This window comes from Streptomyces sp. NPDC057445 (assembly GCF_042802855.1).
Classification (GTDB): Bacteria; Actinomycetota; Actinomycetes; order Streptomycetales; family Streptomycetaceae; genus Streptomyces.
In genome coordinates this window covers 172245-229641 of record NZ_JBHVDH010000001.1, presented here as the reverse complement: position 1 = coordinate 229641, position 57397 = coordinate 172245, and the positions used below count along the sequence as shown (strand labels likewise).

47 protein-coding genes and 2 pseudogenes (2 of these 49 only partly in view) are annotated in these 57397 nt (G+C 70.8%); 23 read left to right on the top strand and 26 right to left on the bottom strand.

The window, feature by feature from the left end:
• From efeB to ACFU5O_RS00980, 3 genes and pseudogenes are all read right to left on the bottom strand, one after another.
• On the bottom strand, window positions 1-662 hold the 5' portion of the coding sequence (efeB, locus tag ACFU5O_RS00990; RefSeq protein WP_384234774.1) for an iron uptake transporter deferrochelatase/peroxidase subunit. 607 nt of this gene lie to the left of the window's left edge; the window shows 662 of its 1269 coding nt (coding positions 1-662); the start codon lies at window positions 660-662; its stop codon lies beyond the left edge, outside the window.
• Between the two features lie 19 nt (window positions 663-681).
• A complete protein-coding gene (gene efeO, locus ACFU5O_RS00985) occupies window positions 682-1830 on the bottom strand; it encodes an iron uptake system protein EfeO (protein ID WP_384234772.1) in 1149 nt (382 codons plus the stop codon).
• 54 nt (window positions 1831-1884) lie between these two features.
• A pseudogene (locus tag ACFU5O_RS00980) lies at window positions 1885-2251 on the bottom strand (hypothetical protein); the annotation flags it as partial.
• A 59-nt stretch (window positions 2252-2310) separates the two neighbouring features.
• Between ACFU5O_RS00980 and ACFU5O_RS00975 the strand changes: the two are divergent.
• Window positions 2311-3051 carry a PhzF family phenazine biosynthesis protein gene (locus ACFU5O_RS00975; protein ID WP_384234770.1) on the top strand — a complete coding sequence of 247 codons (741 nt, stop codon included), beginning with the start codon at window positions 2311-2313 and terminating at the stop codon, window positions 3049-3051.
• 61 nt (window positions 3052-3112) lie between these two features.
• Here the strand turns inward: ACFU5O_RS00975 and ACFU5O_RS00970 are convergent, their stop codons facing one another.
• Window positions 3113-3763: a heme oxygenase (biliverdin-producing) gene (locus ACFU5O_RS00970; protein WP_384234768.1), complete on the bottom strand. Its 651-nt coding sequence runs from the start codon at window positions 3761-3763 to the stop codon at window positions 3113-3115.
• A gap of 114 nt (window positions 3764-3877) precedes the next feature.
• Entirely contained in the window at window positions 3878-4735 is an 858-nt protein-coding gene (gene map / locus ACFU5O_RS00965; protein WP_384234766.1) for a type I methionyl aminopeptidase, read from the bottom strand.
• 104 nt (window positions 4736-4839) lie between these two features.
• Between map and ACFU5O_RS00960 the strand changes: the two genes are divergently transcribed.
• Window positions 4840-5070, top strand: a complete 231-nt coding sequence (locus tag ACFU5O_RS00960; protein ID WP_384234764.1) for a hypothetical protein — start codon at window positions 4840-4842, stop codon at window positions 5068-5070.
• Window positions 5071-5107: 37 nt separating this feature from the next.
• On the opposite strand, the gene ACFU5O_RS00955 is transcribed toward ACFU5O_RS00960, so the two are convergent.
• Together ACFU5O_RS00955 and ACFU5O_RS00950 are read right to left on the bottom strand one after the other, a co-directional pair.
• The gene (locus ACFU5O_RS00955) at window positions 5108-6412 is read right to left on the bottom strand and encodes an MFS transporter (RefSeq protein WP_384234761.1); all 1305 of its coding nucleotides are present in this window, start codon (window positions 6410-6412) and stop codon (window positions 5108-5110) included.
• Window positions 6413-6454: 42 nt separating this feature from the next.
• Entirely contained in the window at window positions 6455-7060 is a 606-nt protein-coding gene (locus tag ACFU5O_RS00950) for a hypothetical protein (protein ID WP_384234760.1), read from the bottom strand.
• 106 nt (window positions 7061-7166) lie between these two features.
• On the opposite strand from ACFU5O_RS00950, the gene npdG reads away from it, so the two are divergent.
• Window positions 7167-7877, top strand: coding sequence for an NADPH-dependent F420 reductase (npdG, locus tag ACFU5O_RS00945; RefSeq protein ID WP_384234758.1), 711 nt, complete (start codon window positions 7167-7169; stop codon window positions 7875-7877).
• Window positions 7878-7949: 72 nt separating this feature from the next.
• On the top strand, window positions 7950-8123 hold the full coding sequence (locus ACFU5O_RS00940) for a hypothetical protein (protein ID WP_384234757.1): 174 nt from the start codon (window positions 7950-7952) through the stop codon (window positions 8121-8123).
• Between the two features lie 35 nt (window positions 8124-8158).
• Here the strand turns inward: ACFU5O_RS00940 and ACFU5O_RS00935 are convergent, their stop codons facing one another.
• Window positions 8159-8968 (bottom strand): site-2 protease family protein, encoded by an 810-nt coding sequence (locus tag ACFU5O_RS00935; protein WP_384234755.1) that lies wholly within the window; start codon window positions 8966-8968, stop codon window positions 8159-8161.
• A gap of 125 nt (window positions 8969-9093) precedes the next feature.
• Here ACFU5O_RS00935 and ACFU5O_RS00930 point away from each other — a divergent pair, with 125 nt between their 5' ends.
• Window positions 9094-13023 (top strand): BTAD domain-containing putative transcriptional regulator, encoded by a 3930-nt coding sequence (locus ACFU5O_RS00930; RefSeq protein WP_384234754.1) that lies wholly within the window; start codon window positions 9094-9096, stop codon window positions 13021-13023.
• Here the strand turns inward: ACFU5O_RS00930 and ACFU5O_RS00925 are convergent.
• From ACFU5O_RS00925 to panB, 3 genes are all read right to left on the bottom strand, one after another.
• A complete protein-coding gene (locus tag ACFU5O_RS00925; RefSeq protein WP_384234752.1) occupies window positions 12971-13792 on the bottom strand; it encodes an ABC transporter permease in 822 nt (273 codons plus the stop codon). The genes ACFU5O_RS00930 and ACFU5O_RS00925 overlap by 53 nt on opposite strands.
• The gene (locus ACFU5O_RS00920) at window positions 13789-14784 is read right to left on the bottom strand and encodes an ATP-binding cassette domain-containing protein (RefSeq protein WP_384234750.1); all 996 of its coding nucleotides are present in this window, start codon (window positions 14782-14784) and stop codon (window positions 13789-13791) included. The genes ACFU5O_RS00925 and ACFU5O_RS00920 overlap by 4 nt, the downstream gene beginning before the upstream one ends.
• A 193-nt stretch (window positions 14785-14977) precedes the next feature.
• Window positions 14978-15844 carry a 3-methyl-2-oxobutanoate hydroxymethyltransferase gene (gene panB / locus ACFU5O_RS00915; RefSeq protein ID WP_384234748.1) on the bottom strand — a complete coding sequence of 289 codons (867 nt, stop codon included), beginning with the start codon at window positions 15842-15844 and terminating at the stop codon, window positions 14978-14980.
• Between the two features lie 180 nt (window positions 15845-16024).
• On the opposite strand from panB, the gene ACFU5O_RS00910 reads away from it, so the two are divergent.
• The 4 genes from ACFU5O_RS00910 to ACFU5O_RS00895 all read left to right on the top strand — a co-directional run bounded on the left by ACFU5O_RS00910 (window position 16025) and on the right by ACFU5O_RS00895 (window position 21038).
• Window positions 16025-17653, top strand: coding sequence for a DHA2 family efflux MFS transporter permease subunit (locus ACFU5O_RS00910; RefSeq protein WP_384234747.1), 1629 nt, complete (start codon window positions 16025-16027; stop codon window positions 17651-17653).
• 107 nt (window positions 17654-17760) lie between these two features.
• On the top strand, window positions 17761-18438 hold the full coding sequence (locus tag ACFU5O_RS00905; protein ID WP_384234745.1) for a TetR/AcrR family transcriptional regulator C-terminal ligand-binding domain-containing protein: 678 nt from the start codon (window positions 17761-17763) through the stop codon (window positions 18436-18438).
• A gap of 188 nt (window positions 18439-18626) precedes the next feature.
• Window positions 18627-19658, top strand: coding sequence for an endonuclease/exonuclease/phosphatase family protein (locus ACFU5O_RS00900; RefSeq protein ID WP_384234743.1), 1032 nt, complete (start codon window positions 18627-18629; stop codon window positions 19656-19658).
• Window positions 19659-19793: 135 nt separating this feature from the next.
• Entirely contained in the window at window positions 19794-21038 is a 1245-nt protein-coding gene (locus tag ACFU5O_RS00895; RefSeq protein ID WP_384234741.1) for an MFS transporter, read from the top strand.
• Here ACFU5O_RS00895 and ACFU5O_RS00890 read toward each other — a convergent pair.
• The 3 genes from ACFU5O_RS00890 to ACFU5O_RS00880 all read right to left on the bottom strand — a co-directional run bounded on the left by ACFU5O_RS00890 (window position 21004) and on the right by ACFU5O_RS00880 (window position 25065).
• A complete protein-coding gene (locus tag ACFU5O_RS00890) occupies window positions 21004-22788 on the bottom strand; it encodes an NAD+ synthase (protein ID WP_384234739.1) in 1785 nt (594 codons plus the stop codon). The genes ACFU5O_RS00895 and ACFU5O_RS00890 overlap by 35 nt on opposite strands.
• Window positions 22789-22890: 102 nt before the next feature.
• A complete protein-coding gene (locus ACFU5O_RS00885; protein ID WP_384234738.1) occupies window positions 22891-24600 on the bottom strand; it encodes a multicopper oxidase family protein in 1710 nt (569 codons plus the stop codon).
• Window positions 24601-24696: 96 nt separating this feature from the next.
• On the bottom strand, window positions 24697-25065 hold the full coding sequence (locus tag ACFU5O_RS00880) for a hypothetical protein (RefSeq protein ID WP_384234736.1): 369 nt from the start codon (window positions 25063-25065) through the stop codon (window positions 24697-24699).
• A gap of 379 nt (window positions 25066-25444) precedes the next feature.
• Here ACFU5O_RS00880 and ACFU5O_RS00875 point away from each other — a divergent pair, with 379 nt between their 5' ends.
• Together ACFU5O_RS00875 and ACFU5O_RS00870 are read left to right on the top strand one after the other, a co-directional pair.
• Window positions 25445-26329 carry an alpha/beta fold hydrolase gene (locus tag ACFU5O_RS00875; RefSeq protein ID WP_384234734.1) on the top strand — a complete coding sequence of 295 codons (885 nt, stop codon included), beginning with the start codon at window positions 25445-25447 and terminating at the stop codon, window positions 26327-26329.
• A gap of 71 nt (window positions 26330-26400) precedes the next feature.
• Window positions 26401-26838 carry a DUF5990 family protein gene (locus tag ACFU5O_RS00870; protein WP_384234732.1) on the top strand — a complete coding sequence of 146 codons (438 nt, stop codon included), beginning with the start codon at window positions 26401-26403 and terminating at the stop codon, window positions 26836-26838.
• Window positions 26839-26989: 151 nt separating this feature from the next.
• Here the strand turns inward: ACFU5O_RS00870 and ACFU5O_RS00865 are convergent, their stop codons facing one another.
• From ACFU5O_RS00865 to ACFU5O_RS00855, 3 genes are all read right to left on the bottom strand, one after another.
• Window positions 26990-27667: a DUF305 domain-containing protein gene (locus tag ACFU5O_RS00865; protein WP_384234729.1), complete on the bottom strand. Its 678-nt coding sequence runs from the start codon at window positions 27665-27667 to the stop codon at window positions 26990-26992.
• Window positions 27664-28308, bottom strand: a complete 645-nt coding sequence (locus tag ACFU5O_RS00860; RefSeq protein WP_384234726.1) for a DUF3105 domain-containing protein — start codon at window positions 28306-28308, stop codon at window positions 27664-27666. Before ACFU5O_RS00860 ends, ACFU5O_RS00865 begins: the two co-directional genes overlap by 4 nt.
• 62 nt (window positions 28309-28370) lie before the next feature.
• Window positions 28371-28775, bottom strand: coding sequence for a hypothetical protein (locus ACFU5O_RS00855; RefSeq protein WP_384234724.1), 405 nt, complete (start codon window positions 28773-28775; stop codon window positions 28371-28373).
• 143 nt (window positions 28776-28918) lie between these two features.
• Between ACFU5O_RS00855 and glnA the strand changes: the two genes are divergently transcribed.
• Complete coding sequence (gene glnA, locus ACFU5O_RS00850) at window positions 28919-30280, top strand: type I glutamate--ammonia ligase (RefSeq protein WP_384234722.1); 1362 nt, start codon at window positions 28919-28921, stop codon at window positions 30278-30280.
• A gap of 324 nt (window positions 30281-30604) precedes the next feature.
• Here the strand turns inward: glnA and ACFU5O_RS00845 are convergent, their stop codons facing one another.
• Complete coding sequence (locus ACFU5O_RS00845) at window positions 30605-31708, bottom strand: hypothetical protein (protein ID WP_384234719.1); 1104 nt, start codon at window positions 31706-31708, stop codon at window positions 30605-30607.
• Window positions 31709-31915: 207 nt separating this feature from the next.
• On the opposite strand from ACFU5O_RS00845, the gene ACFU5O_RS00840 reads away from it, so the two are divergent.
• Together ACFU5O_RS00840 and ACFU5O_RS00835 are read left to right on the top strand one after the other, a co-directional pair.
• Window positions 31916-32959, top strand: coding sequence for a hypothetical protein (locus ACFU5O_RS00840; protein ID WP_384234717.1), 1044 nt, complete (start codon window positions 31916-31918; stop codon window positions 32957-32959).
• A 75-nt stretch (window positions 32960-33034) separates the two neighbouring features.
• The gene (locus ACFU5O_RS00835) at window positions 33035-33361 is read left to right on the top strand and encodes a hypothetical protein (protein ID WP_384234715.1); all 327 of its coding nucleotides are present in this window, start codon (window positions 33035-33037) and stop codon (window positions 33359-33361) included.
• A 160-nt stretch (window positions 33362-33521) separates the two neighbouring features.
• Here the strand turns inward: ACFU5O_RS00835 and ACFU5O_RS00830 are convergent, their stop codons facing one another.
• From ACFU5O_RS00830 to ACFU5O_RS00820, 3 genes are all read right to left on the bottom strand, one after another.
• On the bottom strand, window positions 33522-33968 hold the full coding sequence (locus tag ACFU5O_RS00830; RefSeq protein ID WP_384234712.1) for a VOC family protein: 447 nt from the start codon (window positions 33966-33968) through the stop codon (window positions 33522-33524).
• A gap of 40 nt (window positions 33969-34008) precedes the next feature.
• Window positions 34009-34470, bottom strand: coding sequence for a VOC family protein (locus ACFU5O_RS00825; protein WP_384234710.1), 462 nt, complete (start codon window positions 34468-34470; stop codon window positions 34009-34011).
• A gap of 184 nt (window positions 34471-34654) precedes the next feature.
• Entirely contained in the window at window positions 34655-35221 is a 567-nt protein-coding gene (locus ACFU5O_RS00820; protein ID WP_384234709.1) for a pyridoxamine 5'-phosphate oxidase family protein, read from the bottom strand.
• 159 nt (window positions 35222-35380) lie between these two features.
• Here ACFU5O_RS00820 and ACFU5O_RS00815 point away from each other — a divergent pair, with 159 nt between their 5' ends.
• A complete protein-coding gene (locus tag ACFU5O_RS00815; RefSeq protein WP_384234707.1) occupies window positions 35381-38395 on the top strand; it encodes a bifunctional [glutamine synthetase] adenylyltransferase/[glutamine synthetase]-adenylyl-L-tyrosine phosphorylase in 3015 nt (1004 codons plus the stop codon).
• A 132-nt stretch (window positions 38396-38527) separates the two neighbouring features.
• Here the strand turns inward: ACFU5O_RS00815 and ACFU5O_RS00810 are convergent, their stop codons facing one another.
• From ACFU5O_RS00810 to ACFU5O_RS00795, 4 genes are all read right to left on the bottom strand, one after another.
• On the bottom strand, window positions 38528-39517 hold the full coding sequence (locus ACFU5O_RS00810) for an alpha/beta fold hydrolase (RefSeq protein WP_384234705.1): 990 nt from the start codon (window positions 39515-39517) through the stop codon (window positions 38528-38530).
• A gap of 181 nt (window positions 39518-39698) precedes the next feature.
• Window positions 39699-40595, bottom strand: a complete 897-nt coding sequence (locus ACFU5O_RS00805) for a phosphatase PAP2 family protein (protein WP_384234704.1) — start codon at window positions 40593-40595, stop codon at window positions 39699-39701.
• A 75-nt stretch (window positions 40596-40670) separates the two neighbouring features.
• Window positions 40671-41705 (bottom strand): LacI family DNA-binding transcriptional regulator, encoded by a 1035-nt coding sequence (locus tag ACFU5O_RS00800; protein ID WP_384234701.1) that lies wholly within the window; start codon window positions 41703-41705, stop codon window positions 40671-40673.
• Window positions 41706-41730: 25 nt separating this feature from the next.
• The gene (locus ACFU5O_RS00795) at window positions 41731-43374 is read right to left on the bottom strand and encodes a glycoside hydrolase family 13 protein (RefSeq protein ID WP_384234700.1); all 1644 of its coding nucleotides are present in this window, start codon (window positions 43372-43374) and stop codon (window positions 41731-41733) included.
• 355 nt (window positions 43375-43729) lie between these two features.
• Here ACFU5O_RS00795 and ACFU5O_RS00790 point away from each other — a divergent pair, with 355 nt between their 5' ends.
• From ACFU5O_RS00790 to ACFU5O_RS00770, 5 genes are all read left to right on the top strand, one after another.
• Window positions 43730-45004, top strand: coding sequence for an extracellular solute-binding protein (locus ACFU5O_RS00790; RefSeq protein WP_384234698.1), 1275 nt, complete (start codon window positions 43730-43732; stop codon window positions 45002-45004).
• Window positions 45005-45020: 16 nt separating this feature from the next.
• Window positions 45021-46034 carry a carbohydrate ABC transporter permease gene (locus tag ACFU5O_RS00785; RefSeq protein WP_384234696.1) on the top strand — a complete coding sequence of 338 codons (1014 nt, stop codon included), beginning with the start codon at window positions 45021-45023 and terminating at the stop codon, window positions 46032-46034.
• On the top strand, window positions 46031-46891 hold the full coding sequence (locus ACFU5O_RS00780) for a sugar ABC transporter permease (RefSeq protein ID WP_384234694.1): 861 nt from the start codon (window positions 46031-46033) through the stop codon (window positions 46889-46891). The genes ACFU5O_RS00785 and ACFU5O_RS00780 overlap by 4 nt, the downstream gene beginning before the upstream one ends.
• Window positions 46892-46952: 61 nt before the next feature.
• Window positions 46953-48647, top strand: a complete 1695-nt coding sequence (locus ACFU5O_RS00775) for a glycoside hydrolase family 13 protein (RefSeq protein ID WP_384234692.1) — start codon at window positions 46953-46955, stop codon at window positions 48645-48647.
• Entirely contained in the window at window positions 48632-49672 is a 1041-nt protein-coding gene (locus ACFU5O_RS00770; protein WP_384234689.1) for a LacI family DNA-binding transcriptional regulator, read from the top strand. The genes ACFU5O_RS00775 and ACFU5O_RS00770 overlap by 16 nt, the downstream gene beginning before the upstream one ends.
• Before the next feature lie 183 nt (window positions 49673-49855).
• Here ACFU5O_RS00770 and ACFU5O_RS00765 read toward each other — a convergent pair whose 3' ends face one another.
• Entirely contained in the window at window positions 49856-50653 is a 798-nt protein-coding gene (locus ACFU5O_RS00765) for an SDR family NAD(P)-dependent oxidoreductase (protein ID WP_384234686.1), read from the bottom strand.
• A 116-nt stretch (window positions 50654-50769) separates the two neighbouring features.
• Between ACFU5O_RS00765 and ACFU5O_RS00760 the strand changes: the two genes are divergently transcribed.
• From ACFU5O_RS00760 to pulA, 3 genes and pseudogenes are all read left to right on the top strand, one after another.
• Window positions 50770-51372 (top strand): TetR/AcrR family transcriptional regulator, encoded by a 603-nt coding sequence (locus ACFU5O_RS00760; protein WP_384234683.1) that lies wholly within the window; start codon window positions 50770-50772, stop codon window positions 51370-51372.
• A gap of 486 nt (window positions 51373-51858) precedes the next feature.
• Window positions 51859-53241: pseudogene (locus tag ACFU5O_RS00755) on the top strand (alpha-amylase family protein); the annotation flags it as partial.
• Between the two features lie 178 nt (window positions 53242-53419).
• Window positions 53420-57397: the 5' portion of a pullulanase-type alpha-1,6-glucosidase gene (pulA, locus tag ACFU5O_RS00750; RefSeq protein WP_384234680.1), read on the top strand. It continues 1416 nt past the right edge of the window; only the first 3978 of its 5394 coding nucleotides appear in the window; the start codon lies at window positions 53420-53422; its stop codon lies off the right edge, out of view.

Genomic DNA, 57397 nt, shown 5'->3' with positions numbered 1-57397 from the left:
AGCTGCGACCAGCGCACCGCGACCTTGCCGAAGCCGATACGGGCGAGGTTGCGGATGGCGTGCACGGCGACCTGCGGATCGTCGGAGCACGCCTGCACGCACAGATCGCCCCCGCTGCGGGCCGGATCGAGGTTGTCGTGGGCGAACTTGGGCAGTTCGACCAGGGCCGCCGGCCTGCGCTCCTTCAGACCGAAGCGGTCGTCGAACAGCGAGGGGCCGAAGCCGATGGTGAGCGTCAGCCGGGACGGCTTCAGCCCGAGCGCCTCTCCCGTGTCGTCCGGCGGGGCCTCGGCGAGACCGCCGTACGCGCCCTCGCCGACCGCGAGCCCCGCGGTCATCCGCTCGGCAGCCCTGGTCCAGTCCTTCAGCATCTGGACCAGTTCCGCACGGTCCTTGGTCTTCACGTCGAACGACGCGAAGTGGAGCCGGTCCTGCACCGCGGTCGCGATGCCTGCCTGGTTATTGCCGTGGAACGGCACCGCGGCACCGCTCATGGCGGCGGGGACGGTCTCGTCCCCTGAGCGGGTCATGGCCGCGGCACCGCCGGCCGCGGCGGCGCCGAGCGCGAGCCCGGCACCTCCCCAGCCGAGCAGGGTGCGCCGCGAAGGAGCCGCCTGGTCCGTGGACTCTTCCGAAGTCTCTTCCGAAGTCTCTTCCGACATGGCCGATCCCCCCTGCCTGCTACTTCACGACCGCGGCGGCCAGCTTGGACAGCGGCTCCGCGAGGGCGTTGACACCGTCCGACAGCTCCTTGCGCTGCGGCGCGGTGACCTTGTCGTACGAGGTGAAGACGTAGGTGTTCTTGTCCGCGCGGTACTTGTCGAGCAGCGTGTTCATCGCCGCGAACTGCTTGTCCAGCTCGGCGACCAGCTTCGGGTCGTTCTTGGCGGCGACCGTCTTCAGCAGCTCGAACGACTTCTGCGCACCCTCGACGTTCGCCTTGAAGTCGACCAGGTCGGTGTGGGAGTAACGCTCCTCCTCACCCGTGACCTTGCCGGTGGCGACCTCGTCGAGGAGCTCCTTGGCACCGTTGGCCATCGAGGTCGGCGAGATCTCGGCGGTGCCGACGCGCTTCGCCCAGTCCGCCAGGTCCTTGTCGAGGGTGTCGGCGAACGCCTTCTCCTCGGCACCGAGCTTCTTGTCCTGCCACAGCGCCTTCTCCAGGCGGTGCCAGCCGGTCCACTGCTCGCCCTTCGCGAGGTCGGCCACGCCGTCCTCGCGGAGGTCGACCTTCGGGTCGATGTCACCGAAGGACTCGGCGACCGGCTCGGTGCGCTCCCAGCCGATACGGGAGTCGGCGTAGGCCTTCTTGGCGGCCTCGATGTCGCCGGCGCGCACGGCGTCGGTGAACACCTTCACCTTGGGCAGCGTTTCGTCGGCCTGCTGCTGGACGTACGTGCGGAACTCGGCGACCGCCTTGTCCATCTCGGGGGACCGCTTGGCGATCTTGCCGCCGGTCACCTTCACCGGCCGTCGGATGCCGTCGCCCTTCATACCGGGCTTGCAGACGATCTCGTAGTCGCCGGCCTTCACCTCGGCGGTGAGCTTCGCCTTGGTGCCGGGGCCGATGTTCTCACGCTCGGCGACGATCCGGTCGTCCGGGAAGAGGATGTAGACCTCGGTGACCTTGTTGCCCTTGTTGTCGATGTCCAACTGGACGTGCCCGGCCGGGAACTCCTTCTTGGACACCTCGCAGGAGTCGTCCTTCGCGGTGACGGCGAGGGCGCCGTCGCCACCCTTGGCGTCGCTTTTCTCGGCGCAGCCCGTGACGGCGGTGAGAGCGGTCACGGCAGCCACGGCGGTGACGACGGAGAGACGGACGGGTCGCATACAGGCTCCACGAGTGGGCGGGACGAGGTGGGACGGGGGTGAGGCGGACCTAACTTAACGGAGGCTTACCTGACCGGAACACCCGCGTCCAGTGATTCGCCTCTCACGATCGGGGAGCGGAAACAGCCCGGTCACGGGAAGACCATGGCCGCCCCTCGAGACGGTCAAGTACAGGTCAAATCGATCGTTCCGAGTCGCGTCCGGGCACGACGGCGGTGCCCCCGTCCGCGGATGCGGCAGCGCCTCGACCGGCTGCCGGTACACCTCGCTGAGCACCCGGTCCGTGTACGCCGCGGCGAGACCGAGGTCATGCAGCACGACCAGCAACGACCACCACGGCGTCGCCCGCCGACGCACGTCGTCGGCAGACCCGCAGCACCAGCTCCTGGTGGCGCAGGTCCAGCGCGGCGGTCGGCTCGTCACGGACGCCGGGTGCGGGCCCTGCCGTTTCGCTGCGACCGGAGATGCTTGAATGCCCACGTGACCGTAGAACGACCCCGTGGCCTCGACGTCCTGCGCGTTTTCTGCGACGCCGACGGCGGCAACGGCACCCCGCTCGGGGTGGTGCGCGACGGACGCAGGTACCCGGATCAGGGGTCGCGGCAGGTGCTCGCCCGTGAACTCGGTTTCGGCGAGACCGTGTTCGTTGACGATCCCGAGCGTGGCGTGGTGGACATCCACACTGCGGGGCTGCGGCTGCCCTTCTCCGGCCACTCCCTGGTCGGGATCGCGTGGCTGCTCGACCTGGAGGTCGTGAACCCGCCGGCGGGTGAGGTGTGGGTGCGCCACGACGGCGAGTTCACCTGGATCGAGGCTCGTGCCGAGTGGGCGTCACCGCGGGCTCTGCGGAAGTACGGTTCGGCCGACGAGGTCGACGTGCTTCAGGCGCCGCTTCCGGGCGAGCGTCGCGGGACGGGGGCCCTCCCGGACGAAGGACGGGGCAGGAGCTGTGCGTGGGCCTGGGAGGACGAATCCGCGGGCCGGGTCCGTGCGAGGGCCTTTGCGGGGTGCGCCGACGAGCACGCCGCCGGCAGTTCCGGTGCGGCCGGGGCCCGCGCCGCGGCGACCGGTGAGGACGAGGCGACAGGCGCCGCCGCGCTGCTGCTCACCGACCGACTGGGCCGGGCCCTGAACATCACGCAGGGCCGGGGTTCGCAGATCCTCACCGCCCCCGGCCCCGACGGCCTGATCGAGCTCGGCGGCCGCGTGCGGCTCACCTGAGCGCGCGGGATGCCGCGTGATCAGGGTTGGTCAAGGGTGCTTCGGCGCGGCCAGGGCGCGACTACGCGCTCAGCGGGAACTCCGCGCCCAGCTCCCTGAACACCGCCCCGTTGAAGTCGAACGCCCGCTTGCACTCGTCGATGATCCGCTGCTTCTCGAGGTCGTCGGCGTCGACCCGGTCGAGCAGCTCCCGGTAACCACGCTTGAACGCGGCCGGGTTGGCGATCTCCTCGAAGACGTAGAAGCGGACGCCGTCGCCCTTGCGGTCGAAGCCCCAGGTCCGCTCGGCCTTGTCGCGGATGATCTGGCCGCCCGAGAGGTCCCCGAGATAGCGGGTGTAGTGGTGGGCCACATAGCCCGCGGGCCAGGTGGCGGCGCACTCGTCGACCCGGGCGGCGTACGCGGCGGTGGCGGGCAGCGGCGCCAGCCCCTCCTGCCAGGCCGCGCCGCGCAGATGGGAGAGATCGCGCTCGAGCTCGGCCGTCCGGAACAGTTCCGGCTGTATGAAGGGGCCGGCGACCGGGTCGTCCCTCAGGGTCTCGGCCGCGCCCTCCAGTGCCCGGTACACGAACCACAGCTGCTCCGTGTAGCGCGCGTACGCGTCGACGCCGAGCCGCCCGCCGAGCAGGTCGCTCATGAAGGTGGAGGTTTCCGCCTCGGTGTGCTGCTCGTGCGACGCGACACGGATCTGGGTCGAGAAGGGCGTGTCCAAGGCGGGCCTCCGGGGCCGAGGGGACGGGAACCGGTGGGAATCCTCCCGCTTAGGGTTACCTAAGTCAACCGGTTCCCGACGGCCTGTCGGTATGAACGCTACCCCTCTTCCGGGTCAGGGCAACGTGAGAATTTCGGCTCCGCTGTCCGTCACGACCAGGGTGTGCTCGAACTGGGCGGTGCGCTTCCGGTCCTTCGTCACGACCGTCCAGCCGTCGTCCCACATGTCGTACTCATGCGTCCCGAGCGTCAGCATCGGCTCGATCGTGAACGTCATGCCGGGCTGGATGAGGGTGGTCGCGTGCGGGCTGTCGTAGTGCGGAACGATCAGACCGGAGTGGAAAGAGGAATTGATGCCGTGCCCGGTGAAGTCGCGTACGACGCCGTAGCCGAAGCGCTTCGCGTACGACTCGATGACCCGCCCGATGATGTTGATCTGACGGCCGGGCCTGACCGCCTTGACGGCCCGGTCGAGCGACTCCCGCGTCCGCTCGACCAGGAGCCTCGACTCCTCGTCCACGTCACCGCAGAGGTAGGTGGCGTTGTTGTCGCCGTGCACACCGTTGATGTACGCGGTGACGTCCAGGTTCACGATGTCGCCGTCGCGCAGCACGGTGGAGTCGGGGATCCCGTGGCAGATGACCTCGTTGACGGACGAGCAAAGGGACTTGGGGAAGCCGCGGTAGCCGAGCGTCGAGGGGTAGGCCCCGTGGTCGCACATGAACTCGTGCGCGACACGGTCCAGTTCGTCCGTCGTCACACCCGGGGCGATGAGCTTGGCGGCCTCCGCCATCGCCTGCGCGGCGATGCGGCCCGCGATACGCATGCTCTCGATGGTTTCGGCATTCTGGATCTCCGGCCCGGTGTACGGCGTCGGCGCGGGCTTCCCGACGTACTCGGGGCGCCGGATGCTTCCGGGGACGGATCGGGTGGGAGAGAGCTTCCCTGGTACGAGCAGCGACTGGCCAGACATGCCAGCGAGTCTATCCGGGGGTCCCTCGAGGTCCGGGGGCGGCGCCTTGCCGGGCGTAGGGACCTGATCGTGGGGCAGCATGGCGTCAGAGGAAGGAGCCGACGATGGCCCTGTTCAAGAAGCGCACGGTGGGCAAGCCGGGCGAGTGGTACTACTGCCTGCAGCACAAGAAGGTCGAAGAGGGCCCCGAGTGCCCTGCCAAGGACCGCTTCGGGCCGTACGCCACGCGTGAGGAGGCCGAGCACGCGATGGAGACGGCGCGTGAGCGGAACCTCCAGTGGGAGAACGACCCCAAGTGGCACGACGTCCCCGAGGGCGAGGACACGAACGGCTGAGCGGCCACACGCTGCTGCCCGGGGACCCCGGCACGGTTCAGCCTGCCGCCCCGGCATCCACCGCCTGCGCCGCCGCCTCCTCCTTCCGGGTGCGGCGGCGCAGGGCGTCCTCGTCCGTAAGGGCGTCGTAGGTGAGGAGCTTCGGGAGCGCGGCCGCCAGCAGTCCGACCGAGGCCACACACGCCAGCCCGCCGCTCCAGAACGCCGCACGGGTGCCGGTCCACCCCGCCGTCGCGCCCGCCCGCACCTGACCCAGTTGCGGGCCCACGCTGTACGAGAGCACCTCGATGCCCGCGAGCCTGCCGCGCAGCTCCTGCGGGACCGTCTGGTTCCAGATCGTGGAGCGCCCGAGCCCGCTCAGCGTGTCGCCCGCACCGGCCAGCATGAGGCAGAGCAGCACCAGCCGGATGTCCGGGAACCACCCGGCCGCGGCGATCGCCAGGCCCCAGCCGGCCGCACCGACGACGACCAGGAGTCCGTGCCGCCGCACCCGCGAGGTCCAGCCGCTGGTAAGGCCCAGCAGGATCGAACCGACGGCCCCCGCGCTGTACATCAGCCCCAGTGACCACTGCGCGTCGAGCTCGTCCGCGAGGAACGGGAAGACCGCGTTGGGGAACGCGAAGAACATGGCTGCCAGGTCGACGGCGTACGTACCGAGCAGCACCGGTCTGCTCCACGCATACCGCGCCCCTTCCGCGATGCCGCGCAGCGACGGCTTCCGCGCATCGTGCGCGGGCGGCGCCGGGGCGAGCCGCAGACAGAGAATCACCGAGACGGCGTAGGCGCCCACGGTGACCGCGTACGCCGTGGCGTGGCCGGCGAAGGCCACCACGACGCCCGCCGTCGCGGGGCCCGCGATCGCGCCGAACTGCCAGCGCAGCACGTTCAGCGCGGCCGCCGCGGTCTGCTGGTCGTGCGGCACGATCCGGGCCAGCAGCGAGTCCAGCGCGGGCCGCTGCAGTCCGGCCAGCGCGGAGACCCCGCCCGCGACCAGGTAGAGCGGCCAGAGCACGGGCGACGGCATGAGGGCGTTCCCGAGCAGGATCAGGCCCAGCGCCCCCAGCCCGGCCTCGGTGAACAGGATGACCTTGCGCCGGTCCACCGCGTCGGCGAGCGCGCCGCCGTAGAGCCCGAAGACGACGAGCGGCACCAGCTCCACGGCGCCCATCGCGCCCACGGCGAGCGGTGAGCCGGTCAGCTCCTTGATCTGGAGGGGCAGCGCCACCATCGCCATGAAGCTGCCGAAGTAGGTGACCAGTCCCTGGGTCCACAGCAGCCGGAACTCCCGAGAGGACCGCCAGGGGGAGAGGTCGGGAAGGAGCGCGCCGAGTCGTGATGCCACGGGCCGCCATGCTTCGCGCCGGTGCCGTGCGCGGCAAGCGAATTACCAGCGGGGCGGCGGCGGGGTCGTCAGCTGGTCGGCAAGGCGCGACAGACGGTCCCGCAAGCGGCGGCTGCCGCGCGGCGCGGGCGGCGGCACGTTCTCCCCGGCTGCCGCGCTGACCAGGTGCTGCACGGTCTCGAGGTCCACCTCGGCCGCCCCGGCGACCGTGAGCGCCTCGTGCGCCAGGCAGTGCACCTCGGGATCCCCTGCGTCCAGCGACAGCACCGTCGCCCCGGAGCGACGCGCGTCGTGCACCCGCTCCAGGAGCCGCGCGTCCGGCCGGCGTGGCACCACCATCAGCAGCGTCTCGCCGCGTCCGGCCGCTTCGATACGGCCGAGGCCGACTGCCAGATGCGCCGGATCCCCGGCCCGCACCTGGTGGCGTACCAGTGTGGGAGCCAGCTCGGGCTGCCCGGACCATGCGGCCTCGTCCACGAGATGCGCGGCCAGATGCCACGGCTCGTACTCGGCCGTCCCCACGAGCAGCAGCCCCCCGCCCCGGGGGACGACGGACGCGCGCAGCACCCCCGCGAAGCGGCGGGCCGCGTCGGGCCATACGGTCCCGTCGAGGACTTCTCGCAGCAGTGCGACGCGTACGGCATCCATGGCCCCGCATACTGCCGCACGCACCGGGCCCGGTGGGGCCGGTCGGGTGCGGCTCACCCGTACGGGACCGCCCACCTGGTGTTCTACCTGCGAGTAAGGTCGGGACATGACTTCTCCAGACAACGCCGCCGCCCCGAAGCCCGCCGCGAAGGATCCCTGGGATCTCCCCGATGTGTCCGGTCTCGTCGTCGGTGTCCTGGGCGGAACCGGTGACCAGGGCCGTGGCCTTGCCTACCGGCTCGCGCGCGCCGGACAGAAGGTGATCATCGGCTCCCGCGCCGCCGAGCGCGCCGGGACCGCCGCCTCCGAGCTGGGCCTCGGGATCGAGGGCGCAGAGAACGCCGAGTGCGCCCGGCGCAGCGATGTAGTGATCGTCGCCGTGCCGTGGGACGGCCACGCCAAGACGCTGGAGGCGTTGCGCGACGAGCTCGCCGGGAAGCTGGTCGTCGACTGCGTGAACCCGCTCGGCTTCGACAAGAAGGGCGCCTACGCGCTGAAGCCGGCGGAGGGCAGCGCGGCGGAGCAGGCCGCGGCCCTGCTGCCGGGGTCCCGGGTCACGGCCGCCTTCCACCACCTCTCGGCGGTGCTGCTGCAGGACGAGTCGGTCGAGGAGATCGACACCGATGTGATGGTCCTGGGCGAGGCGCGCGCCGACACGGACATCGTGCAGGCACTGGCGGCCCGTATCCCCGGGATGCGGGGTGTCTTCGCGGGCCGGCTCAGGAACGCCCATCAGGTCGAGTCGCTGGTCGCCAACCTGATCTCGGTGAACCGCCGCTACAAGGCGCACGCCGGTCTGCGCGTCACCGACGTCTGACCGTCGTACGCCGCGGCACGGGCATGGGGGACACTGGACCGGAACACGACCGACCGGACAGGAGCCGACCCCATGCCCCGCCTCGCCCTCTACGCCCTCGTCGTCTGCGTCCTCGCCGTCGTGGCGGCGGTCGTCTCGTTCGTGCAGGGCAGCTGGCTGGGGATCGTCTGGGTGCTGCTGGCCGGTGTCTCGTCGAACATGGCCCTCTACTACGTCCGCCGGGCGAAGGCGGCACGCGGCGCATGACGTGACGGCGGCGTCCGCAGTGGACGCCGCGGTGGCTACCGGCTGATCGCCGCCTCGCACACCGGGTTCCGATCGGTCCAGAAGCGGTAGAGGTCCTGGCCGCAGGCGGCTTCGTTCCAGTCCACGCCCAGCCCGCCCAGGACGGCACGGACCACGTCGAAGAAGCCCTGACTGATGCCGGGTACGACGATGAGCAGGGCGAAGACGGCGAGCAGCCCGAACGGCGCGAACGGCTCCACCTGGCGGCGGATCTTGTACGACAGCCACGGCTCGATCACCCCGTACCCGTCCAGCCCGGGGACCGGCAGGAAGTTCAGGATCGCCGCCGTCACCTGAAGCAGGGCGAGGAAGGCCAGGGCGAAGCGGAACGCCATCGGCACGCCGTCGAGCGCGCCCAGCCAGAACGGCGCCGTGCACACGACCGCGAACAGGACGTTCGTCAGCGGGCCCGCGGCCGAGATCAGGCTGTGCTTCCAGCGGCCCTGGATGCGATGCCGCTCGATGAAGACCGCGCCGCCCGGCAGCCCGATGCCGCCCATGATCACGAAGATGACGGGGAGCACGATGCTCAGCAGCGCGTGCGTGTACTTGAGCGGGTTGAGCGTCAGATAGCCCTTGGCCCCGATGGTGAGGTCACCGCTGTGGAGCGCGGTGCGGGCGTGCGCGTACTCGTGGAGGCAGAGCGAGACGACCCACGCGGCGGTGACGAAGAGGAACACCGCCAGGCCCGGGTTGGGCGCGAAGCCGGTCCAGACCGCCCAGCCGGTGACCGCCATGATCGCGGCGATGCCGAGGAAGACGGGGGAGATGCGGCGATCGCTGCTGCGGGTCGCGGCGGTGGTCATGGGCGGGGCTCCTGGGTACGGGGCGCGGGGGGCACGGGGCGGGACGAGCGTAGTCCGTCGTGGTGACGAGGGGACAACGTCGGGCGCGTCCGCGAGCGTTCCTGGCGATCGATGACAATGGGCCGGTGCACTACCGCGTACTCGGCACCACCCAGGCAGTTCATGACGACGGCACCCCCGTCGCCCTCGGCGGGGCGCGGCTGCGTGCGCTGGTGGCCGTCCTGGCGCTGCGCGCCGGGCGTACGGTCCCGGTCGGCGTGCTCGTCGACGAGGTGTGGGACGGCGATCCGCCCGCCGACGCGGTGGGGGCCGTGCAGGCACTCGTGGGGCGGGCGCGGCGGGCCCTCGGGCGCGGGGCCGTGGTGTCGGCGGACGGCGGCTACCGGCTGTGCGCCGACGCCGATGACGTGGACCTGCACCGCTTCGAGCGGCTCGCGGGGGAGGGGGCGCGGGTACACGCCGGGGGCGACCCGGGCAGGGCCGCGGAGCTGCTGGACGAGGCACTGTCACTGTGGCGGGGCCCGGTGCTCGCCGATCTGCCGGGCCGTACGACACAGGCGGCCCGCTGGGAGACACGCCGTCTGGACGCCCGCCGCACGCGCCTTGCCGCGGTGCTCGCCCTGGGCCGCACACAGGAGGTGCTCCCACAGCTCGCCGTGCTCTGCGACGAGTATCCGCTCGACGAACGCCTGCAGGCGCTGCGCATCCGGGCCCTGCGCGCCGAGGAGCGTCCGGCGGAGGCCCTCGCGGCCTACGAGTCCGTACGCCGTGACCTCTCGGACCGCCTGGGCACGGACCCGGGCCCCGAACTGCGCACGCTGCACGCGGAGCTGCTGAACCCCGAGGAGACGGTCCCCGCGCGGGCGCCGGGACCGTCCCGGGCGCCCGCGCCGGGGAATCTGCGTGCGCGGCTGACCAGCTTCGTCGGGCGGGAGGCGGACATCGAGGTCATCCGCGCGGACCTCGGACGGGCCCGGCTCGTCACGCTGCTCGGGCCGGGCGGGGCGGGCAAGACCCGGCTGTCGCAGGAGGCCGCCGAGCAGGCCGCCGGGGCGTACGCGGACGGTGTCTGGCTGGTGGAGCTCGCACCGGTCGGCGACCCGGCGAATGTGCCCGATGCCGTGCTCAGCGCCCTCGGGGCGCGCGAGACCGTGCTGCGCGGGACGGGGTCCGAGGAACTGCGGGCCGCGACCGAGCCGCACGGCGACGACCCGCTCGTACGCCTCACCGAGCACTGCGCACGACGCCGCATGCTGATCGTCCTCGACAACTGCGAGCACGTCGTGACCGCTGCCGCCGTCCTGTGCGAGCGGCTTCTGGAACTCTGCCCCGGACTCACGGTCCTCGCGACGAGCCGCGAGCCCCTCGGCGTCCCGGGGGAGTCCATCCGCCCGGTCGGCCCCCTGCCCGCCCCGATGGCCCTGCGCCTGTTCGCCGACCGCGGCGCGGCCGCGAACCCCGCGTTCAGGGTCGATGCCGACGCCGCCACGGCAGCCGCGTCCGCCGAGATCTGCCGTCGTCTCGACGGCCTCCCGCTCGCCATCGAACTGGCCGCCGCCCGGCTGCGGATGCTCAGCGCCCGCCAGATCGCCGACCGCCTCGACGACCGCTTCCGGCTGCTGTCGAGCGGCAGCCGGACCGTCCTGCCGCGCCAGCAGACCCTTCGCGCGGTCGTCGACTGGTCCTGGGAACTCCTCGACGCCCCCGAACGGACGGTCCTGCGCCGGCTCGCGGTCTTCGCCCGGGGCTGCGCCCTCGAAGGGGCGGAGGCGGTCTGCGCGGTGACCGCGCCTCCCGCGTCTCATGGCGCCTCGGTCCCGGACACACCGGGGACCCCACCGGCGTCGGGTTCCGCCGGCTGGCCCGCCGACCGGGCCGCGCCGGAAGGCGGTGCGGCGTCCCGTGCCGTCGCGGGGACGCCGCGTCCGGCAGAGGCGTCCGGAAGGCCCGGTTCGTCCGGTGCGACGGACGGGTTCACACCGGGACCGTTCGGCCCGGCGGACGGAGCCAGGCCCGGCGGGCCCGCGGTGGACGGTGCCGGTCCGGATTCCTTTCCGGCCGCGGGGACCGGAGCCGCCGAGGTCTCAGGGGCAGTGGGTGACCAACGCGCGAGCGGCGCGGTGGGCCCGCGCACGGCAGCTCCCGGCGCACCGGGCAGCCGGGACGGCGCGCACGGCGCGCCGGGTACGGCACCGGGCGGGGCCCCGGCACCTGCCCCTGTCGGCCCGGCCGGTGCGCCCAGGGCAGGATCTCCCGTTGCGTCGGGCGGCCAGGCCGGTGCGCACGTCGCGCGGACTGCCGGTTCGCCCGGCGGGTCGAGTGCCGCAACTGCCGCCCACGGCCCGGCGAACGCGCACGGCGCGGTCGTTGACGCCCGCGACGTCGTCTCCCTGCTCGGCGCCCTTGTCGACAAGTCTCTTGTCGTCGCTGTGCTTTCGGCCGACGGCGGGATGCGGTACCAGCTGCTCGAGACCGTCGGCGAGTACGCGGCAGAGCGGCTCGACGAGGCGGGCGACCGGGCGGACGCCGAGCGGGCGCATCTCGTGTACTACCGCGAACTCGCCCGCCGCACCGACCCGTTGCTGCGCGGGCCGGGGCAGATCGCCGCCATCGCCGTCCTGGAGAGGGAGCAGGAGAACATGCGCACCGCCCTGCGCCGCGCCTGCGCCGCCCACGACGAGGACGAAGCACTGTGTCTGGTGCTGTCGCTGGCCTGGTACTGGCAGATGAGGGATCTGCGTCCCATGGCCCGGTACTGGGCGCGCGCCGTGGCGGAGCTCGGCCCCGACCCGTTCGCACCGCCCCTCACCCGCGTGCAGCCCATGCCCACCCGGGTCATCGACGCGCCGCCGCCGCTGGAGTCCGAGCGGCTCCTGGAGGCCCGGCGCGGTGTGCGGCTGATCGGGATGGTCAGCATGGAGCACGGTGTCGAGGTCTGGACCTCGCCGGAGCGGCTGGAGTGGCTGCGCGGTGTCGCCGAGGTCTACCGCCCGGGGCTGCCGCAGACCTGCCGCTTCCCCGGCCTGCTCTGGTTCTACGCCGTCCTGCTCACCGGTGAGGGCGACCAGCTGATGCGCGCCCTCGACAAGACCGTCCGCGCCTGCGAGGAGTTCGGTCACGAGTGGGATCTCGCGGCCGTCCTCCAGCTGCGCGCCAATGTGCTGGCCAACCGCAGCGAATGGGCGGGCGACGCGACCGCCGACGCCGACCGCGGGCTGGAGATCTTCGAGCGCCACGGAGATCTCTGGGGCACCGCCGGTGCGCTGTCGGCCAGGGGCGAGGCCCGCGAGAAGAGCGGTGAGTTCATCCTCGCCGCCGAGGACTTCACCGCCGCCATCGACTGCGCCGTGCGCCTCGGCGCCGACAGCCAGGTGCCGTTGCTGCGGGCCCGGCTCGCATCGATGCTGACCGAACTGGGCCGTCGCGACGAAGCGGAGGCGATCCTGAACGAGGTGCTGAAGCACGCGGACGAGAACGCCCACGAGGCCGTGTCGACGGCTCGTCTCTTCCTCTCCCTGCTCCTCGGCCTCGACGGGCGCACCGCCGAGGCGCGGGCACAACTGGACCTGCTCTCAGGAGAGTTCGAGTCCGAGACCCTTGCGATCTTCGAGGGCTTCCGGGTCGGCGGCCTCGCCTGGCTGGACTGCCTCGACGGACGCTACGACGACGCGCTCACCTACGCGACCCGGGCGCTGAAGTCGGCCATGACCCCGCTCTCCCAGCTGGTCGCGCCGCACATGGCCGCGGCCCATCTGCTGAGCGCCGCAGAAGCGCTCGTCGGGCTCGGCGAGGAGACGGCGCACGACGGGGCCCGGCTCCTCGGCGCGTACCGGAACCTGCTGCCCGTCCGGCATTTCCGGACCACGCTGGAGCGCGAGGGCCACGACCGCGCGGAACGCGCCGCCCGCGCCGCGCTCGGCGACGAGGTCTACGAGACGCGGTACGCCGAGGGCGGCCGCCTCACCCTGGAGGAGGCCGCCGCCCTCGTACGCGCCGCCCGCCTCAGGACTTCGTCCGGAACTTCCGTATCGCGATCGGAGCCATCACCACGGTGATCACCGCCGACCAGATCAGCGTCACCCACACGTCGTGGGCGACGGGGCCGCCGTGGATCAGGCCCCGCGCGGCGTCCGCGAGCGACGACAGCGGGTTGTAGTCGGTGAACGTCTGCAGCCAGCCCGGCATGGTCGTGGGCGGGGAGAAGATCGAGGAACCGAACTGCAGCGGCATCAGCACCAGCATCGCCATGCCCTGGATCGACTGGGCGTTCTTCATGACGACGCCCATCGTGAGGAAGATCCACATGATCGAGGAACCGAAGACGAGCGCCAGGCCGACGGCCGTGAACAGCCCGGGGACGTCCGCCACGGACAGGCCGAGCGCAAAGCCGACGGTCAGCAGCACCGCCGTCGCGACCAGCATCCGTCCGACCTCGACGACGATCTTCGCGATGAGGACCGAGGACCGCGCGATGGGCAGGGACCGGAAACGGTCCATGACGCCCGTCTGGAAGTCCTGGTTGAAGCCGGTGCCCACTCCCATGGCGATGTTCATGCCCATCATCGCCATCAGGCCGGGTACGACGTAGTCGACGTATGTGTCACGGTCGCCGCCCAGCGCCTGCCCGACGGATCCGCCGAAGACGAACACGAAGAGCAGCACGAAGACGAGCGGCATGAGCACTGCGTCGAACATCGACTCCGGGTCCTGACGGATCCAGAGCAGATTGCGGCGGACGAGAGCGCCGATGTGCCGCAGATTGCCGCGCAGGCCGATCCGGTCGTCGTCGGCGAGAGGGGTGGTGCTGACGGTGGTGGCGCTCATGCCGCGACCTCCTGGGGAATCGTGTCGTTGACGGACGTCGTCCTGTGGCCGGTGAGGGCCAGGAACACCTCGTCCAGGCTGGGCAGATCGGTGCCGATGTCGGCGAGTGCGAAGCCACGGGCTCCCAGCAGGCCGACCACGGCGGTCAGTTGCCCGTCGCTGAGGATCGGGACGTACAGCACTCCCTCGTCCGGCACCGGCTGCGCACCCGTGACGCCGTCCAGGCCCGCCTCGCGGACCGCGGCGGCCATCGCCGGCAGATGGTCCGGGTCCGCCGGCCTGATCCGCAGCGTCCGGCCGCCGACCCTCGCCTTCAGCTCGTCGACCCTGCCCTCGGCGACGACCCGGCCGCGGTCGATGACCGTCAGCGCGTTCGCCAACTGCTCGGCCTCTTCCATGTACTGCGTGGTGAGGAGGACGGTGACGCCCTCCGCGACCATTCGCTGCACCTCGTCCCACACCTCGTTGCGGGTACGGGGATCGAGCCCGGTGGTCGGCTCGTCCAGGTAGAGCACGGCGGGCTGCCCGATCATCGAGGCGGCCAGGTCGAGGCGGCGCCGCATACCGCCGGAGTATGTGGAGGCCGGGCGCCTGGCGGCCTCGGTAAGTGAGAAGCGCTCGATCAGCTCGTCGGCGCGGCGCCTCGCGTCCTTGCGGGACAGATCGAGCAGCCGCCCGATCAGATACAGGTTCTCCACGCCGGAGAGCCTTTCGTCCACGGAGGCGTACTGGCCGGTGAGGCCGATCGCACGGCGCAGCCGGCGCGGCTGCCCGACCACGTCGAACCCGGCGACCGTGGCGCGTCCGGCGTCCGGGACGATGAGGGTGGACAGGCACCGCACGAGAGTGGTCTTGCCCGCGCCGTTGGGCCCGAGGACCCCGAGCACCGTGCCCTCCCGGACGTCGAGGTCCACACCGTCCAGCGCTTTCGTCTCGCCGTAGTGCTTCACGAGGCCTCGTACCTCGACGGCGTTCTTGTCGGTTCGCGTCATGCCGCAAACGGTCCCAGCCGCCACCGACAGACCACCGACAGACCACCGACAGGCCACCGACAGGCCACCGACAGAACGCCGACAGAACGCCGACAGCCCGCCGACGGGGGAAGATCGGCGGGCTGTCGTTGGTGCCGGGAGTGGCCTGGGGCGGTGTTGCGTGGTGCCTGACTGCTGCGGCCGGCGGAAGGCGCTAGTGGAAGGTGTGCTCCTCGGCAGGGAACGCCCCGCCGACGACATCGTCCGCGAAGGCCTTGGCCGCGTCGCCGAGCGTCCGGCGCAGATTCGCGTACTGCTTGGTGAAGCGGGGCACCTTCCCGCCCGTCAGACCGGCCATGTCGGTCCAGACGAGGACCTGCGCGTCCGTGTCGGGACCGGCGCCGATGCCGATGGTCGGGATGTGCAGCGAGCGGGTGACCTCCGCGGCCAGCTCGGCCGGGACGAGCTCCAGCACGAGGGCGAACGCGCCCGCGTTCTGCGCGGCCTTGGCGTCGCGAAGCAGCTGGTGCGCGGCCTCGTCGCTGCGGCCCTGCACCCGGTAGCCCATCGTGTTGACGGACTGCGGGGTCAGACCGAGATGCGACATGACGGGGATGCCGGCCTGGACGAGAAGCTCGGTCTGGGGCAGGGAACGCTCCCCGCCCTCCAGCTTCACGGCGCCGACACCGGCCTCCTTGACCAGCCGGGTGGCGTTGCGCAGCGCCTGGACCGGCCCTTCCTGGTACGAGCCGAAGGGCAGGTCGCCGACGATGAGGGCACGCTTGGTGCCCCGCACGACGGCGGCGGACAGCAGGGTCATCTCGTCCATCGTGACGGGCACGGTGGTGTCGTAGCCGAGGTGGGTGTTGCCCATCGAGTCGCCGACGAGCATCACGGGAATGCCCGCCTCGTCGAAGACGGACGCGGTCATCGCGTCGTAGGCGGTGAGCATCGGCCACTTCTCGCCTCGCTCCTTGGCGGCGGCGATGTCGTGGACCGAGAGGCGACGAGTGCTCTTGCCGCCGTACAGCGCCTTGGGGCTGCTGTCGGCGGGCTGCGTCTGAGCAGCCTGAAGCGTCATGGTGAACGGCTCCTTCGTCATCTCGAGGCGCCCTTACGGCGTCCCCGGATCCCGTCCATGGTGGCATCCCGACGCCTGCCGCGTGAAGTGGTGCCGTTCACACCGCCGCAATGTTCCGCCATCCCGGTCGTTTTTTCCTATACGAGACGGTCTCGTATCGAAAACGGGAAAGCTGCCAGCATGTCCACACCACCAGGGGTGCCTTCCGCCCCGTCCCGTGTACCGGAAGCCGTCCACCGGCGCCGGTGGGCCATCCTCGGCGTCCTCATGTTCAGCGTCCTCATCGTGGTGCTGGACCACTCGGTCCTCAATGTCGCGGTCAAGACGATCGCCACCCCCGCACCCGTCGGTATCGGCGCCACCCAGGGCGAGCTGGAGTGGGCGATCAACGCCTACACCCTCGTCTTCGCCGCACTGCTCTTCACGGCGGGGCTGGTCGGTGACCGTACGGGACGCAAGAAAGCGCTGCTCTTCGGCATGGTCGTGTTCGGCATCGGCTCCGCGCTCGCCGCGTTCTCCGGGTCCTCGGCCGAACTCATCGCGTACCGCGCGGTCATGGGCATCGGCGCCGCGTTCGTCATTCCGGCCACCCTCGCCATCCTGATGAATGTCTTCGAGCACGACGAGCAGGCCAAGGCCATCGGCATCTGGGCGGGCGGCGTCGGTGTGTCCATCGCCCTCGGCCCGCTCACCGGCGGACTGCTGCTCGCGCACTTCTGGTGGGGCTCGATCTTCCTGGTCAACGTCCCCGTCGTGATCGTGGGCTTCGCCGCGATGGTGCTGCTTATCCCCGACTCCAGGGATCCGGCCCCGGGCAGGCTCGACCCGGTCGGCGTGCTGCTGTCCATCGTCGGTCTCGTGCTGCTGGTGTACGGGATCATCCGCGGCGGTGAACTCGCCTCCCTCACCGCCCCGGCGGTGCTGCTGCCGCTGCTCGGCGGCCTGGCCGTGCTGACGGCATTCGTGCTGTACGAGGTGCGCAGCGACCACCCGGCCCTCGACTTCTCGTACTTCAGGAACCCCGTGTTCTCCTCGGCGATCGCCGCCACCGCGCTCGGCTTCTTCGCGATGATGGGCGTGGCCTTCCTCTCCGTCTTCTATCTGCAGAGCGTGCGCGGCTACAGCGCGCTGGCGGCCGGGCTGATGCTCCTGCCGCTCGCGGTGGCACAGTCGGCCTTCGCTCCGCGCGCCCGGCTGGCCATCCGCCGCTTCGGTGCCAGGGCGACGTGTACGGCGGGCATGCTGATGATCACCACGGGACTCGCCGCCTTCGCCCTCTTCGACGGCTCGACACCGCTGTGGGTGATCGAGGTCGCCTTCTTCGTCCAGGGCGCCGGAATGGCGCATGTCATGCCGCCGGTGACGGTGGCGGTGATGCAGTCGCTGCCGCGGGAGAAGGCGGGTGTGGGGTCCGCGATCAGCAACACGTTCCGGCAGGTGGGCGGCGCGCTGGGCGTGGCGATGCTCGGCTCGCTGCTGTCCGCGGCGTACCGGGGCGGGATCGAGGGGACCCTCGAGACGGCCGCGGGCGTACCGGACGGGGCCAGGCACGCGGCAGGGGAGTCGATCGAGGCGACGCTCAGTGTCGCGGCGAAACTCGGGCCGGCCGGGAAACTGCTGGTCGGGCCCGCGAACGACGCCTTCGTCCTCGCCATGCACCTCACCGCGCTGGGGGCGGCGACGGCGACGGTCGTGGGTGCGGTGGTCGTGGCGATCTACCTCCCGGGGCGCGTCCGGCCCGGGACGGGCGGCCCGCCCGTCCCGGGGGAGCCGGAGGAGCGTTCGAAGGCGGGAGCGGCCAGAGGGTGAGCACCGGGGGCGGCGGCCGGTGGCGGCCGGTCCCGTGACGCGGAGAGTCGGCCGGTACGGAGCGGAAGGCGGAGGCGGTGGTGGTGGTGCGGGGCGACGCCGGAACGATGAGGGGCGCACATTCCGACAGAGGCGCAAGCAGGTCCCCTGACAGGCCGGCGATCAGGGGCGCCGGCAGGCCCGCGGGCCGTGGCGCGCAACCGCGGCGTGGCCGGCCCCGGAGCGAGGCGGCCGAGCAGGCGATCCGGGAGGCGGTGGTGACCCTCCTGGAGCAGGGAGTCCCGCTCGGCGACATCTCCATCGAGCGCCTCGCCCGCACCGCGGGGGTCGGCAAGGCCACCATCTACCGCCGCTGGAGCGACAAGGAGGAGCTGTTCGTCGAGGTCCTGCGGGACATCGAGCCGCCCGACCCCTCCCTGCCCGGTACGTCCGCACGCGACGACCTCGTCGTCATGCTGGAGTCCGTCCGGGTCCGCGGTCTCGCGCAGCGCTCCTCCGTGCTGCTGCACAACGTCCTCGCGCAGATGAAGAGCCACCCCGAACTGTGGGCGGCGTACGTCGCGACCGTGATCGACCCCCGCCGCGCGACCGTCCTGGAGATCCTGCGGCGCGGGGTCGCCGGTGGCGAGATCCGGGACGACGTCGACATCGACCTGGTCAACGACCTCATCGTCGGCCCGATGCTGGTACGGGCCGTGATGCGGCCCGACGCCCCGCTGCCGGACGATCTGGCCGAACGGGTCGTCTCCGCCGTGCTGGAGGGTCTGCGCCCGCCCGGCCGGTGAGCAGCCGGCCCCGGCCCCAATATGCGCGTTCTGTCACAGCCGCCGCCCTGGCTTCCTTGATCGGAACCCGCCGCGCCGCCGGGTCGTCCTCGTGACCGTACGACAGCCGGCCGTGCCGCATCCCCTAGGGTCGTCTGCGGGGCGGGCACGGGCTTGCAGGCACGACAGCAAAGCAGTGAGGACACGGCATGCGTCAGGCATACATCGCGGAGACCGGGACCGAAGGCGCGGAGGACCCGCGCTCCGGATCCCGGTTCCGGGCGGTGCTCGACAGATGGCGCGGTGATCCGGGGATCTGGCGGCGCGGAATCGTCCTCGCCGTCTGCGCGGTGGCCGTCGCGATGCTGATGATCTTCCACGCGCAGATCCCCAACCGGATCGGCAACCTGGGAAGCCTGACGGAGACGTTCCTGCCCTGGCTGGGTGTCCTGGTCCCGGTACTCCTGGTGGGCGCACTGGTACGGCGGTCCGCGACCGCGCTGATCGCGCTGCTGGTGCCGTCGGTGGTGTGGCTCAATCTCTTCGGCGGCCTCGTCTTCGACAAGGCGGACGGCGAGGGCGGCAAGGGCGGTGTCACGGTCGCCACGCACAATGTGAACGCCGACAACCCGGACCCGGAGGGCACCGCGCGCCAGGTCGCGGAGTCAGGCGCGGACGTCGTCGCGCTGGAGGAGCTGAAGGCGGACGCGGTCCCGGCGTACGAGAAGGCCCTGGCGCCGGCGTACCGGTACCACTCGGTGCAGGGCACGGTCGGGCTGTGGAGCAAGTACCCGATGAGCGACACCCGGCCCGTGGACATCCGGCTGGGCTGGACGCGCGCGATGCGGTCGACGGTCTCGACGCCGGACGGCGAGCTCGGCGTGGTCGTGGCCCATCTGCCGTCGGTGCGGGTGAAGCTGCACGCGGGCTTCACCGCCAACCAGCGGGACGCCAGCGCCGACGCGCTGGGTGAGGCGATCGCGCGTGACGAGACGCCCAGGGTTGTCCTGCTCGGCGACCTCAACGGCACGATGAACGACCGCTCCCTGAACGCGGTCACGTCCCAGATGCGCTCCACGCAGGGCGCCGCGGGCGACGGCTTCGGCTTCAGCTGGCCCGCGTCGTTCCCCATGGCCCGGATCGACCAGATCATGGTGAAGGGCGTCGAGCCGGTCTCCTCCTGGGCCCTCCCGCGCACCCCGAGCGACCACCTGCCGATCGCGGCCCGCCTCAGGTTCTGACCTCCGTCCGGCCCCTCCTCGGCGCCCGGCGCGCGGGGGAGGGGAGAATCTCCGCGCAACCCTGGGTTCACGCGCGGGAACAATTCGTCCGAGAGCCTTTGTTCCGCATGAGAACTAAACCGGAAAGGCTCTCCCATGCCCCTGGCGCTGCTCGCGCTCGCCGTCTCCGCCTTCGGCATCGGCACGACCGAGTTCGTGATGATGGGCCTGCTGCCCAACGTCGCCGACGACCTCGGCACATCCGTCCCCACCGCCGGTCACCTCGTGTCTGCGTACGCGATCGGTGTCGTGATCGGCGCCCCGCTGCTCACCGCCCTCGGCTCCCGACTCCCGCGCAAGCGGATGCTCCTGCTGCTGATGGCGCTCTTCACCGTCGGCAACCTGGCCTCTGCGCTCGCGCCAGGGTTCGCGACCCTGGTCGCGGGGCGGGTGCTGGCCGGACTGCCGCACGGAGCGTTCTTCGGGGTGGGCGCGGTGGTGGCGGCCCGTCTCGTCGCAGAAGGGCGGCAGGCGCGAGCCGTCGCCACGATGTTCCTGGGCCTCACCGTCGCCAACATCATCGGCGTACCCGCCGCGACGCTCCTCGGCCAGCACCTCGGCTGGCGCGCGACGTTCCTCGTCGTCACGGCGATCGGCCTGGTGGCGATGGCCGCGCTCGCCCGGCTCGTCCCGCACACCCCCGTCGACGCGCACCAGAGCCTCGGCCGCGAACTGCGTGCCCTCGGCAACCGCCAGGTGCTGCTCGGACTGCTCACCGCCGTCTTCGGCTTCGCCGGCGTGTTCGCCGTCTACTCCTACCTCGCCTCCATGACCACCGAGGTGATGGGCCTCGCGGAGCCGTCCGTCACCCTCGTCCTCGCCCTGTTCGGCATCGGGATGACCCTCGGCGCACTCGCCGCAGGACCGCTGACCGACCGGGCCCTGCGGCCCACTCTGTACGGCTCGCTGGCGGCCCTCGCCCTGGTCCTGGTCGTTTTCCGTTTCACCGTCCACAACCCGTGGGCCGCCCTCGCGACGGTCGTCGTTCTCGGCGCGGTCGGATTCATGACGACCACCCCGCTCCAGATGCTGGTGATGAACAAGGCCCAGGACGCCCCCACCCTGGCCTCCGCCTCCAACCACTCCGCCTTCAACCTCGCCAACGCGGGTGGCGCCTGGCTCGGCGGCGCGGCGATCGCGGCGGGCTGGGGCTGGACGTCCCCCGCCCTCGTCGGCGCGGCGCTGGCCGTCGCCGGCCTGCTGATCGCGGCGACGGCCGGACTCCTCGACCGGGGCGGCCGGGAAACGGCGGAGGGGGCCTCCCGCGTCGTCGCGGAAGGCCCCCTCACCACGCCCGAGCGGCAGGTCAGTGCGTCGTCGTCTCGCGCCAGCGGTTCGTGACGGGCAGGCGCCGGTCCTTGCCGAAGCCCTTCGCCGAGATCTTGGTGCCCGGCGGGTACTGACGGCGCTTGTACTCGGCCCTGTCGACGAGCAGGAGCGTCCTCGTGACGACCTCCTCGTCGTAACCCGCCGCCACGATCGCGTCCTTGCCCTGGTCGCGGTCGACGTACAGCTCCAGGATCCCGTCCAGGACCTCGTAGTCCGGGAGGGAGTCGGTGTCGACCTGGCCCGGGCGCAGTTCGGCGCTCGGCGGCTTGGAGATGGAGTTCTCCGGGATCGGCGGGGTCTGTCCGCGCTCCTCGGCCGCCCGGTTGCGCCACTGCGCGAGCCGGAAGACGGAGGTCTTGTACACGTCCTTGATCGGGCCGTACGCGCCGACGGAGTCGCCGTAGAGCGTCGAGTAGCCCACCGCCAGCTCCGACTTGTTGCCCGGCGCCAGCACGATGTGGCCCTCCTGGTTGGAGACGGCCATCAGGGTGGTGCCGCGCAGCCGGGACTGGAGGTTCTCCTCGGCGAGACCGGTGAGGTGGAGCGAGCTCATGAACGCGTCGAACATCGGCTCGATCGACACGGTCCGGAAGTTCAGTCCGGTGCGGCGGGCCAGCTCGGCCGCGTCGCCCTTGGAGTGGTCCGAGGAGTACTTCGACGGCATGGCGATGCCGTACACGTTCTGCGCACCGAGCGCGTCGCAGGCGATGGCGGCGACGAGCGCGGAGTCGATACCCCCGGAGAGGCCGATCAGGACGGAGCGGAAGCCGTTCTTGGCGGCGTACGCGCGCAGGCCGACGACCAGCGCGGAGTACAACTCCTCTTCGTCGTCGAGGCGCTCGGCGTAACCGCCCGTCAGCTCCGGCTCGTACGCCGGGAGCGGCTCCTCGGAGATGACGACCCGGTCGACGGCCAGGCCGTCGTCCACACGCTGTCCATCGGCGACTTCGCCGCGGGCCGTCGGGGGCTCGGGCGAAGCTGCCGGCAGGTCGAGGTCGAGGATCACGCTGCCCTCGGCGAACTGCGGGGCGCGCGCGACGACCTCGCCGTCCTTGTCGACGACGATCGAGTCGCCGTCGAAGACGAGCTCGTCCTGACCGCCGATCATCGCCAGGTAGGCGGTGGTGCACCCGGCCTCCTGGGCGCGCTTGCGGACCAGCTCCAGGCGGGTGTCGTCCTTCTTCTGCTCGTACGGCGAGGCGTTGACCGAGACCAGCAGCCCGGCTCCGGCCGAACGGGCGGCCGGCACACGGCCGCCGTCCTGCCAGAGGTCCTCGCAGATGGCGAGGGCGACGTCGATGCCGCGGACGCGGATCACCGGCATGGTGTCGCCCGGCACGAAGTACCGGAACTCGTCGAAGACGCCGTAGTTGGGCAGGTGGTGCTTGGCGAAGGTCAGCACCACCCGGCCGCCGTGCAGCACGGCCGCCGCGTTCTGCGGTGCCCCGGCGGGCTGGCCGTAGCGGGGCTGGGCCTTCTCGGAGCGGTCCAGATAGCCGACGATCACGGGGAGCTCCCCGAAGCCCTCGTCGGCGAGGCGCGCGGCGAGCGCCCGCAGGGCGGTCCGTGACGCCTCCACGAAGGACGACCGCAGGGCCAGGTCCTCGACGGGGTAGCCGGTCAGCACCATCTCGGGGAACGCGACGAGATGCGCCCCCTGTTCGGCTGCGTGCCGGGTCCAGTGCACGATCGACTCGGCGTTTCCGGCGAGGTCGCCGACGGTCGAGTCGATCTGATTCAGAGCGAGACGAAGTTGGGGCACGGGAACAGTGTAATCGTCTGATTGACACAATGTTCGGGTGCGGGGATGTGGGGCGCCCCACTGGGGGCGCCCCCGAAGGACCGGCCCTGCGTCGGCGAGTCGTCACCCACGGTAGGCGACGGTCGTCATCATCCCGGATTCCGAGTGGTAGATGTTGTGGCAGTGGAGCATCCACGCCCCCGGATTGTCGGCGTCGAAGTCCACCACCAGTTTGTGGTGCGGCAGGACCGCGGCCGTGTCCTTGCGGGCACCGCGCGAGTCGATCCCGGCCAGGGCGTAGGTGTGGCCGTGCAGATGCACCGGGTGCCACATCTCCGTGATGTTGATGAGGACCAGCCGCACCCGCTCGCCGTACTCGATCCGGTGGATCTGTTCGGGGTCGTAGGGATGCCTGTCGAAGGCCCAGTCGTACCTCTCCATGCCGCCGGTCAGCTTGATCGTGATCTGGCGGTCCGGCTTGCGCCGGGGCAGCGCCACGGACTCCTCCGGTCGGAGGCGGGCCGCCGACGTCAGGACCTTCCGGTACAGCTCCGCCGGGCGCGTGGACGGCCTCGGGGGCGAACCGCTGCCGGTGCGCAGCACGGCCAACGCCGAGCCCCTCTTGCCCTCGGCGAGCGCGGTGAGCGGAAAGACGCCGTCCCTCGCCGTGAACAGCACGTCGTAGCGCTCGCCCATGCCCATGAGGATCGCGTCGGTCTTGTAGGGGCGGACGGGAAAGCCGTCGGAGTGGGTGACCGTGAACCGGTGGCCGCCGAGTGCCACCCGGAAGGCCGTCTCCCCGCCGGCGTTGATGATCCGGAGCCGGATCCGGTCGCCGGGCTTGGCCCTGAACTGCGTCGGATCGTCCGCGGTGCGCCCGTTGATCAGGTAGTACGGGTAGGCCACATCGCCCGCGTGGCCGCCGAGCAGCTTGCTCCTCGCGCCCGTCAGGAGGCGGCGCGGGCCCCTTCCGCCGTAGGGCGACGGCGGCTCGTTCTTCCCGTCGTCCTTGGCCCGGGCCCCGCCGGCACCGGCCGGCACCCCTCCGGAGGGATGGGGCTTGCCGCGCTTGTCGGACTCGTGGCCGTCGTGACCGTCGCGGCCGTCGTGCCCCGGGCCGTCGTGCCCCTTGCCGTGCGCCATGCCTGGTCTGCCCTTGCGGAGCTGGGCGAACACGTCCTCCGGGGTCGAGCCGTCCACCCCGTCGATCCAGTCGTCCAGCATGACGACCCATTCGTGGTCGTAGGAGAGCGGCTCGTTCGGGTCCTCCACGATCAGCGGCGCGTACGTCCCCCGGTCGACCTGCACACCCAGATGCGGATGGAACCAGTACGTGCCGGGGTGCGGCACCTCGTAGCGGTACGAGAACGAGTCGCCCGGCTTGATCGGCGGCTGTGTCACATCGGGCACGCCGTCCATGTCGTTGGGCAGGGCGATGCCGTGCCAGTGCACGGTCGTGGGCGCCGGCAGATGGTTGGAGAGCTTGAGCGCAAGCGTGTCGCCCGCGGTGATACGGACCTCCCTGCCCGGCAGTTCGTCGTTGTACGTCCAGGTCCTGAAGGTGCGCCCGCCGCCCAGCTCGACCGTGCTCGGGGTGGCGGTGAAGGTGAGGCTGCGGTCCTCTCGGCCGTGGCGCCCGCCCTTCCGGGCGTCGCCCTTCTTGCCGTCGCGGGCGGGGGAACCCTCGGGGCCGGCGCCCGCGGCCGTGCCATGGCCGCTGCGGTCCGTTCCTTCGTCGCCGGAACAGGCCGCGAGCAGCCCGGATCCCGCGGCGGCGATCCCGGCGCCGAGTACGGCGCGACGGGTGGGAGAGTTCTGACCGGTGTGCTCCATGCGCATGACTGTGTGCACCTCGCTGTGGGGGTGAAGGCGTGAAAAGGCGTGCGCCTGCCACCGCGTCAGGGCAGGGCGGGACGGCCGGGCGCGCTCCTAGTGGCGCAGCACCGACAAGGTGACGAGCACGGTCCGGAGCGGCGGCGGATTCGGCCATATGGGGTGGGCCGGCAGGGGCCGGGCCCTCGCACTGCGCTTCCCGCCGGACCCGCGGCGCACAAGGAGGCGGGTGGCGAGCAGCGCGACTCCCAAGAAGCCCAGTACCGTCAGACAGGCGGGCGCGGGGTCCGTGCCGGCCGCAGGGGTGTCGGGGTCCGTGTGTTGCTCATGGGCCGGTCCGACCGGCGCGGAAGCCGCAGGCGCGTGCTCCGCGGGATGGCCCGCCGCATGCATCGTGACGAATCCGAACAGCAGGGCCAGGAGCAGCAGTAGCTGTCCGTGCATGGCCCTCCGATCGCTCGTCACACGACGCACACTAGCTCCACCTTGCGGGAGTCCCCGGTAAGGACAGGTCCGACACGACCTAACATGGGCGCCATGCCGGAAGTGTCCGGATGTCTACCAGTTCTGTCTTCGCCCTGGCCGACGCGCCGACCGGCACTTTCACGCACGCCGCCGCCACCGCTCTTCCGCACCGGACCGGTTCGCCCCGAGACGCGAAGCCCGCCCTGAAGCCCGCCCTGAAGCCCGCCCCGGACGTTGTGGTCACGCCCCGGTGTTCGTGGCCGCGCCGGGCCGGGCGCGCATCGGGTCTCGGGGCCGGTCGGCGACTCCCGGTACCGGGCGTGGCAGGGTGGCCGACGGTGCTCGCGCACTCGGTGGCGCGGGAGAGGAGACGTACAGAGTGAGCTTCGTACGGATCGGCGGGGTGCCCCATCACGTCGTCGTCGAGGGCAGCGGTCCCGTCTGCGTGCTGAGCGCCGGGCTCTCCATGAGCTGGTTCGACTGGGATCCCGTGGTCCCCCTGCTCGCCGCGCACCGCACCGTCGTCCGCTTCGACCGCCCCGGCCACGGGCTCAGCGGACCCGCCTCCGTGCCGCCGTCGGCCGCCGGCGAGGCGCACCGCATCGCCGCACTCCTCGACGCGCTCGGCCTCGGCGACCGGCCCGCCACCGTCGTCGGGCACTCCATCGCCGGGTTCCACGCCGAAGCCTTCGCCCGTCTCCACCCCTCCCGTGCGGCCGGCATCGTCCTCGTCGACTCCAGCATCGAGGAGCATGCGCGCGTCCCCGCGGCTCCCGCCCTGCGCACGGCCGTGGCTCGCGGCATCGGTGCGGCCCTGGCCAGCATGGGCGCGCCCACCGCGCTCGGACCCCTCGTCCGCCGTGCGACGGTCCGTCTGTCCCGGACGGGCGGCGGCGACCCGGCCCCCGCCGATCTCGTACGCCGCTGCTACGGAACCTCGCGCGTGCTGCACGGCGCCCTGCTGGAGAACACCCACTACCGGGCGGTGGCCGCCGAACTCCTCGTCCTGCGCGAGCGTTTCCCGCTCCCGGACGGCGTCCCGGTGACCGTGCTGGCCGCGTACGACGGGCGCGGCGGACGGTTCGGGCTCCACCGGCTCGAGCGGCAGCGCGCGCTGGCCCGGCAGCTCGGCGACGCCCGTTTCTACGCCGTCGAGCCGTCGGGCCATCTGATCATGCTGGACCGCCCCGACGCGGTGGCCCGGGCGGTCCTGGCGCCGGGGGAGGACCGGGTCAACCCCCCGCCGGGCTACGTAACCTGCTGAGAGCCGCCCACGCGGCTGCTGCCGCCCGAAGACGCCCGTCGGTGCCCGAACGGGTCGAGAGGAGCCTGCCGATGACCCGGCTGACCTTGCGCATCACCGGCCGCGACCTGCCCGGCCGTGGCTGCGGCGACTTCTCCGACGTGCACGCCGGGGTGCAGCGGGGCAAGGACCCCGAGCAGTTGGTGCCGGCGGACGCCGAGAAAGCCCTGTTCGACATCACCGCCGATGTCGTCCGGGTGCCCGACGGCACGACGGACTTCCGCGGCCCCTACGTGCAGGGGCGGCGCGGCGAGCGCTTCTTCTATCTCACCTGGGGCGAGCTGCCGTCCGGAGGCAGCTTCACGATGTTCCGGCGCGCGAAGCTGTTCTTCGCGGACATCCCCGAGGAGCTGGTGGCCTCCGGCGCGGCGGAGACGAGCCTCGGGCTCACCGACTGCCACGGGCTGCCGCTGTGCGCAGCGGTCCGCCCGCCCCGGGTGGTGTGGCTGCCCGGGGCGGGCGGCGCCTGATCCGGCACACGGCCGGGGTGGGCCTGGCTTCACCCGGCCGTGCTCACCGCTCGATCGCCGGTCCGGGTGACGGCACAGCCGCCACCCGGACCCACCACCGGACACCGCGCCAGGGCGGGCTGTGGCCGATCCGGCACAGGGCCCGGTGCGCTCAGCCGCGGGGCGCCGCGCCCCGCGCCTTCAACAGGTCCGCCATGAGCTCCAGCTCTGCCTGCTGGCCGTCCACCATGCGCTGGGCGAGATTCCTCTCCGCCTGCACCGTGCAGAGGCCGGCACACCCCTGCGCCATCGCGACGCCGCCCCTGTGGTGGTCGGTCATCAGCCGCAGGTAGAGGATCTCGGCCTGCTTGCCGCTCGACCGGGCGAGCCGGTCCAGCTCGGCCCGGGTGGCCATGCCGGGCATCGGCGCCCCGTCACGCTGCTCGACGCCGCCGTGGCCGGCGTGCTGCCCTCCGTGCTCTTCGCCGTGCTCCCCGGACTTCAGCCAGGCCATCGGCTCGGTCCCGGCGAGGACCTTCGGCAGCCCCCACAGATCGAGCCAGCCGAGCAGTGTGCCCCGCTGGCCGGCCTGGGTGTTGGCGATGTCGTACGCGAGCCGGCGTACCTCTTCGTCCTGCGTACGGTCCCGCACGATGAAGGACATCTCCACCGCCTGCTGGTGATGGACCGCCATGTCCCGCGCGAAGCCCGCCTCCGCCGAGTCCACCGCGGGGACCGTCGCGGCGGCATTGGTGCCGTCGTCGCCGCCCGCGGACGCGACGGTGGCCGCCCCCGCGAACAGCAGCGCCGGCACCACGGCCGCGATCGCGACCCAGTGCGTCCGGGTCATGCGCCCAGCCCGCCGGTGCAGGGGGCGTTCGGCTCGGGCGTCTGCGGACCCTGGACGTACTTGGTGAAGAACTGGTCGACCCGCGGGTCGTCCGCGCCGTCCACCGTCACCTGCTTGCCCCACGCGCTGAGCATGATCGGCCCGGCCTGGTCCTTCACCGGGCTCATCAGCGAATACGAGGTCTTGCCGACCTTCTCCCTCAGCCTCGTCACGTCGGCGGCCGGAGCCTTGTCGTTGTACGTGACCCACACCGCGCCGTGCTCCAGCGAATGCACGGCGTTGACCTCGGGAATCGGCTTGTCGTAGACGTTGCGGTCGCAGTTCATCCACGACGGGTGGTGGTCACCGCCGACCGGCGGCTTCATCGGGTACTTCACCGCCGTCGTGACGTGCTTGTTGCCGAGCTTCTTCGCGTCCCAGGACTTCTCGCCGTTGATGGGCGCCTTGGCGGTGACCTCGGCCTGCTCCTTCTTCTCGGACCGGTCGTTCAGTACGTACGCACCGAAGCCGACGAGGCCCGCGACGAGGGCGGCGCTCAGCGAGATCGTGATGATCCGGTTGCGGCGCTCGCGGGCCCGCTCGGCGCGGCGCAGCTCCTCTATGCGGGCCCGGCGGTCGTTGCTGCTGGTCTTGGCGGTCATTCTGCTTCGTCCTTCTTCTGCGTGAGGGAAGTGGGTGATGACGCGGGTGCGGAGGACACGACCTACGTCCGCAGCACCTGAAGGACGTGGAGATCCGGGGCGCGGGCGAGCGCTCCTGTGCGGGGCACCTGGCCGGTGCGGTGCCCGGTGGCGGCGCCGGGTGACGGCTGCGCGCCGGACACCGGCCCGTCCTGGGGCGGAGCGGTGAGCACGGCCTGGGTGAGATGCGGGAGGAGCCCGCAGTCACCGCGGTCGTACGGACAGATGAACTCGCTCGTGCCGACGGCGGCGCGGGGGGCGGTCGTGATGCCGTGCGAGCCGCCGGCGTGGACCGTGCCGCTGCCCGGACCGGCGGCTGCCAGGCCGCCCGGACAGATGAAGAGCGCGGCGAGGAGCGTCGCCACGGCACTCCCCAGTGCCACGGGACGCGCGATGCGCGCGATGCGGCTGCGCCGCGGGCCCCCCATGAGCGCAGATGGTAATGGCGGCGGCGTGCCGCACGTCATACAGGGTGCGTAATGTGGGCGAAACCCCGGATCGTGATACTGAAGCTCTTCCGCTACGCCCCGGCGGTGGTGCACAGGCCGTCTGAACTGCAAGGATGTGGCTCATGGACAAGCAGCAGGAATTCGTGCTCCGTACCCTCGAAGAGCGCGACATCCGGTTCGTACGCCTGTGGTTCACCGATGTGCTCGGCTTCCTCAAGTCGGTCGCGGTGGCTCCTGCCGAGCTCGAGCAGGCATTCGACGAGGGCATCGGCTTCGACGGGTCCGCGATCGAGGGCTTCGCGCGGGTCTACGAGTCCGACATGATCGCCAAGCCGGACCCGGGCACCTTCCAGATCCTGCCCTGGCGCGCCGAGGCACCAGGCACCGCCCGGATGTTCTGCGACATCCTGATGCCCGACGGCTCGCCGTCCTTCGCGGACCCGCGCTTCGTGCTCAAGCGCATCCTTGCCAAGACCTCGGACCTGGGCTTCACCTTCTACACCCACCCCGAGATCGAGTTCTTCCTGCTGAAGAACAAGCCGCTGGACGGCACCCGCCCCACACCCGCCGACAACTCCGGCTACTTCGACCACACGCCGCAGAACGTCGGCATGGACTTCCGCCGCCAGGCCATCACGATGCTCGAATCCATGGGCATCTCGGTGGAGTTCAGCCACCACGAGGGCGCGCCCGGCCAGCAGGAGATCGACCTGCGGTACGCGGACGCGCTGTCGACCGCCGACAACATCATGACCTTCCGCCTGGTCATGAAGCAGGTCGCGCTGGAGCAGGGGGTCCAGGCCACCTTCATGCCGAAGCCCTTCTCCGAGCACCCCGGCTCCGGCATGCACACGCATCTGTCCCTCTTCGAAGGCGACCGGAACGCGTTCTACGAGTCCGGCGCCGAGTACCAGCTCTCCAAGGTGGGGCGTTCCTTCATCGCCGGCCTGCTGAAGCACGCCGCCGAGATCTCCGCCGTCACCAACCAGTGGGTCAACTCCTACAAGCGCATCTGGGGCGGCTCGGCCCGCACCGCGGGCTCGGGCGGCGAGGCTCCCTCCTACATCTGCTGGGGCCACAACAACCGCTCGGCCCTGATCCGGGTCCCGATGTACAAGCCGGGCAAGACGGGCTCCGCCCGCGTCGAGGTCCGCTCCATCGACTCCGGCGCCAACCCGTACCTGACCTACGCGGTGCTCCTCGCCGCGGGCCTCAAGGGCATCGAGGAGGGCTACGAGCTTCCCGCCGGCGCCGACGACGACGTCTGGGCGCTGTCGGACGCCGAGCGGCGTGCCATGGGCATCGAGCCGCTGCCGCAGAACCTGGGCGAGGCGATCACGCTGATGGAGCGCAGCGAGCTGGTCGCAGAGACGCTGGGCGAGCACGTCTTCGACTTCTTCCTGCGCAACAAGAAGCAGGAGTGGGAGGAGTACCGCTCCGAGGTCACGGCCTTCGAGCTCCGCAAGAACCTGCCGGTGCTGTAGGCGCAGGTCAGCGCGGGTAACGCGCCCGTATCGCACTCCGGGCCGACGGTCACCGACCGTCGGCCCGGAGTGGTTGTGCCGGGTCTGGGCCGTCTCCCGGCCGTCGTCTCCCACCCACACCCGGGGCAGGTCCCGAAGTCGGCACGCACGGGCAGAGCCCGGCGGTGGCGGCACGGGTACGCGCTGTGACGCCCGGCCACCCGAGTCCGACCGACCGGGCGGAGCCGCGTACGTGCGCCCGTGCCTTCTGCGACCCGTGGGACAGTGGGCCCCGGCAAGGGCTCTGCGGGCCGGTCGCTCACCGGCAGCCGGCCCGCAGGCGTGTCAGTTGCCCGCCGGACGCCGGGAGTCCTGTCGCGGTCCGGGCACCGGTCGCCGCGCGGGTCCCCGGCCGCGGCCCCGCTGCTCACCTTCCAGGCCGGGAAGCTTGCGGCAGATGTACTGGAGCTGGGTGACGGCCTCGGTGAGGAGCTCCGAGCGCTGGTTCAGCGTGGTGACGCAGACCTCCAGTTGCAGCTGCTCGGCGTTGTGCATGATCGGCACCCACTTGAAGTGCTCCGCCCCCGTGCCGCCGAACTCGTAGTCCGTCTTGAAGACGAGGGCGACGTCCGACGGAACCACCACGACGCGGTCGTTGAGGACGCCCGCCTGATGGTCGGCGCGCATGCGGAGGATGTGTGTCGACGTCTCGTACGACTCCTCGGCGATGATCAGTGGCCCGATGCCGTACTGCTCGACCTTCTGTTCCAGCAGCAGCCGGGAGCCCAGATCCCTGGGGGCGACCATGAGCGGGTACTTCGACAACTCGGTGAGCTGCATGGTGTCGCCCGCGTATCCGGCCTTCACCTTGGCCTGCAACTGGGCCCAGTACAGGCGCTCCGACCTGAGCCCGTCCATGTCCTCCGGTGCGCGGCGGCCGATGACCGCCTGGTATTCACCGTGCCGCAGTGGCAGCAGCGCGTGCTGCTTGAACTCGTTGTCGCCGCGGTGCTGTTGGCGCAACGGGATCGTCTCGAGCATCTTCTCCGGCCCGTACTTGTTGCGCAGCCAGCTCTCCAGACGGGCGACGTAGTGCAGATGGTGCGGCAGATGGGCGAGGCGCGGCAGGAGCGGTTTCGCGTTGTCGCGCTCCTCCCGGATGTGCTCGTACAGGGACTTCACACGCTCGGCATGCTGATGGCACAGCCGGCCGGTCTCCGTCAGTGTCGGGCGCTCGCTGCCGGTCTGGAAGAGCGGTTTGTTCCCGTACCACTTCCGTATCTTCTTCAGCACATTGCCGACGCTCTGCTCGACGTAGGTCTCCCCGTAGGTCTCGTACAGGTGGTCGACGGCTTGTCTGTGTGTCGTCGTGTTCATCCGGGCGAGGAAGACGAGGTAGTCCCACGGGGTGGGCTGACCGTCCCTCACGCTCTGTTCTGGCCTGGTCACCCGCTCAACCGTAGAAGAACAACGGCGCGCAAGAACACCTTTCGTACATTCCTGGGGCTTCGCAGAAACGAAAAACCTGCTTTCGCCCGTCCCGGAAGTTCGTCCTCCGTGGTGCTTTGGCCAAGGTATTCGAGGAGTTGACTGGGGCTCGCGGCCGGCCAGGGCCGCGAGCCCCCGAGACAGCACCAGCCCCTACCAGGAGACGATGTGCAACCTCAGCTTCACGATAGAGCGGACAACCTCTGGGCACTACGCGTTCGCGGTTTCGCGGTGGCGCCCGACGGCTCCGTGTACATGAACCTGCCGCGCCCGAGCATGCTGAGCGCGGTCCTGTTCGGCAATCTCCTCAATCTCGCCCATGCGCTCCCCGGCCCTCACCACGCGGGGGGAGCGGTCGCGACCGGCAGCTACCTCGGCTGCCTGATCCTCGCGATCCTCGCCGGCCGCGCGGTCAAGTCGGCGACGAGCGGCGGGAGCTGGGAACCCCTGCCGAGGGTGCTCAGCATCATCCTCGGTGCCGCGGCCACCGCGGCCGACGGGACGGACGCCCTCACGCCGTGGAGCGTGGCGGTGATAGCGGTGATGGGTGCGATCACCCTGTGGTCGGAAGGGGCCCGGCGACTCCTCGGCGGCCGGTCCTTCGCCGTCCCCGTCATCGACATCGAGGGCGTGCTGACGCGTCGTCCGCTGCGTCTGCCGCAGCCGGGTGCCCACAGCGGCGTCTTCTTCTTCGGCCTGGCCACCCTGGCCCGGGCGCTGCTGGACCTGGCGGGCGCGGCCGATCCGACGACCATGTCCTGGGCGTACGGCCTCTGCGCCGTCCTCGCCATGGCAGGCGGTCAGGTCGCCAAGTCCAAGGCATCGGCGGGAGGGGCCGAGCGGGGGCCCAGAAGCGTGAGCGCCGTGCTGGCGACCGCGGCCGTGGCGGTGACCTTCCTCGACGGCGAGGCGCCCGGGGAGCCTCTGACGGCGGCGCTCGGGCTGAGCGCGGTCAGCATCACCTGCTACCTGCTGAGCAGGCGCAGTTCCGGCCCGGGCGGGGTCCGTGGCCCCGGTACGGAGCCCGGTACGGAGCCCGGTGCGGAGCCGGGTGCGGAACCTCCCGCAGATCCCGGTGCGGAGCCGGGTGCGGAACCCCCCGCAGATCCCGGTACGGAGCCGGGTACGGAACCCCCCGCAGATCCCGGTACGGAGCCGGGTGCGGAAACCGGCCACCGCCCCGCCGGGGCCCGGTCCGACAGCACGGAATGACCGCGGTGGCCGCCGGGGAGAGCCCCTCGCTCCCCGGCGGTCGCGCGAACCACCCCGATCGAAGGAGAAACGATCATGCATGAGGTGCCCACCGTCCAGGGATTCCTTGACGAGGAGGGCCGTGTCCGCGTGTGGTGCCGGTGGTGCGTGGAGTGGCACCGCCACACGGTCGCGGACCCGGGCCCCCACCCGTTGGGCAGGGGCGTGCGCATCATGGGCCACTGCCACGCCAAGGACAGCCCCTACCTCGACGGCTACCGCGTGCTGACCAGCGCGAGGCCGTGGCGGGCGGTCAGGGGGTCGGTGCGTGAGGCGAGCCGCGCGCAGGCGCGGGCCATCGAGCGCAGCCTGATCACCCCGCGCATCGCGGAGCTGCGGACGCAGATCGTCTCCATGCAGTGATCGCACGACGAGCGGCTCGCGGTCGCACCTCCCCGAAGACCGCGACCGGCTCGCGCCCCGACTGGCTCGCCCCGACCGGCTCGCCCCGACCGGCTCGTGCCCCGACCGGCCGGCACACGACCGGCTCGCCCCGACCGGACCGCGAGCCGGTCGTGTGCGCTCACTCTGCCGGCGGACCGCGCTCCGCCAGCGGCGCGGGGGACTCCTGGACGACCCACCCGTTGCCGTCGGGGTCGGTGAAGAAGACGAACGAGTTCCACGGCTCGCCCTTGCCCGGCTCCCAGCCGGACGGCCCCACATGCTGGACCGCGCTGACCCCGACGCCTCGCTCCAGCAACTCGTCGTGGGCGGCTTCGATGTCCGGGACGCAGAGCTGGAGGCCCTGGATCGCGCCGGGCGTCATCGTCGTCTGCCCGGGGGCGGGAGTCAGGCCCGAGCCGATGACGATCGAGCAGGGTGAGCCGGGCGGGGTGAGCTGGATGATGCGGACGCCGCCGTCGATGCGGGTGTCGTGGTCGACGGTGAAGCCGCACCGGTCGGCGTAGAAGGTCCGGGCCCGGTCGATGTCGCTGACCGGGACGACGATCACCTCGAGGGTCCATTCCATGACGCTGCCCCGATGTCCTGCGGAGGTCCGGGCGGGGCGGCTAGTCCCCGCCGCCGTCGTCCGCGCGCGCTCGTGCCTGCTCGGACAGGAACTCGTGCAGGGGCCGGTCGGCGCGCACGGTCCATTCCTGGACGGACCAGCCGTTGCCGTCGGGATCGCTGAAGTGCATGAACGTACCGCCGTCGCCCGGGGCGACCGCTTCCGGTTCGGTGACGTCCAGGCCGCGGGCGACGAGTTCGGCATGGGCTGCCCTGATGTCACCGACGACGAGTTGGAGACCCTGGTACGAACCGGGCTCGAGCTTCCTCCCGCCGGGGAGCGGGATGCCCTCGCCGATCACGACGGAGCACCCGGAGCCGGGCGGGGTCAGCTGGACGATGCGGAAGCGCTCGTCGATGCGGGTGTCGTGGTCGACCGTGAAGCCCACCTTGTCGCGGTAGAACTCCTTGGCCCGGTCCACGTCGGTGACCGGGACGACGACGACTTCGAGCGTGAACTCCATGGGCGGGACCTCCCGTGCCGTGTCCTCGCCGGCCCGCGTCGGCTGCGGTCGGCGTTCGGCGAGCGGTGCGGAGGCTCCCCGGACCACCCGGCCGTTGCCCTCAGGATCCTGGAAGACCGGAAGAAGAGGGAGGACTTCCAGGTTTCCCAGGTTTCCCTGTCTTCGGTGGCGGTGTCTGCGATGGTCATTCCCGTCCGGTGAAGCGCCAGCGGGTCTGGCTGAAGGCCTCGCCCCTGCCGAACCCGAAAGCCGTAGCGGGGGCCACTTCGAAAACCAGGGCCCGGCCGTGCCCGTCGGACCGGAACGCCTCGTCCTGTACGTCGAAGTGCCATTCGGAGCCGTACTTGGCCTCCCACGCCTCCGCCAGCCGGCGCAGCCGCTTCTCGTCGGTGATCCGCACCGCCTCGCCCTCGACGACCAGGTCGTGGCCCGTGCCGAACAGGCTGGAACCGGTCGTGAGGACCACATGCGGGTTGGTGGCGATGTTCAGTGCCTTGCGTTCCCGCTCGCCCGTGGCGAAGTACAGCGCCCCGTCAAGCCAGACGGCGATCAGCGGGGTGACGTGGGGGCGGCCGTCGGGCCGTACGGTCGACAGCCAGAAGATCTCGGCCTTCTCCAGGACCGCCGCGGCTTCTGACCAGGGTGTCGCGGTGGCGGAGGGGGAGCTGTAGCGCTCGTCGAGGTCCGTCACCGGCTCGGGCAGCGGCTGCGCCGCCGGATCCTGTGCCTGCGCGTGTGTCTGTGCGGGCATGGCGTCCATCCTCTCGGCTCTTTTAATGGTCCCTTCGGAGTACTGACTCCGCTCGGCGACCGCACTCATCGGAATCCGGCACCGGAGACCGCCCCTGCCGGGCCGATCGGGCCCATCAGGGCCTAGGCTCGGATCCGGACCTTGATCGGAGGCGGCGGGATGACGGTGCCGGGACGCAGAAGCAGTACGTTCACCCGTTTGCTGCGGCACGGCTTCACCCACCCCGCTGTCGCCGAGCGGTTCCTCGACCTGCCGGAGATGGCGCCCGTACGCGCCGACTCGGTGCTCCTCGACGCGCTGGGCGCCACCGCCGATCCCGACCTGGCGCTGCGTGGGCTCGTCCGTCTCGTCGAGGCGCAGGAGCCGGCGGAGCGGCGGGTTCTCCTCGACACCCTGATCTCCGCGAAACCGCTGCGGGACCGGCTGCTCGGGGTGCTCGGTGCCTCTGAGGCGCTGGGGGACCATCTGGCGCGCCACCCGCGCGACTGGCATGCGCTCGTGACGTACGAGGCCGCCGATCTGCACCCCGGTGTGGAGGAGTTCGAGCGGGGGCTCGCAGAGGCCACCGATCCGGTGTCGCTGCGCGTCGCGTACCGCCGCTGCCTGCTGTCGATCGCGGCCCGTGACGTGTGCGGCACCACGGATGTCGCACAGACCGCGGCCGAGCTCGCCGACCTGGCGACGGCGACTCTGCGGGCCGCCCTCGCGATCGCCCGCACCGCCGCGCCGGAGGACGCCGCCGTCTGCCGGCTCGCGGTGATCGCGATGGGCAAGTGCGGCGGCCATGAGCTCAACTATGTCTCCGACGTCGACGTGATCTTCGTCGGTGAGCCCGCAGAGGCGGCGGACGAGTCGAAGGCGCTGAAGGCGGCGACCAGGCTCGCCTCGCACCTGATGCGGATCTGCTCGGAGACCACGGTCGAGGGCGCGATCTGGCCCGTGGACGCCAATCTCCGGCCGGAAGGCCGCAACGGGCCCCTGGTGCGGACGCTCTCCAGCCATCTCGCCTACTACCAGCGGTGGGCGAAGACCTGGGAGTTCCAGGCGCTCCTCAAGGCACGGCCGGTGGCCGGTGATCCCGAGCTGGGCGCCGACTACCTCGAGGCGGTCACCCCGCTCGTATGGCAGGCCGTCGAGCGCGAGAACTTCGTCAGCGACGTGCAGAACATGCGCCGCCGGGTCGTCGACAACATTCCGGTCGCACAGATAGACCGCGAGCTGAAGCTCGGGCCAGGAGGGCTGCGGGACGTCGAGTTCGCCGTACAGCTGCTGCAGTTGGTGCACGGCCGCAGCGACGCGACGCTGCGCAGCGGAACCACGCTCGACGCGCTCGACTCGCTGGCGGCGGGCGGGTACGTGGGCCGCAAGGACGCGGCACAGCTGGACGAGGCGTACCGCTTTCTGCGCGCGATGGAGCACCGGATCCAGCTGTTCCGGCTGCGCCGTACGCATCTCGTCCCCGAGGGCGAGGAGGACCGGCGCCGCCTCGGGCGCTCGCTGGGGCTGCGCACCGACCCGGTCGCCGAGCTCGACAAGGAATGGCGGCGGCACGCGACCGTCGTGCGACGGCTGCACGAGAAGCTCTTCTACCGGCCGCTGCTGGATGCGGTCGCCCAGCTCGCTCCCGGCGAGACCCGGCTCAGTACGAAGGCGGCAGGGCAGCGCCTCAAGGCGCTCGGCTACGCGGATCCGGCCGCGGCGCTGCGCCACCTGGAGGCCCTGTCGTCGGGTGTGACCCGCAAGGCGGCGATCCAGCGGACGCTGCTGCCGGTGCTGCTGGGCTGGTTCGCCGACTCGGCCGATCCGGACGCGGGACTGCTCGGTTTCCGCAAGGTCTCCGACGCGCTCGGCAAGACGCCCTGGTACCTGCGGCTGCTGCGTGACGAGGGCGCGGCCGCGGAGAACCTCGCGCGTGTGCTGTCCGCGGGCAGGCTGGCCCCCGATCTGCTGCTGCGTGCCCCGGAGGCGGTCGCGATCCTCGGTGACCCGGAGGGGCTGAAGCCGCGCGGCCGGGACCATCTGGAGCAGGAGGTACTGGCCGCGGTCGGCCGCGCCGACGGCGCGGAGGCAGCGGTCACGGCGGCCCGCGGGGTGCGGCGGCGTGAGCTGTTCCGTACGTCGGCGGCCGACCTGATCGGCTCGTACGGCACAGAGGAGAGCCCCGCCGAACAAGATCCCGGTGCGCTCGTGGACCGCGTCGGCAACGCGATCACCGACCTCACCGCGGCGACGATCGCGGGCGCCCTGCGCGCAGTCGTACGCGAACAGTGGGGTGACACGCTCCCCACCCGCTTCGCGGTCATCGGCATGGGCCGCTTCGGCGGGCACGAACTGGGCTACGGCTCCGACGCGGACGTCCTGTTCGTCCACGAGCCGCGTGAAGGCGTCGACGAACAGGAGGCGGCAGGGGCCGCCAACGCCGTCGTGTCGGAGCTGCGGCGGCTGCTCCAACTCCCGAGCTCCGACCCGCCGTTGCTCATCGACGCCGATCTGCGTCCGGAGGGCAAGAGCGGCCCCCTGGTCCGTACGCTCGCCTCGTACGCCGCGTACTACCGCCGCTGGTCCCTCGTCTGGGAGAGCCAGGCGCTGCTGCGCGCCGAACCGATGGCGGGCGACGAGGAACTGGGCGCACGGTTCATCGAGCTGATCAACCCGCTCCGCTATCCGGTCGAGGGCCTCGGCGAGGACGCGGTCCGCGAGATCCGCAGGCTCAAGGCCCGCATGGAGTCGGAACGCCTCCCGCGCGGCGCCGACCCCACCCTCCACACCAAGCTCGGCCGCGGCGGCCTCAGCGACGTCGAGTGGACGGTCCAGCTTCTCCAGATGCGCCACGGCTGGGCCGAACCGGGTCTGCGCACCACCCGGACCCGTGAGGCCCTCGCCGCCGCCCACGCCGCGGAACTGCTGTCCACGGAGGACGCGCAGATCCTCGACGAGGCCTGGGTCCTCGCGACCCGTGTGCGCAACGCCGTGATGCTGGTCCGCGGTCGTCCCGGAGACACATTCCCTTCGGACGCCCGTGAACTGAGCGCGGTGGGAAGGTACTTGGGGTACGGTCCGGGGCACACGGGCCGGCTGTCCCACGCCGGGTCCAGCGGCGAGATGGTCGACGACTACCGGCGCACGACGAGGCGGGCACGGGCGGTGGTGGAGGAGCTGTTCTACGGGGCGTAGAGCTGCGGACCGTGCGGGTGCCGGTCTCGGCGGCGGCCCGGGAGACCGGGCGGCGACCACGCGGGTGCGAGCAGTGCTCCGGCGCCCGCACGGCCGCCGGAGCGCCGCCCCGTCCTCAGCTCCGCCCCGTCCTCAGCGCGCCGTCTTCCGCCGCTTGCGGGTGGCCGCGACGGCCACCGCGCCCGCGATGACGGACATCCCCGCGATCCCGCCGGTGACCGCGAGCGAGAGGGTCCTGGAGCCGGTGGCGGCCAGGGCGGGCCTCGCATCCGCGGCGGCGGCACGGATGAGGTTCGCGACGGCGTCGGGGTGGGAGATCATCGCGACGTGGGAGGACTCGACCTCGACGGTGTGCGAGCGGGCCCGCTTGGCCTCGAACCGCTCCAGGTCGGGGGCGATCGCCTTGTCCCGGGAGGAGACCAGGGCCCAGGACGGGATGGACCGCCAGGCGGCAGCGGTGGCCGTGTCCATGAACGCGGAGGCATTGAGCGGGCGTTGGGTCGCTGCCATCACCTTCGTCGTTGCCGCGGGCAGGTCGGCGGCGATGACATCGCGGAATCTGGTGGGCTGAATGTAGAGATCGGTGCCCTTGGCGCCGTCGGCACCCTGGAACGGCGTGGGCTTGAGCGCGCTGTCGAGTTCGCTGCCCGGGAACCTGGCGGCGAGCCGGCCGAGGACTTCACCCTTGTCCGGCATGAACGCGTTTATGTAGACCAGCGACTTCACCTGAGGGTTGCCGGCCGCGGCGCTGCTGATCACCGCACCGCCGTAGGAGTGGCCCACCAGCACGATCGGGCCCTTGATGCTCTTGAGGACGCTCGCCGTGTAGGCGGAGTCGTTGGCCAGTCCGCGCAGGGGATTGGCGGTGGCGACGACGGTGTAGCCGTCCTGCTGCAGGCGCTCCACGACGCCGTTCCAGCTGGAGGCATCGGCGAACGCGCCGTGCACCAGTACGACGGTGGGCTTGGAGCCCGCGCCGCCGTCGTCGTCGTCGCGGGCGGGGCCGGTCGGGCCGTCGGCGGCCGCGGGGCCGGCGGTGAGCAGTGCGCCGGTGAGTGCCGCTGCGATCACGTACCCGCGACGGGGGCGGATCCGAGGGGCGAGTATGTGCGATATGTGCATGCTGATCCCGTTTCTGAGGGGGGTGTCGTACCTCAGCGTTTCCGGGAGCGGCCGGGGCTGCGCGGCCTGGACAGCATGCGGGTGAAGCCGGGCGGCCGTCCGGGTGGCGACGGCCGTCGCCCGCCCGCAGCGCGGTTACGGAGCGTTGCGGTGCGCCCCCTGACGCCTCCTGGGTGTCGGCTCAGCGCCGTGCCGCGTTCAGCTCCGGCGGTGCGGTCTCGACGGTACGGGCGGCGAGGGGGGCCGGCACCGCCACGTGCCGCGGCAGGCGGTGGGGAAGGGACCCGTACCACACGCACGAAACGCCGTAGCCGAAGGCCAGACACAGCAGTCCGCCGACCGCGTCCAGCCAGAAGTGATTGGCCGTGGCGACGATGACTATGAGGGTCAGGGTCGGGTACAGCACGCCGAGGATCCTCGCCCAGGGCGCCGACGCCAGCGCGAAGATGATCATTCCGCACCAGAGCGACCAGCCGATGTGCATCGACGGCATCGCCGCGTACTGGTTCGACATGTGCTTCAGATTGCCCGAGGCCATCGATCCCCAGGTGTGGTGCACCAGGACGGTGTCGATGAAGTCCTGGCCGTTCATCAGGCGCGGAGGTGCCAGCGGATACAGGTAGTAGCCGACGAGCGCGACACCCGTCGTCGCGAAGAGAACCAGCCTGGCCGGTGCATAGCGGCCCGGGTGCCGGCGGTAGAGCCACACGAGGACACCGATGGTCACCAGGAAGTGCAGTGTCGCGTAGTAGTAGTTCATCGTCACGATCAGCCATGTCACCGAGTTCAGTGCATGGTTGACCGTCTGCTCGACCGCGATGCCGAGCGCCTTCTCGGCCTCCCAGATCCAGTCGGCGTTGCGCAGGGCCTGCGCCTTCTGCTCCGGCACCGCGTTCCGGACGAGGGAGTAGGTCCAGTAACTGACCGCGATGAGCAGGATCTCGAACCAGATCCTGGGGCGCCGCGGCGAGCGCAGTCTGCGGAGCCGACCGTCCTCCGGAGCCGGGCCGTTCTCGGTCACCATGGGTGACGGGGTGGCCGTCCGGCCTTCCAGAGTTTTCACGGTCGCTTCACCCATAGGGACAGAGTCTGCCAGATACCCGGCCCTGGCCTGATCATCCCTTGGTCGGGTTCCGGCCGCACGCGATACGTCCTAGGGACTAGGTGCGATCCCGGGTCCCGCCGCGGTTGAACCGCGCACCACCAGCTCGGGCATGAAGACGAACTCGCTGTGCGGCGCCGGTGTACCGCCTATCTCCTCCAGCAGTGTGCGCACCGCCGCCTGGCCCATCGCCGGAACCGGCTTGCGGATGGTCGTCAGCGGGGGATCGGTGAAGGCGATCAGCGGGGAGTCGTCGAAGCCGACGACCGAGATGTCGTCCGGCACTTCGAGGCCGCGCTGCCGCGCCGCCCGGATCGCGCCGAGCGCCATCATGTCGCTCGCGCACACCACCGCCGTGCAGCCGCGGTCCATCAGCGCGGAAGCCGCGGCCTGTCCGCCCTCCAGCGTGTAGAGGGAGTGCTGGATCAGCTCGGACTCGATCTCCTGCTCCGTCAGGCCGAGCTGTTCCCGTACCGCCTTGACGAAACCCTCGATTTTCCGCAGAACAGGGACGAATCGCTTCGGGCCGAGCGCGAGTCCGATCCTGGTGTGGCCGAGGGACAGGAGGTGGGTGACCGCCAGCCGCATCGCCGCCCGGTCGTCGGGCGAGATGAACGGCGCCTGCACCTGCGGCGAGAAGCCGTCGACGAGGACGAACGGCACGCCCTGGGCGCGCAGCTTCTCGTAGCGCTGCATGTCGGCGCTGGTGTCCGCGTGCAGGCCCGAGACGAAGATGATGCCGGAGACCCCGCGGTCCACGAGCATTTCGGTGAGTTCGTCCTCCGTGGAGCCGCCCGGGGTCTGGGTGGCCAGCACGGGTGTGTAGCCCTGGCGGGTCAGCGCTTGCCCGATGACCTGAGCCAGAGCCGGAAATATGGGATTTTCCAGTTCAGGGGTGATGAGTCCGACAAGTCCGGCGCTGCGGCGGCGCAGTCGTACGGGGCGCTCGTAGCCGAGGACGTCGAGTGCGGCGAGCACCGATTCGCGGGTGGTCGCGGCCACGCCTGGCTTGCCGTTGAGCACTCGGCTGACCGTGGCCTCGCTGACCCCCGCCTGGGCTGCGATGTCGGCAAGCCGTGCGGTCATGGGATTGGACTGTACCGGTCGCATGTCAGATTGCCCACCAGGTGCTGGAGTCGGCGGGAAGGCGGACCGTCCCGCCGGTGAACTCGGGTGCCGCCGAGGACAGCAGCACGCTTCCCGGCACGGGCAGTTCCACTGCCGTGCCGGTGGTGTTGGTGGTGCAGACGAAGCCTTCGCGGGCGAGTGCCAGGACGCCCGCGGGCGCCTCCAGCCAGGTCACCGAGTCACCCGCACCCAGCCCCGGGTGCTCACGGCGCACCGCCAGCGCCGCCCGGTACAGCTCCAGCGTCGAGCCCGGAACCCCCGTCTGCGCCTCCACACTCAGCCCCGACCACTCCCCGGGCTGCGGAAGCCAGCTCCCCCCACTGCCGAACCCGTACGAGGAACCCTCCCGCGTCCACGGGATCGGCACCCGGCACCCGTCCCGGAAACCGTCCTGCCCCTCCGCCCGGAAGAACGACGGATCCTGCCGCACCTCGTCCGGCAGATCCGTCACATCCGGCAGACCCAGCTCCTCACCCTGATACACATACGCCGAACCCGGCAACGCCAGCATCAGCAACGACGCCGCACGCGCCCGACGCAGACCGGTGGGGCCGTCGCCGTAGCGGGTCGGGTGACGCACCACGTCGTGGTTGGACAGCACCCAGGTGGTGGGCGCGCCCACCGAGGCGGTCGCCGCGAGTGAGGCGTCGATGACCTCCCGCATCCGGTCGGGGTCCCAGGGGCAGCGCAGGAACTGGAAGTTGAAGGCCTGGTGCAGCTCGTCGGGGCGGACATACAGGGCGAGCCGCTCCGGCGTCGGTGCCCAGGCCTCTGCCACCCCGATGCGCTCGCCGTCGTAGCTGTCCAGCAGCCGGCGCCAGGTGCGGTGGATCTCGTGGACGCCGTCCTGGTCGAAGAAGGGGAGCACCTGCGCGCCGATCATCTTGGCCTGCTCCCGCAGCCCGATGTCGGGCAGGCCGTCCGCCTTCACCATGCCGTGCGCCACGTCGACACGGAACCCGTCGACCCCGAGATCGAGCCAGAAGCGCAGGACGGAGGCGAACTCCTCGTGGACGGCGGGGTGGTCCCAGTTGAGGTCCGGCTGCTCGGGCGCGAAGAGGTGGAGGTACCACTCTCCCCCGGCCTCCGGCTGGGAGGTGCGCCCATTGCCGTCCGGCACCGGGACCCGGGTCCAGGCCGGTCCGCCGAAGACCGACTCCCAGTCGTTGGGCGGCAGCTCCCCGTTCGTGCCCTTGCCGGGACGGAAGTGGTAGTACGCCCGCTCGGGCCCGCCCGCGAGCGCTGCGCGGAACCAGGCGTGCTGGTCGGAGGTGTGGTTCGGGACGATGTCGACGATCACCCGCATGCCCAGCCGGTGGGCTTCGCGGACCAGGCCGTCGGCGTCGGACAGATCGCCGAAGAGGGGGTCGACGGCCCGGTAGTCGGCGACGTCGTAGCCGCCGTCGGCCTGCGGGGACGCGTAGAAGGGGGTCAGCCAGACCGCGTCCACGCCGAGCGCGGCGAGATGGGGGAGGCGGTCGCGGGCGCCGCGCAGATCACCGATGCCGTCGCCGTCGCCGTCGGCGAAGGAGCGGACGTACACCTGGTAGATGACGGCGTCGTGCCACCAGTTCCGCGTCTGCCGGGCGAGCTGCGGCGGGGTGGTCGTGCTGAGCTCCTGCGTCATGGACGGTCCCCTTCGGATCCCTCGGATGCCTGCGGATGCCTGATTCGGGATGTTCCGGATCTACCGGTTCAACGCCGACCTCTCTCGAAGGTAACAGCGCTGCAATCTCTTGCGGAAGCAGTTACGCAACTCATGGCAATCGGTCGTGCACGCTGTCGTGGGCGGTCAGGCGAGGCCGGAAGCGTACGAACCCTTGGCTGACAAGGTCCGTGACGGCAACCGTGAGGACACGCGGATGTAACGATCGCCGTGTCTTGCGGAAATCTCTCGCAAGCTCTTTCGGTCTTCTTTCAACCTTGTTACGTTCCTCGACGAATCGGCGCCGTGATGGAGCGGCCCCATCGAAGGAGTTCACATGCGACGTGGCATAGCGGCCACCGCTCTGGTCGCGGGCCTGGCGCTCACGGCGACCGCGTGCGGCGGCGACGACACCGAGGGCGCGAACGGCAGCTCGGGCGGCAAGCTGTCCGGCACGGTCACCTGGTGGGACACCTCGACCGTCGGCAGCGAGGACAAGGTCTTCAAGAAGCTCGCCGAGGACTTCACCAAGAAGCACCCCGACGTCAAGATCAAGTATGTGAACGTGCCCTTCGGTGAGGCGCAGAACAAGTTCAAGAACGCCGCCCAGTCCGGCTCCGGCGCCCCCGACGTCATCCGCTCGGAGGTCGCCTGGACCCCCGAGTTCGCCGACCTCGGCTACCTCGCCCCGCTCGACGGCACGCCGGCCCTGAAGAACGAGAAGGACTTCCTGGAGCAGGCCGCCGCCTCCACGAAGTACGACGGCAAGACCTACGCCGTCCCGCAGGTCATCGACACCATGGGCGTCTTCTACAACAAGAAGATCTTCAAGGACGCCGGCGTCGAGGTCCCCGGCACCATCGCCGAGCTGAAGACCGCCGCCAAGGCGATCAAGGACAAGACCGGCAAGACCGGTATGTACCTGCGCGGCGACGACGCCTACTGGTTCCTGTCCTTCCTCTACGGCGAGGGCGGCGACCTGGTCGACGCCAAGAACAAGAAGATCACGGTCGACAACCCGGCCGGCGTCAAGGCCATGAAGGTCGTCAAGGACCTGGTCGACTCCGGCGCCGCCAAGACCGACGCCACCGACGGCTGGAACAACATGCAGACGGCCTTCAAGGACGGCAAGGTCGCCATGATGATCAACGGCCCGTGGGCCGTCGCCGACACCTACGCCGGCAAGGAGTTCAAGGACAAGGCGAACCTGGGCATCGCCCCGGTGCCGGCCGGCACGGACGGCCAGGGCGCCCCGCAGGGCGGCCACAACCTCGCCGTCTACGCGGGCTCCAAGAACCTCGCCGCCTCCTACGCCTTCGTCGAGTACATGAGCTCCGTCGAGGCCCAGACCCAGGTCGCCAAGGAGCTCAACCTGCTCCCGACCCGCACCTCCGTCTACTCCGACCCGCAGGTCGCGGCCAACGAGATCGTCGGCTTCTTCAAGCCGGCCGTCGACAAGGCCGTCGAGCGTCCCTGGATCCCCGAGGGCGGCAGCCTCTTCGCCCCGCTCGTGACCGAGTACACCAAGGTCCTCACCGGCCAGACCACCCCGGAGAAGGGAGCCTCGGCGGCGGGCGACGCCTACCGCAAGCTCCTCAAGGACTGGAAGTAAGGGAAGAGACCGACTGATGGCTGTCCACACCAGCGGCCAGTCGGTGGCGAAGGCCGCGGAGCCCAACAGGGCCCGCGGCCATCGCCGCGACTCCGCAGGAGCGCCCGGTCCACTGCGCCGCGCGCTCACCACCCACTGGTACGCCTGGACCATGGTCGCCCCTGTGGTGATCGTGATCGGGGTGATCATCGGCTATCCGCTCTTCCGCGGCGTGTATCTGTCCTTCACGAACGCCAACGAGCGCAACGTCGAGCGGTCGATCGGGGTCAACCACCTCCCGGCGACCTATGAATACGTAGGACTCGACAACTACGCCGACGCGCTCACCGGCAGCCAGTTCCTCGACACCCTCGGGTGGACGCTGGTGTGGACGGTCTCCTGCGTGGCCGTCACCTTCGCCCTGGGTCTCGCCCTCGCCAACATCCTCAACCGCAGGATCGCCGGCCGGTCGTTCTACCGGATGATGCTGGTCCTGCCCTGGGCCGTGCCGGGCTTCGTCTCCGTCTTCGCCTGGCGCTTCCTCTACAACGAGAACAACGGCCTGCTCAACAAGCTCCTCGCGGGCGGCGGCATCGACGCCGTGCCGTGGCTCAACGATCCGCTGTGGGCCAAGTTCTCGGTGATTGCCGTGAACGTCTGGCTCGGCGTCCCGTTCATGATGGTCGCCCTGCTCGGCGGTCTGCAGTCGATTCCCGGCGAGTTGTACGAGGCCGCCGAGATGGACGGCGCCAATGCCTGGCAGCGGTTCCGCCACATCACCATGCCCGGCCTGAGGTCGGTGTCCACCACCGTCATCCTGCTGAGCACCATCTGGACCTTCAACATGTTCCCGGTGATCTTCCTGCTGACGCGGGGCGGTCCCGGTGAGGCGACCCAGATCCTGGTGACCCAGGCGTACAAGTTCTCGTTCGAGATCAGCCCGCGCGACTTCGCGCAGTCCTCGACGTGGGGCGTGCTGATCCTCGTCCTCCTGATGCTCTTCGCCGCGGTCTACCGGCGAGTCCTCCGCAAGCAGGGAGAAACCTGGTGACCACGACCAACGTCCCGGGCAACGCTCCCGTGAGGGGATGCCGTTCGCCGCTCGCATCGGCCGCGCTGCATCTGACGCTCCTCGTCGCGTCCGTGATCGCCGTCTTCCCGGTGCTGTGGGTCTTCCTGACCTCCATCAAGCCGGCGCAGTACGCCACGACCACGGACTTCTTCAAAGAGACGACGTTCGAGAACTACACCGGGCTGCTGAACGACACCCCGTTCCTCACCTGGTTCGGCAACTCGCTGGTCGTCGCGGGCCTCACCACGGTCCTCGGCGTCTTCGTCGCCGCCACCACCGGCTACGCCGTCAGCCGCTTCCGCTTCCCCGGAAAACGCGGGCTGATGTGGACCCTGCTCATCACCCAGATGTTCCCGGTCGCGGTCCTGATCGTGCCGATCTACAACATCATGGCGGGCATGGGCCTGCTCAACGAGCCGGCCGGTCTGGTCATCACGTACCTCACCATCGCCGTGCCGTTCTGCGCCTGGATGATGAAGGGCTTCTTCGACACCATTCCGCGGGAGATCGACGAGTCCGGGCAGGTGGACGGGCTCACCCCGTTCGGCACCTTCTGGCGGCTGATCCTGCCGCTGGCCAAGCCCGGGATCGCGGTGACCGCGTTCTACTCCTTCATCACCGCGTGGGGCGAGGTCGCCTATGCCTCCGCCTTCATGGTCGGTGACGAGAACCTCACACTGGCGGGCGGACTGCAGAAGTTCGTCAACCAGTACGGCGCCCAGTGGGGCCCGATGACCGCGGCGTCCGTGCTCATCGCGGTTCCCGCCGCGATCGTCTTCCTCTTCGCGCAGCGGCACCTGGTGACCGGCGTATCGGCCGGCGCCGTCAAGGGCTGAGCGTCCCCCCACGACTCACATGCGTACGTTCCTTCCGCATCCGACGACACCCAGGGATGAAATGACCCAGCACCTCGCCGCCCCCACCCACCCGACGAGTGGCACGCACACCACCGGCTGGTGGCGGGACGCGGTGATCTACCAGGTCTATCCGCGCAGCTTCGCCGACGGCAACGGTGACGGCATGGGCGATCTCGCGGGCATACGCAGCAGACTCCCCTATCTCAAGGAGCTCGGCGTCGACGCGGTCTGGCTCAGCCCGTTCTACGCGTCCCCGCAGGCCGACGCCGGTTACGACGTCGCCGACTACCGGGCCATCGACCCCATGTTCGGCACCCTCCACGACGCCGACGCACTGATCCGGAGCGCACACGCGCTGGATCTGCGCGTCATCGTCGACATCGTGCCCAACCACTGCTCCGACCGGCACGACTGGTTCCGGCAGGCGCTGCGCGAGGGCTCCGGCTCCCGGCTGCGCGAGCGCTTCCACTTCCGTCCCGGCAGGGGCGAGAACGGCGAACTGCCGCCCAACGACTGGGAGTCCATCTTCGGCGGACCGGCCTGGACCCGGGTCGAGGTGCCGGACGGCAAGGGTGGCACCTCCCAGCCGGAGGCCGGGGGAGAGTGGTACCTCCACCTCTTCGCGCCGGAGCAGCCCGACTTCAACTGGGAACACCCCGCCGTCCAGGACGAGTTCCGCTCGATCCTGCGCTTCTGGCTGGACCTGGGTGCCGACGGCTTCCGCGTCGACGTCGCCCACGGTCTGGTCAAGGCGGCGGGCCTGCCCGACATCGGCGGCAGCGACCAGCTGAAGCTGCTCGGCAACGACGTCATGCCGTTCTTCGACCAGGACGGCGTCCATGAGATCTACCGCTCCTGGCGGCGGATCCTCGACGAGTACGAAGGCGAGCGCATCCTCGTCGCCGAGGCATGGACCCCGACCGTCGAGCGCACCGCCATGTACGTGCGCCCCGACGAGATGCACCAGGCCTTCAACTTCCAGTATCTGGGCACCAACTGGGACGCGAAGGAGCTGCGCGAGGTCATCGACGGCTCGCTGGCCGCGATGCGCCCGGTCGGCGCGCCCACCACCTGGGTGCTGTCCAACCACGACGTCACCCGTCACGCCACGCGTTTCGGCAACCCGCCCGGCCTCGGTACCCAGTTGCGTGAGCAGGGCGACCGTGAGCTGGGTCTGCGTCGGGCGCGTGCGGCGTCGTTGCTGATGCTGGCGTTGCCGGGTTCGGCGTATGTGTATCAGGGTGAGGAGCTGGGTCTGCCGGATGTGACGGATCTGCCGGACGAGGTGCGGCAGGATCCGTCGTTCTTCCGGGCGGAGGGGCAGGACGGTTTCCGGGACGGGTGCCGGGTGCCGATCCCGTGGACGCGGGAGGGTTCCTCGTACGGGTTCGGCAGTGGGGGGAGCTGGCTTCCGCAGCCCGGGGAGTGGTCGGGGCTGAGTGTGGAGGCGCAGACGGGGGTTCCGGGCTCGACGCTGGAGCTGTACCGGGCGGCGCTGGCGGTGCGCCGTGAGCACCCGGGGCTGGGTGCGGGTGACTCGGTGACCTGGCTGGAGGCGCCCGAGGGCGTCCTGGCACTCGCCCGCGAAGGCTTCGTCTGCACCACCAACACCACCGGCACGCCGGTACGCATCCCGGCCCCCGGCACGCTGCTGCTGGCCAGCGGGCCGGTCGCCGCCACGGGCGAGAGCGAGATCGTTCTGCCCGCCGACACCACGGTGTGGTGGACGGTGTGACGATCCCCAGGCCGAGGGGTGCCGGCGCGGGCGCCCCTCGGCTCGCCGACATCGCGGCCCAGTCGGGAGTCAGCGAGGCCACGGTCAGCCGAGTGCTCAACGCCAAGCCGGGTGTCTCTGCGGCGACCAGGACCAGGGTGCTCGCGGCCCTCGACGTCCTCGGCTACGAGCGCCCCGTACGACTGCGCCGCCGCAGCGCCGGGCTGGTCGGACTGGTGGTCCCTGAGCTGACCAACCCGGTCTTCCCGGCCTTCGCGCAGGTCGTCGAGCAGGCGCTGGCCGGTCACGGCTACACGCCCCTGCTGTGCGCCAAGCAGCCGGGCGGGGCGACGGAGGACGAGCTGGTCGAGCAGCTGGAGGAGAGCGGCGTCGACGGCATCGTCTTCCTGTCCGGGCTGCACGCCGACACATCGGCCGACCCCGCCCGCTATGCCGAACTCACCGCACGCAAGGTGCCGTTCGTCCTCATCAACGGCTACAACGAGCGGGTGTCGGCGCCCTTCGTCTCGACCGACGACCACATGGCCGCGACCATGGCCGTGCGCCATCTGGCCGAGCTGGGCCACGAGCGCATCGGACTCGCGGTCGGGCCCGTACGGTACGTGCCGTCGCGGCGCAAGACGGAGGGATTCGTCCAGGCGGCCGGTGCCGGCGCCGAACGTTACGTCCGGCACACCCTGTTCAGCGTCGAGGGCGGGCACGCGGCCGCCGCCGAACTGATCGACGCGGGCTGCACCGGCATCGTCTGCGGAAGCGACATGATGGCGCTCGGCGTGATCAGGGCTGCCCGGGAGCGCGGGCTCGACGTGCCGGGCGAGCTGTCCGTGGTCGGCTACGACGACTCGCCGCTCATCCCGTTCACCGATCCGCCGCTGACGACGGTGCGGCAGCCGGTGCAGGCCATGGCATCGGCGGCGGTGGGCGCGCTGCTGGAGGAGATCCGCGGCAATCCCGTACCGAGCACGGAGTACGTCTTCCAGCCGGAGCTGGTGGTGCGGGAGTCGACGGCGCGGCCGTCGCGCTGAGCCTGCGTGCCACCACCGGCCGACGGGCCGCGATGTCCCACGGGCCAGGTGACGCACGGGAGTTCCCGAGTCCGCGTACCCCGTGCTCAGGTCGTTGACCAGCCACCCGGGGAGACCCGGCCGGCCCCTGCGGTCAGACCCGGGGTCTTTCGTTCGGATCCGGCCTGATCCGAACGAAAGACCCTAGCCGGCTGCGGTCATGGAGCCCATGAGCATGACCGCGCGACGCCTGCTCAGCCCCCGGCCCAGGCTCGACATCGCGCGGTTGAGCCGACCGGAGGCGACGCTCGGCGGTGGAGTGCGGCGGTCGAGTGTCCGCAACGCTGTCGCCACCACCTCCTCGGGGGTCTGGCGTTTGCCGCCGCCGTCCGCGGCATCCGTGCCGATGACGTCGAAGAACTCGGTACTGGTCGCGCCGGGGGACAGTGCGAGCACGCGCAGGCCGGTGCCACGGGATTCGTGCCACAGGGCCTCGGTGAAACTCAGCACGAACGCCTTGGCCGCCGCGTAGACGGCCATGTTCGGGACGGGGAAGTACGCGGCCATGCTCGCGACATTGATCAGCACTCCGTTGCCGGCGGCCCGCAGCGGCTCGATGAACGCCCGGCTGATGTCCACGACGCCTGCGACGTCGACGCAGATCTCCTCCCACAGGCGTTGCGGGTCTTCGGTGTGGAACGGACCGAACGTGCCGAACCCCGCGTTGTTCACGACGCTCGTCACGCTCAGGCCACGTCGTGCCACTTCCTCGGCGAGGGTCTGTCCCGCGGCGGGCCGGCTCAGGTCGAGTGGGATGGCCGTGGCCTGCACACCGTGAGCCGCGGCGAGTTCGGCGGCCAGCTTCTCCAGGCGTTCCTGACGGCGGGCGACGAGGACGACGTGCGAGCCGCGCGCGGCGAGCCGGCGGGCGAACTCGGCGCCGATGCCGGCACTGGCACCGGTGATCAAGGTGGTCTGGCCGCGATAGTCGACGGCGCTCATGGGCTGCTCCCGGGGGTGGTGGACGCTCAGCGATGACACTGCTCTGGCACCCTACGCCCAATCTGTCACACAGTGCCAGTACGGCACTGAGTGCGGAAGGCGGTAGGCTGAACACCATGAACGATCGCGAGGGCCGCCCGGCAGGGCTGAGAGAGCGCACCCGGCGAGCGGTTCGGACCGAGATCGTCGCCACCGCGATGCGGCTGTTCCTCGAGCACGGCTTCGAGGCCACCACCATGGAGCAGATCGCCGGCGAGATCGGCATCTCGCGGCGCTCCCTGTTCCGCTATTTCGGCACCAAGGAAGACATCGTGCTCGGTGACCATGCCGAGCACGGCACGGTCCTCCAGGCCGCGCTGGAGGCCCGTCCGGCGGGCGAGTCCCCGTGGGAAGCGCTCCGGGCGGCCCTCAAGACACTCTTCGAGTCGCTCCCGTACTCACCGGAGGACTTCCTCAAGGTCACCGGCATGCTCCATGCCTCCCCCTCTCTCCGGGCGCGTCAGCTGGAGAAGCGCCAGAAGTGGGCGGAGCTGCTCGTGCCGGACATCTCCAGGCGGCTGGGTGCCGCCGCGGACCCGATGGTCCAGTTGCGTGCCCATGCGCTCGTAGCCTGCGCCCTGGCCTGTTCCGAAGCCGCGACCGAAGCCTGGGTGCGCAGCGGCGGCACGCTCGACATGGAGCGGGCCTTCGACGAGGCGGTCGCCGCAGTCCGCGGCTAGCGGACAGCGCATCGGCGTCGGTCTCCGCGGGTTCGCCGTCGCGGAAGCCCGCGCATGCGACGCGAGGGTGCCCGGATGTGTCGGCGCGCGCGTCGAGTGCGCGGAGTCCGGCCGGGGTGACCGGGCCCCGGCGTGCTCCTTCTTCTCTGCCCGGAAGGGCGGCCGAGGTCGTCGGCGCGCGGCCGTCGCGCGGCGTCATGCGCTCGGCGCTCCGCTGAAAGTTCTTGCGGAGCCATGTCTTCCATGAGTCGTACAGATGTCAGAACTGTTGACCGATTGACGGTCTGGCCCTACGGTCACCTGCGCAGAGGGTCTTGCAGCTTTGCAGCAAGAACATTCAATCCCCACCGGCCCTCCGCTCTGTTCCTTCCCGACCCCCGCACTTGTTCCTTCCCACCCTCCGCACTTGTTCCTTCCCACCCTCCGCACTTGTTCCTTCCCACCCTCCGCCCCGAACTTTCCCTTCCTGAGCCGCAGGAGGACCACATGGCCAGCAGATCTCTGGCCGCCGCAATCGCCCTCGTGGCGGGAGCAGCGGCTGTGGTGATCGCGCCGGGGGGAGCCGCGCAGGCGGCTCCGCCCGGCACCAAGGACGTCACCGCCGTCCTCTTCGAATGGCGCTTCGACTCCGTCGCCCGGGCGTGCACCGACACGCTGGGCCCCGCCGGTTACGGGTACGTACAGGTTTCCCCGCCGCAGGAGCACATCCAGGGCCCCCAGTGGTGGACCTCGTACCAGCCCGTCAGCTACCGGATCGCGGGGCGGCTGGGCGACCGCACCGCGTTCACGAACATGGTCAACGCCTGTCACGCGGCGGGCGTCAAGGTCGTCGCCGACACCGTCATCAACCACATGGCCTCCGCCTCCGGGACGGGTACCGGAGGCTCCTCGTACACCAAGTACGGCTACCCCGGCCTGTACTCCTCCTGGGACATGGACGACTGCACCGCGGAGATCACCAACTACCAGGACCGGGTGAACGTCCAGCACTGCGAACTGGTGCAGCTCGCGGACCTCGACACCGGTGAGGAGTACGTCCGTTCCAGGATCGCGGGCTATATGAACGACCTGCTGTCGCTGGGCGTCGACGGCTTCCGGATCGACGCCGCCAAGCACATGCCGGCCGCCGACCTCGCCGCGATCAAGGCGAAGCTCACCAACCCGGGCGCGTACTGGAAGCAGGAGGCCATCTTCGGCGCCGGTGAGGCCGTCCAGCCCAGCGAATACCTGGGCAACGGCGACGTCCAGGAGTTCCGCTACGCCCGCGACCTCAAGCGGGTCTTCAACAACGAGAACCTCGCCTATCTGAAGAACTACGGCGAGGGCTGGGGCTACATGCCGAGCGGTCAGTCCGCCGTCTTCGTCGACAACCACGACACCGAGCGCGGCGGCGACACCCTCAACTACAAGGACGGCGCCAACTACACGCTGGCGAACGTCTTCATGCTGGCCTGGCCCTACGGTTCCCCTGACGTCCACTCCGGGTACGAGTGGTCGGACAAGGACGCGGGCCCGCCCAACGGCGGTACCGTCAACGCCTGCTACAGCGGCGGCTGGAAGTGCCAGCACCAATGGCGCGAGATCTCCTCGATGGTCGCCTTCCGCAACCAGTCCCGCGGCCAGTCGGTCACCAACTGGTGGGACAACGGAGCCGACGCCGTCGCCTTCGGACGCGGCAACAAGGCGTACGTGGCCGTCAACCACGAATCGTCCTCGCTGACACGGACGTTCCAGACCTCACTGCCCGCGGGCAACTACTGCGACGTCCAGTCAGGCACAGGTGTGACGGTGAACGGCTCCGGCCAGTTCACCCGGACCCTGGGCCCCAACACCGCGGTCGCACTGCACGCGGGCGCGCGGACCTGCGGGTAGCGCCCTGGGGGTGGCGCCCGTAGCGGGTTCTTCCCCCGCCCTTCCTGGATCGGGGCTCCGCCCGGACCCCGTTCGAGGGCGGACCCCCGATTCGGAAGGGGAGGGGTGAGGGAGAAGCCCGCCGCAGGTGCACCTCGCCCCCACCGACCGAGCCCCACCGAAGAAGGAGTCACACGTGATACGCCCCCTGCGCGGCAGGCGCAGAGCCACCGCGGCCACGCTGGCGGCCGCCCTGTGTGCGGCACTCGCGCCCGCCGTACCCGCCGCAGCCGCGAAGCCGCCCTCGCCACCGTCCGACGCCAAGCTCGCCGCGCAGCCCGCGCGGCACGACCTGACCCGGGAACAGTTCTACTTCGTGCTCCCGGACCGGTTCGCGAACGGCGACGGCGGCAACGACCGCGGCGGCCTGACGGGTTCGCGGCTGGAGACCGGCTACGACCCCACGGACAAGGGCTTCTACCAGGGCGGTGACCTCAAGGGCCTGACCCGGCGCCTCGACTACATCAAGGGCCTCGGCACCACGGCCATCTGGCTGGCTCCGATCTTCAAGAACCAGCCCGTACAGGGAACGGGGAAGGACGCCTCGGCCGGCTACCACGGCTACTGGATCACGGACTTCACCCAGGTCGACCCGCACTTCGGCACCAACGCGGACCTCGAGAAGCTCATCGACCGCGCCCACGCCAAGGGCATGAAGGTCTTCTTCGACGTCATCACCAACCACACCGCCGACGTCGTCGACTACAAGGAGAAGTCGTACGGCTATCTGTCCAAGGGCGCCTTCCCCTATCTCACCAAGGACGGAGTGCCCTTCGACGACAGCGACTACGCCGACGGCACCAGGCGCTTCCCGAGCACGGTCCGGGACTCCTTCCCGCGCACGCCCGTCGTGCCCGAGGACAAGAAGAACCTCAAGGTCCCGTCCTGGCTCAACGACCCGACGATGTACCACAACCGGGGCGACTCGACCTTCGCGGGCGAGTCCTCCGGCCACGGCGACTTCGCCGGACTCGACGACCTGTGGACCGAGCGTCCAGAGGTCGTCGAGGGCATGAAGAAGATCTACCAGCGCTGGGTGCGCGACTTCGACATCGACGGCTTCCGCATCGACACCGTCAAGCACGTCAACACCGAGTTCTGGACCCGGTGGGCCACCGCGCTCGACGGATACGCAGCGAAGCACGGCCGGGACGACTTCTTCATGTTCGGCGAGGTCTACTCCGCCGACCCGGCCGTCACTTCGCCGTACGTGACCAGGGGCAGGCTCGACTCCACGCTGGACTTCCCGTTCCAGGACGCCGCCCGCACCTACGCCTCGCAGGGCGGCTCCGCGGCCAGGCTCGCCCAGGTGTTCGCGCAGGACTACCGCTACACCACCGACAAGGCAAACGCCTACGAGTCGGTGTCCTTCCTCGGCAACCACGACATGGGACGCTTCGGCACCTTCCTGAAGCAGGACAACGCCAAGGCCGACGACGCCGAGCTGATCAAGCGCTCCCGGCTCGCCAACGAGCTGATGTTCTTCTCCCGGGGCAATCCCGTCGTCTACTACGGCGACGAACAGGGCTTCACCGGCGCGGGCGGCGACAAGGACGCCCGCCAGACGCTCTTCGCCTCGAAGACCCCCGACTACCTCGACGACGACCAGCTCGGCACCGACCGCACCCACGCGTCCGCCGCGTACGACACACGGCACCCGCTGTACCGGCAGATCGCCGGGCTCGCCGCGCTCACCAGGGCCAACCCGGCACTCCGCGACGGCATCCAGACCGAGCGGTACGCCGCCGACGGCCCGGGTGTGTACGCGTTCTCCCGCACGGACGGCAGGTCCAGGACCGAATACGTCGTCGCGCTGAACAACGCCACCGAGCAGAAGACGGTCGAGATCCCGACCGGCTCCGCCGACATGGACTTCCGCACCCTCCACGGCGGTGCCGGGACCCTCACCAGCGGCTCCGACAAGAAGATCACCATCAAGGTTCCCGCGCTGTCCTCCGTGGTGCTCAAGGCGGCCGGACCCCTCGCAGCCCCCGTCGCCAGGCCCGCCATCGCTCTCAAGGCACCCGCGGCCGGTGCCACCGGCACCGTCGAGGTCAGCGCCGACGTCGACGGCGGCGGCCTGAACCGTGTCGTCTTCGCCGCCCAGACCGGAAACGGCGAGTGGCAGGTGCTCGGCTCGGCCGACCACGCTCCCTACAAGGTCACCCACCACGTCGGCGACGAGGTCCCCGCCACAACCCCGCTGCGGTACAAGGCCGTCGTCGTCGACAGCAGGGGCCGCACGGCGAGCGCCACCGCCGGCACGACCAGTGGAGCCCCTGCCGTCGAACAGCCCCCGAGCGCCGCCCAGCGGGACTACGCGGTGGTGCACTACAAGCGTCCCTCGGGCGACTACGCCGACTGGGGCCTCTACACCTGGGGCGACATCGCCGACGGCGAAGGAACCACCTGGCCCGCGGGCAAGCCGTTCACCGGCCGCGACGCGTACGGTGCCTTCGCCTACGTGAAGCTGAAGCCCGGCGCCTCCTCCGTCGGCTTCATCGCCGTCGACAAGGACGGCGTGAAGGACGTGGACGCCGATCGCTCGATCGACCTCTCCAGGACCGGCGAGGTGTGGATCGAGCAGGGCAGGCCCGAGGTCGGGAACTCCGCACCCGAAGGCGCCTACCCTCCCCAGGACACCGGCAAGGCGATCCTGCACTACAAGCGCACCGACGCGAACTACGCGGGCTGGGGCCTGCACACCTGGACCGGAGCCGCGAACCCCACCGACTGGTCCAAGCCCCTGGAGCCCGTACGCACCGACTCCTACGGTGCCGTCTTCGAGGTGCCGCTCGCTCCCGGAGCCACCTCGCTCAGCTACATCCTGCACAAGGGCGACGAGAAGGACCTGCCCGCCGACCAGTCCCTCGACCTCAAGGCCGACGGCCACGAGGTGTGGATGCTCGCCGGCCACGAGAGGTACCTGCTCCCGCAGCCCAAGGGCAGCGGCGCGGCCCTGGACCTCACCAAGTCCCACGCCGTATGGATCGACGAGGACACCCTCGCGTGGAAGAGCAGTGACGCCGCGGCCTCCAGCCAGCTGCTCCACTCCCGCGACGGCTCGATCGCGGTCAAGGACGGCGCTGTCACCGGCGACGCCCGCTGGCTGCGCCTGACCAGGTCCGCGCTGACCGACGCACAGAAGGCGAAGTTCCCGCACCTGAAGGACTATCCGGCCTACACCGTCGACCCGCGCGACCGTGACCACGTCCGCGACGCCCTGCGCGGCCAGCTCGTCGCCACCCAGCGCGCCGCCAACGGCGCCCTGCTCGCCGCCACCGGCGTCCAGATCCCGGGCGTGCTCGACGATCTGTACGGGCGGAAGGCGACGGGCGCGGCACTCGGCCCGGTGTTCCGCAAGGGCCGCCCGACCCTGTCCCTCTGGGCGCCGACCGCCCGGAAGGTCTCCCTCGAACTCGACGGGAAGACCGTCCCGATGCACCGCGACGACACCTCCGGCGTCTGGTCGGTCACCGGCCCCGCCGGCTGGCGCGGAAAGCCCTACCGCTACGCGGTGACCGTCTGGGCTTCCGGCGTCCAGAAGCTCGTCACGAACAAGGTCACCGACCCGTACGCGACCGCCCTGACCACCGACTCGGCCCGAAGCCTCGTCGTCGACCTGGCGGACCCGAAGCTCGCCCCCAAGGGCTGGACCGGGCTGAAGAAGCCGGCCGCCGTCCCGCTCCGGGACGCCCAGATCCAGGAACTGCACATCCGCGACTTCTCGGTCGCGGACCGCACGGCGAAGCACCGCGGCGGCTATCTGGCCTTCACCGACCGGGAGTCGGCCGGAATGAGGCATCTGAAGTCGCTCGCCGCGAACGGCACCTCCTACGTCCATCTGCTGCCCGCCTTCGACATCGGCACGATTCCCGAGAAGAAGTCCGACCAGGCCGTCCCGGCCTGTGATCTGAAGGTGTACGCCCCGGACTCCGAGGAACAGCAGGCGTGCGTCACGGCCGCCGCCGCCAAGGACGCGTACAACTGGGGCTACGACCCGCTGCACTACACCGTCCCCGAGGGCTCCTACGCCTCCGACCCGGACGGCACGCGCCGCACGGTCGAGTTCCGGCAGATGGTGCAGGGCCTCAACGGCGCGGGCCTGCGCACG

Coding starts and splice junctions, on each gene's coding strand:
- efeO (WP_384234772.1), bottom strand. CDS start 1,830: ATGCGACCCGTCCGTCTCTCCGTCGTCACCGCCGTGGCTGCCGTGACC.
- map (WP_384234766.1), bottom strand. CDS start 4,735: ATGTCTGGCCAGTCGCTGCTCGTACCAGGGAAGCTCTCTCCCACCCGA.
- ACFU5O_RS00960 (WP_384234764.1), top strand. CDS start 4,840: ATGGCCCTGTTCAAGAAGCGCACGGTGGGCAAGCCGGGCGAGTGGTAC.
- ACFU5O_RS00950 (WP_384234760.1), bottom strand. CDS start 7,060: ATGGATGCCGTACGCGTCGCACTGCTGCGAGAAGTCCTCGACGGGACC.
- npdG (WP_384234758.1), top strand. CDS start 7,167: ATGACTTCTCCAGACAACGCCGCCGCCCCGAAGCCCGCCGCGAAGGAT.
- ACFU5O_RS00940 (WP_384234757.1), top strand. CDS start 7,950: ATGCCCCGCCTCGCCCTCTACGCCCTCGTCGTCTGCGTCCTCGCCGTC.
- ACFU5O_RS00935 (WP_384234755.1), bottom strand. CDS start 8,968: ATGACCACCGCCGCGACCCGCAGCAGCGATCGCCGCATCTCCCCCGTC.
- ACFU5O_RS00925 (WP_384234752.1), bottom strand. CDS start 13,792: ATGAGCGCCACCACCGTCAGCACCACCCCTCTCGCCGACGACGACCGG.
- ACFU5O_RS00920 (WP_384234750.1), bottom strand. CDS start 14,784: ATGACGCGAACCGACAAGAACGCCGTCGAGGTACGAGGCCTCGTGAAG.
- panB (WP_384234748.1), bottom strand. CDS start 15,844: ATGACGCTTCAGGCTGCTCAGACGCAGCCCGCCGACAGCAGCCCCAAG.
- ACFU5O_RS00910 (WP_384234747.1), top strand. CDS start 16,025: ATGTCCACACCACCAGGGGTGCCTTCCGCCCCGTCCCGTGTACCGGAA.
- ACFU5O_RS00905 (WP_384234745.1), top strand. CDS start 17,761: ATGAGGGGCGCACATTCCGACAGAGGCGCAAGCAGGTCCCCTGACAGG.
- ACFU5O_RS00900 (WP_384234743.1), top strand. CDS start 18,627: ATGCGTCAGGCATACATCGCGGAGACCGGGACCGAAGGCGCGGAGGAC.
- ACFU5O_RS00895 (WP_384234741.1), top strand. CDS start 19,794: ATGCCCCTGGCGCTGCTCGCGCTCGCCGTCTCCGCCTTCGGCATCGGC.
- ACFU5O_RS00885 (WP_384234738.1), bottom strand. CDS start 24,600: ATGGAGCACACCGGTCAGAACTCTCCCACCCGTCGCGCCGTACTCGGC.
- ACFU5O_RS00870 (WP_384234732.1), top strand. CDS start 26,401: ATGACCCGGCTGACCTTGCGCATCACCGGCCGCGACCTGCCCGGCCGT.
- ACFU5O_RS00865 (WP_384234729.1), bottom strand. CDS start 27,667: ATGACCCGGACGCACTGGGTCGCGATCGCGGCCGTGGTGCCGGCGCTG.
- ACFU5O_RS00860 (WP_384234726.1), bottom strand. CDS start 28,308: ATGACCGCCAAGACCAGCAGCAACGACCGCCGGGCCCGCATAGAGGAG.
- ACFU5O_RS00855 (WP_384234724.1), bottom strand. CDS start 28,775: ATGGGGGGCCCGCGGCGCAGCCGCATCGCGCGCATCGCGCGTCCCGTG.
- glnA (WP_384234722.1), top strand. CDS start 28,919: ATGGACAAGCAGCAGGAATTCGTGCTCCGTACCCTCGAAGAGCGCGAC.
- ACFU5O_RS00835 (WP_384234715.1), top strand. CDS start 33,035: ATGCATGAGGTGCCCACCGTCCAGGGATTCCTTGACGAGGAGGGCCGT.
- ACFU5O_RS00830 (WP_384234712.1), bottom strand. CDS start 33,968: ATGGAATGGACCCTCGAGGTGATCGTCGTCCCGGTCAGCGACATCGAC.
- ACFU5O_RS00825 (WP_384234710.1), bottom strand. CDS start 34,470: ATGGAGTTCACGCTCGAAGTCGTCGTCGTCCCGGTCACCGACGTGGAC.
- ACFU5O_RS00820 (WP_384234709.1), bottom strand. CDS start 35,221: ATGCCCGCACAGACACACGCGCAGGCACAGGATCCGGCGGCGCAGCCG.
- ACFU5O_RS00815 (WP_384234707.1), top strand. CDS start 35,381: ATGACGGTGCCGGGACGCAGAAGCAGTACGTTCACCCGTTTGCTGCGG.
- ACFU5O_RS00810 (WP_384234705.1), bottom strand. CDS start 39,517: ATGCACATATCGCACATACTCGCCCCTCGGATCCGCCCCCGTCGCGGG.
- ACFU5O_RS00805 (WP_384234704.1), bottom strand. CDS start 40,595: ATGGGTGAAGCGACCGTGAAAACTCTGGAAGGCCGGACGGCCACCCCG.
- ACFU5O_RS00800 (WP_384234701.1), bottom strand. CDS start 41,705: ATGACCGCACGGCTTGCCGACATCGCAGCCCAGGCGGGGGTCAGCGAG.
- ACFU5O_RS00795 (WP_384234700.1), bottom strand. CDS start 43,374: ATGACGCAGGAGCTCAGCACGACCACCCCGCCGCAGCTCGCCCGGCAG.
- ACFU5O_RS00790 (WP_384234698.1), top strand. CDS start 43,730: ATGCGACGTGGCATAGCGGCCACCGCTCTGGTCGCGGGCCTGGCGCTC.
- ACFU5O_RS00785 (WP_384234696.1), top strand. CDS start 45,021: ATGGCTGTCCACACCAGCGGCCAGTCGGTGGCGAAGGCCGCGGAGCCC.
- ACFU5O_RS00775 (WP_384234692.1), top strand. CDS start 46,953: ATGACCCAGCACCTCGCCGCCCCCACCCACCCGACGAGTGGCACGCAC.
- ACFU5O_RS00765 (WP_384234686.1), bottom strand. CDS start 50,653: ATGAGCGCCGTCGACTATCGCGGCCAGACCACCTTGATCACCGGTGCC.
- ACFU5O_RS00760 (WP_384234683.1), top strand. CDS start 50,770: ATGAACGATCGCGAGGGCCGCCCGGCAGGGCTGAGAGAGCGCACCCGG.